The organism is Streptomyces sp. NPDC048696, from assembly GCF_043198895.1.
Classification (GTDB): Bacteria; Actinomycetota; Actinomycetes; order Streptomycetales; family Streptomycetaceae; genus Streptomyces.
This window is the reverse complement of record NZ_JBICVJ010000003.1, coordinates 277053-333809: the sequence shown is the minus strand read 5'-3', so window position 1 is coordinate 333809 and position 56757 is coordinate 277053. Positions and strand designations below refer to the sequence as shown.

At 71.6% G+C, this 56757-nt stretch carries 49 protein-coding genes and 1 pseudogene (1 of these 50 cut by a window edge); 28 read left to right on the top strand and 22 right to left on the bottom strand.

Translation table 11 applies throughout. The features are described from left to right. The 5 genes from ACGFRG_RS07720 to paaA all read right to left on the bottom strand — a co-directional run. Positions 1 to 280, bottom strand: the beginning of a protein-coding gene (locus ACGFRG_RS07720) for a 2Fe-2S iron-sulfur cluster-binding protein (RefSeq protein ID WP_393262295.1). Its footprint begins 776 nt before the window's first position; 280 of the gene's 1056 nt are visible here — the first part of the coding sequence; its start codon is at positions 278 to 280; the stop codon falls past the left edge of the window. Then, positions 281 to 793: a 1,2-phenylacetyl-CoA epoxidase subunit PaaD gene (gene paaD, locus ACGFRG_RS07715; protein ID WP_361423213.1), complete on the bottom strand. Its 513-nt coding sequence runs from the start codon at positions 791 to 793 to the stop codon at positions 281 to 283. Beyond that, on the bottom strand, positions 787 to 1476 hold the full coding sequence (paaC, locus tag ACGFRG_RS07710) for a 1,2-phenylacetyl-CoA epoxidase subunit PaaC (protein WP_393262713.1): 690 nt from the start codon (positions 1474 to 1476) through the stop codon (positions 787 to 789). Before paaC ends, paaD begins: the two co-directional genes overlap by 7 nt. A gap of 62 nt (positions 1477 to 1538) precedes the next feature. Beyond that, entirely contained in the window at positions 1539 to 1829 is a 291-nt protein-coding gene (paaB, locus tag ACGFRG_RS07705; RefSeq protein ID WP_188276738.1) for a 1,2-phenylacetyl-CoA epoxidase subunit PaaB, read from the bottom strand. Then, positions 1826 to 2830, bottom strand: a complete 1005-nt coding sequence (gene paaA / locus ACGFRG_RS07700) for a 1,2-phenylacetyl-CoA epoxidase subunit PaaA (protein WP_361423217.1) — start codon at positions 2828 to 2830, stop codon at positions 1826 to 1828. The genes paaB and paaA overlap by 4 nt, the downstream gene beginning before the upstream one ends. Positions 2831 to 2984: 154 nt before the next feature. Here paaA and ACGFRG_RS07695 point away from each other — a divergent pair, with 154 nt between their 5' ends. From ACGFRG_RS07695 to ACGFRG_RS07685, 3 genes are read left to right on the top strand one after another with little or no spacing between them, the layout of a single operon-like run. Further along, positions 2985 to 3827, top strand: coding sequence for a DUF5819 family protein (locus ACGFRG_RS07695; RefSeq protein WP_361423219.1), 843 nt, complete (start codon positions 2985 to 2987; stop codon positions 3825 to 3827). A gap of 20 nt (positions 3828 to 3847) precedes the next feature. Beyond that, on the top strand, positions 3848 to 5173 hold the full coding sequence (locus tag ACGFRG_RS07690; RefSeq protein WP_393262711.1) for an HTTM domain-containing protein: 1326 nt from the start codon (positions 3848 to 3850) through the stop codon (positions 5171 to 5173). Next, entirely contained in the window at positions 5170 to 5868 is a 699-nt protein-coding gene (locus tag ACGFRG_RS07685; protein ID WP_361423225.1) for a TrmH family RNA methyltransferase, read from the top strand. The genes ACGFRG_RS07690 and ACGFRG_RS07685 overlap by 4 nt, the downstream gene beginning before the upstream one ends. A gap of 22 nt (positions 5869 to 5890) precedes the next feature. On the opposite strand, the gene paaN is transcribed toward ACGFRG_RS07685, so the two are convergent. Beyond that, positions 5891 to 7579: a phenylacetic acid degradation protein PaaN gene (paaN, locus tag ACGFRG_RS07680; protein ID WP_361423228.1), complete on the bottom strand. Its 1689-nt coding sequence runs from the start codon at positions 7577 to 7579 to the stop codon at positions 5891 to 5893. A 121-nt stretch (positions 7580 to 7700) separates the two neighbouring features. Between paaN and ACGFRG_RS07675 the strand changes: the two genes are divergently transcribed. After that, entirely contained in the window at positions 7701 to 9227 is a 1527-nt protein-coding gene (locus ACGFRG_RS07675; protein WP_393262291.1) for a 3-hydroxyacyl-CoA dehydrogenase, read from the top strand. Further along, on the top strand, positions 9224 to 9844 hold the full coding sequence (locus tag ACGFRG_RS07670; RefSeq protein WP_361423234.1) for a TetR/AcrR family transcriptional regulator: 621 nt from the start codon (positions 9224 to 9226) through the stop codon (positions 9842 to 9844). Before ACGFRG_RS07675 ends, ACGFRG_RS07670 begins: the two co-directional genes overlap by 4 nt. An 87-nt stretch (positions 9845 to 9931) precedes the next feature. On the opposite strand, the gene ACGFRG_RS07665 is transcribed toward ACGFRG_RS07670, so the two are convergent. Further along, the gene (locus ACGFRG_RS07665) at positions 9932 to 10429 is read right to left on the bottom strand and encodes an Lrp/AsnC family transcriptional regulator (protein WP_361423237.1); all 498 of its coding nucleotides are present in this window, start codon (positions 10427 to 10429) and stop codon (positions 9932 to 9934) included. A gap of 173 nt (positions 10430 to 10602) precedes the next feature. Here ACGFRG_RS07665 and pdhA (ACGFRG_RS07660) point away from each other — a divergent pair, with 173 nt between their 5' ends. From pdhA (ACGFRG_RS07660) to ACGFRG_RS07630, 7 genes are all read left to right on the top strand, one after another. Further along, positions 10603 to 11745, top strand: coding sequence for a pyruvate dehydrogenase (acetyl-transferring) E1 component subunit alpha (gene pdhA / locus ACGFRG_RS07660; RefSeq protein ID WP_361423240.1), 1143 nt, complete (start codon positions 10603 to 10605; stop codon positions 11743 to 11745). Continuing rightward, entirely contained in the window at positions 11742 to 12746 is a 1005-nt protein-coding gene (locus ACGFRG_RS07655; protein ID WP_393262288.1) for an alpha-ketoacid dehydrogenase subunit beta, read from the top strand. The genes pdhA (ACGFRG_RS07660) and ACGFRG_RS07655 overlap by 4 nt, the downstream gene beginning before the upstream one ends. Next, positions 12746 to 14062 carry a dihydrolipoamide acetyltransferase family protein gene (locus ACGFRG_RS07650; RefSeq protein WP_393262286.1) on the top strand — a complete coding sequence of 439 codons (1317 nt, stop codon included), beginning with the start codon at positions 12746 to 12748 and terminating at the stop codon, positions 14060 to 14062. The genes ACGFRG_RS07655 and ACGFRG_RS07650 overlap by 1 nt, the downstream gene beginning before the upstream one ends. Positions 14063 to 14193: 131 nt before the next feature. Further along, positions 14194 to 15069, top strand: coding sequence for an NTP transferase domain-containing protein (locus ACGFRG_RS07645; protein WP_393262284.1), 876 nt, complete (start codon positions 14194 to 14196; stop codon positions 15067 to 15069). After that, on the top strand, positions 15066 to 16403 hold the full coding sequence (locus tag ACGFRG_RS07640; RefSeq protein WP_393262281.1) for a molybdopterin molybdotransferase MoeA: 1338 nt from the start codon (positions 15066 to 15068) through the stop codon (positions 16401 to 16403). Before ACGFRG_RS07645 ends, ACGFRG_RS07640 begins: the two co-directional genes overlap by 4 nt. A 152-nt stretch (positions 16404 to 16555) precedes the next feature. Continuing rightward, positions 16556 to 17635, top strand: a complete 1080-nt coding sequence (locus ACGFRG_RS07635; RefSeq protein ID WP_361423456.1) for a potassium channel family protein — start codon at positions 16556 to 16558, stop codon at positions 17633 to 17635. A 10-nt stretch (positions 17636 to 17645) separates the two neighbouring features. After that, entirely contained in the window at positions 17646 to 18623 is a 978-nt protein-coding gene (locus ACGFRG_RS07630; RefSeq protein WP_361423255.1) for an NAD(P)H-quinone oxidoreductase, read from the top strand. A 376-nt stretch (positions 18624 to 18999) separates the two neighbouring features. On the opposite strand, the gene ACGFRG_RS07625 is transcribed toward ACGFRG_RS07630, so the two are convergent. The 3 genes from ACGFRG_RS07625 to ACGFRG_RS07615 form a co-directional block, all read right to left on the bottom strand. Next, positions 19000 to 19527: a bacterial proteasome activator family protein gene (locus tag ACGFRG_RS07625; RefSeq protein WP_361423258.1), complete on the bottom strand. Its 528-nt coding sequence runs from the start codon at positions 19525 to 19527 to the stop codon at positions 19000 to 19002. A 91-nt stretch (positions 19528 to 19618) separates the two neighbouring features. Beyond that, positions 19619 to 20041, bottom strand: a complete 423-nt coding sequence (locus ACGFRG_RS07620; protein WP_361423261.1) for a hypothetical protein — start codon at positions 20039 to 20041, stop codon at positions 19619 to 19621. A gap of 102 nt (positions 20042 to 20143) precedes the next feature. Further along, positions 20144 to 21769 carry a protein kinase gene (locus ACGFRG_RS07615; RefSeq protein ID WP_393262277.1) on the bottom strand — a complete coding sequence of 542 codons (1626 nt, stop codon included), beginning with the start codon at positions 21767 to 21769 and terminating at the stop codon, positions 20144 to 20146. Between the two features lie 380 nt (positions 21770 to 22149). Between ACGFRG_RS07615 and ACGFRG_RS07610 the strand changes: the two genes are divergently transcribed. Beyond that, the gene (locus tag ACGFRG_RS07610) at positions 22150 to 23895 is read left to right on the top strand and encodes a protein kinase (protein WP_361423266.1); all 1746 of its coding nucleotides are present in this window, start codon (positions 22150 to 22152) and stop codon (positions 23893 to 23895) included. A gap of 81 nt (positions 23896 to 23976) precedes the next feature. Here ACGFRG_RS07610 and ACGFRG_RS07605 read toward each other — a convergent pair whose 3' ends face one another. From ACGFRG_RS07605 to ACGFRG_RS07595, 3 genes are all read right to left on the bottom strand, one after another. Then, positions 23977 to 25155 carry a phosphotransferase gene (locus ACGFRG_RS07605; protein ID WP_361423268.1) on the bottom strand — a complete coding sequence of 393 codons (1179 nt, stop codon included), beginning with the start codon at positions 25153 to 25155 and terminating at the stop codon, positions 23977 to 23979. 15 nt (positions 25156 to 25170) lie between these two features. After that, positions 25171 to 25686, bottom strand: coding sequence for a pyridoxamine 5'-phosphate oxidase family protein (locus ACGFRG_RS07600; RefSeq protein ID WP_393262273.1), 516 nt, complete (start codon positions 25684 to 25686; stop codon positions 25171 to 25173). 687 nt (positions 25687 to 26373) lie between these two features. Next, a complete protein-coding gene (locus tag ACGFRG_RS07595) occupies positions 26374 to 27033 on the bottom strand; it encodes a response regulator transcription factor (RefSeq protein ID WP_361423274.1) in 660 nt (219 codons plus the stop codon). 343 nt (positions 27034 to 27376) lie between these two features. On the opposite strand from ACGFRG_RS07595, the gene pdhA (ACGFRG_RS07590) reads away from it, so the two are divergent. The 6 genes from pdhA (ACGFRG_RS07590) to ACGFRG_RS07565 all read left to right on the top strand — a co-directional run bounded on the left by pdhA (ACGFRG_RS07590) (position 27377) and on the right by ACGFRG_RS07565 (position 34339). Continuing rightward, positions 27377 to 28537 carry a pyruvate dehydrogenase (acetyl-transferring) E1 component subunit alpha gene (gene pdhA, locus ACGFRG_RS07590; RefSeq protein ID WP_361423277.1) on the top strand — a complete coding sequence of 387 codons (1161 nt, stop codon included), beginning with the start codon at positions 27377 to 27379 and terminating at the stop codon, positions 28535 to 28537. A 2-nt stretch (positions 28538 to 28539) separates the two neighbouring features. Continuing rightward, positions 28540 to 29520: an alpha-ketoacid dehydrogenase subunit beta gene (locus ACGFRG_RS07585; RefSeq protein WP_361423280.1), complete on the top strand. Its 981-nt coding sequence runs from the start codon at positions 28540 to 28542 to the stop codon at positions 29518 to 29520. Between the two features lie 14 nt (positions 29521 to 29534). Next, complete coding sequence (locus ACGFRG_RS07580) at positions 29535 to 30950, top strand: dihydrolipoamide acetyltransferase family protein (protein WP_393262268.1); 1416 nt, start codon at positions 29535 to 29537, stop codon at positions 30948 to 30950. 123 nt (positions 30951 to 31073) lie between these two features. Next, complete coding sequence (locus ACGFRG_RS07575; RefSeq protein WP_361423286.1) at positions 31074 to 32183, top strand: hypothetical protein; 1110 nt, start codon at positions 31074 to 31076, stop codon at positions 32181 to 32183. A gap of 102 nt (positions 32184 to 32285) precedes the next feature. Next, positions 32286 to 32984: a GntR family transcriptional regulator gene (locus ACGFRG_RS07570; protein WP_361423289.1), complete on the top strand. Its 699-nt coding sequence runs from the start codon at positions 32286 to 32288 to the stop codon at positions 32982 to 32984. Beyond that, complete coding sequence (locus ACGFRG_RS07565) at positions 32981 to 34339, top strand: nitrate/nitrite transporter (RefSeq protein ID WP_393262265.1); 1359 nt, start codon at positions 32981 to 32983, stop codon at positions 34337 to 34339. Before ACGFRG_RS07570 ends, ACGFRG_RS07565 begins: the two co-directional genes overlap by 4 nt. A gap of 19 nt (positions 34340 to 34358) precedes the next feature. Here ACGFRG_RS07565 and ACGFRG_RS07560 read toward each other — a convergent pair whose 3' ends face one another. Beyond that, on the bottom strand, positions 34359 to 35183 hold the full coding sequence (locus ACGFRG_RS07560) for a maleylpyruvate isomerase family mycothiol-dependent enzyme (protein ID WP_361423295.1): 825 nt from the start codon (positions 35181 to 35183) through the stop codon (positions 34359 to 34361). 140 nt (positions 35184 to 35323) lie between these two features. Here ACGFRG_RS07560 and ACGFRG_RS07555 point away from each other — a divergent pair, with 140 nt between their 5' ends. From ACGFRG_RS07555 to ACGFRG_RS07545, 3 genes are all read left to right on the top strand, one after another. Continuing rightward, positions 35324 to 36103: a carbon-nitrogen family hydrolase gene (locus tag ACGFRG_RS07555; protein WP_393262262.1), complete on the top strand. Its 780-nt coding sequence runs from the start codon at positions 35324 to 35326 to the stop codon at positions 36101 to 36103. Positions 36104 to 36237: 134 nt separating this feature from the next. Further along, entirely contained in the window at positions 36238 to 36810 is a 573-nt protein-coding gene (locus tag ACGFRG_RS07550) for a Uma2 family endonuclease (protein ID WP_393262260.1), read from the top strand. 64 nt (positions 36811 to 36874) lie between these two features. Then, entirely contained in the window at positions 36875 to 38683 is a 1809-nt protein-coding gene (locus ACGFRG_RS07545; RefSeq protein ID WP_393262257.1) for an NHL domain-containing thioredoxin family protein, read from the top strand. Between the two features lie 257 nt (positions 38684 to 38940). Here ACGFRG_RS07545 and ACGFRG_RS07540 read toward each other — a convergent pair whose 3' ends face one another. Both ACGFRG_RS07540 and ACGFRG_RS07535 read right to left on the bottom strand, forming a co-directional pair. After that, entirely contained in the window at positions 38941 to 40230 is a 1290-nt protein-coding gene (locus ACGFRG_RS07540; RefSeq protein ID WP_361423313.1) for a M18 family aminopeptidase, read from the bottom strand. A 274-nt stretch (positions 40231 to 40504) separates the two neighbouring features. Continuing rightward, on the bottom strand, positions 40505 to 42334 hold the full coding sequence (locus ACGFRG_RS07535; protein WP_361423316.1) for an acyl-CoA dehydrogenase: 1830 nt from the start codon (positions 42332 to 42334) through the stop codon (positions 40505 to 40507). 122 nt (positions 42335 to 42456) lie between these two features. Between ACGFRG_RS07535 and ACGFRG_RS07530 the strand changes: the two genes are divergently transcribed. The 3 genes and pseudogenes from ACGFRG_RS07530 to ACGFRG_RS07520 form a co-directional block, all read left to right on the top strand. Then, positions 42457 to 42909, top strand: a complete 453-nt coding sequence (locus ACGFRG_RS07530; RefSeq protein WP_188276775.1) for an SseB family protein — start codon at positions 42457 to 42459, stop codon at positions 42907 to 42909. A gap of 149 nt (positions 42910 to 43058) precedes the next feature. Next, complete coding sequence (locus tag ACGFRG_RS07525) at positions 43059 to 44015, top strand: pirin family protein (RefSeq protein ID WP_393262254.1); 957 nt, start codon at positions 43059 to 43061, stop codon at positions 44013 to 44015. Between the two features lie 376 nt (positions 44016 to 44391). Further along, positions 44392 to 45486, top strand: a pseudogene (locus tag ACGFRG_RS07520) (AI-2E family transporter); the annotation flags it as partial. Here the strand turns inward: ACGFRG_RS07520 and ACGFRG_RS07515 are convergent. Next, positions 45423 to 47696: a SpoIIE family protein phosphatase gene (locus ACGFRG_RS07515; protein WP_393262252.1), complete on the bottom strand. Its 2274-nt coding sequence runs from the start codon at positions 47694 to 47696 to the stop codon at positions 45423 to 45425. The pseudogene ACGFRG_RS07520 and the gene ACGFRG_RS07515 overlap by 64 nt on opposite strands. Positions 47697 to 47804: 108 nt before the next feature. Between ACGFRG_RS07515 and aspS the strand changes: the two genes are divergently transcribed. Continuing rightward, complete coding sequence (gene aspS / locus ACGFRG_RS07510; protein WP_361423325.1) at positions 47805 to 49571, top strand: aspartate--tRNA ligase; 1767 nt, start codon at positions 47805 to 47807, stop codon at positions 49569 to 49571. 312 nt (positions 49572 to 49883) lie between these two features. On the opposite strand, the gene ACGFRG_RS07505 is transcribed toward aspS, so the two are convergent. The 5 genes from ACGFRG_RS07505 to ACGFRG_RS07485 all read right to left on the bottom strand — a co-directional run bounded on the left by ACGFRG_RS07505 (position 49884) and on the right by ACGFRG_RS07485 (position 55369). Then, on the bottom strand, positions 49884 to 50033 hold the full coding sequence (locus ACGFRG_RS07505; RefSeq protein ID WP_361423328.1) for a hypothetical protein: 150 nt from the start codon (positions 50031 to 50033) through the stop codon (positions 49884 to 49886). Positions 50034 to 50183: 150 nt separating this feature from the next. Next, positions 50184 to 51791 carry a methionine--tRNA ligase gene (gene metG / locus ACGFRG_RS07500; protein ID WP_361423331.1) on the bottom strand — a complete coding sequence of 536 codons (1608 nt, stop codon included), beginning with the start codon at positions 51789 to 51791 and terminating at the stop codon, positions 50184 to 50186. Between the two features lie 207 nt (positions 51792 to 51998). Continuing rightward, positions 51999 to 53447 carry a VWA domain-containing protein gene (locus ACGFRG_RS07495; protein WP_393262249.1) on the bottom strand — a complete coding sequence of 483 codons (1449 nt, stop codon included), beginning with the start codon at positions 53445 to 53447 and terminating at the stop codon, positions 51999 to 52001. 205 nt (positions 53448 to 53652) lie between these two features. Then, positions 53653 to 54327, bottom strand: a complete 675-nt coding sequence (locus ACGFRG_RS07490) for a TetR/AcrR family transcriptional regulator (RefSeq protein WP_393262248.1) — start codon at positions 54325 to 54327, stop codon at positions 53653 to 53655. Next, a complete protein-coding gene (locus ACGFRG_RS07485) occupies positions 54239 to 55369 on the bottom strand; it encodes a LysR family transcriptional regulator (RefSeq protein WP_361423340.1) in 1131 nt (376 codons plus the stop codon). The genes ACGFRG_RS07490 and ACGFRG_RS07485 overlap by 89 nt, the downstream gene beginning before the upstream one ends. 174 nt (positions 55370 to 55543) lie before the next feature. On the opposite strand from ACGFRG_RS07485, the gene snpA reads away from it, so the two are divergent. Next, the gene (gene snpA / locus ACGFRG_RS07480; RefSeq protein ID WP_393262244.1) at positions 55544 to 56227 is read left to right on the top strand and encodes a snapalysin; all 684 of its coding nucleotides are present in this window, start codon (positions 55544 to 55546) and stop codon (positions 56225 to 56227) included. A gap of 144 nt (positions 56228 to 56371) precedes the next feature. After that, positions 56372 to 56551, top strand: a complete 180-nt coding sequence (locus ACGFRG_RS07475; protein WP_393262241.1) for a hypothetical protein — start codon at positions 56372 to 56374, stop codon at positions 56549 to 56551. The last annotated feature ends 206 nt before the right edge of the window (positions 56552 to 56757 follow it).

Sequence of the window (56757 nt, the reverse complement as noted above, 5' to 3'; positions counted from 1 at the left end):
CGCCCACGGCGAGTTCCTTGAAGGCGTACGTGGAGAACTCGCCGCCCTCGACCAGGCGGATGCCCACGCGCAGTACGGGCGGAGCCGGGTGCTCCACGGCGGGTGCGCAGATCGAGTAGGTGCGGCGGATCTCCTCGCCCTCGACTATGCGGCGCAGGGCGAGGTGCTGGCCCGGCCGGTGGCGGTAGGCCTCGCGCAGCTCCGGCGGCACGTCGAAGGTGACGGTCACCGAGTCGTCCGTGAGCCGTTCGACCTCGCTCACCCGGAGTGGATGGAACATCTACAACTCCTTGAAGTGGTCGAACGGTTCGCGGCAGCTCACGCAGCGGCGCAGTGCCTTGCAGGCGGTGGAGGAGAACCGGCTCAGCAGTTCGGTGTCGGTGGAGCCGCAGTGCGGGCAGCGCACGGAGAGGGTGAGCGCGACCGGACCTTCGGCTGTCTGGGGCCGCGGTGGCGCTATGCCGAACTCGGCGAGCTTGCGGCGGCCTTCGGCGCTGATGTCGTCCGTCGACCAGGCGGGGGACAGGACGCGGATGACGGCGACGTCCGGTATCCCGTTCTCGTGCAGGATCTGTTCGATGTCGCTGGACATCGCTTCGATGGCCGGGCAGCCGGTGTAGGTGGGGGTCAGCTGGACGGTGACCTTGCCGGGGCCTTCCAGGTGCACGCCGCGCAGCACGCCCAGTTCCGCCAGGGTGAGTACGGGCAGCTCCGGGTCGGGGACCGAGCCGGCGAGCCGGGCCAGTTCCTGTTCCAGCGGTGTCATGTCGGCCGTGGCCGTGTCGGTCACCATGTCGCCCCCGGGTGGCTGCGGTGCAGGTGCTGCATTTCGGCGAGCATCCGCCCGAACGGTTCGGTGTGCAGGCCCTGGCGGCCGGCTCCGGCGGCCCAGGCGCCGCTCCTGGGTCCTTCGGGGACGGTCAGTGTGGCCTGCTGGAGCACCGCGGTGACGGAGGCGAGCCAGGTCGCTTCGGTCTCCTGCCAGTCGATGTCGATGCCGTCGAGCGGCTGGAACATCTCGCCGGTGAACCGCCACAGTGCCTCGCACGCCCGCTGCATCCGCCGATGGCTCTCCTCGGTGCCGTCGCCCAGGCGCAGGGTCCACTGCTCGGCGTGGTCCTGGTGGTAGGCGACTTCCTTGACCGCCTTGGCCGCGAGCCCGGCGAGCTCGCTGTCGCCGGTGGCGAGCTGTCCGTAGAGCAGCTTCTGGTAGGTCGAGAAGTAGAGCTGGCGGGCGATGGTGTGCGCGAAGTCGCCGTTGGGCTGTTCGACCAGCTGGAGGTTGCGGAAGGCCCGCTCCTCGCGCAGATACGCCAGCTCGTCCTCGTCGCCCACCAGGGAGAGCAGCACCCGGGCCTGGCCGAGCAGGTCGAGCGCGATGTTCGCCAGCGCCACTTCCTCCTCCAGGACGGGGGCGTGTCCGGCCCACTCCCCCAGCCGGTGCGAGAGCACCAGGGCGTCGTCGCCGAGCGGCAGCGCGGGCGACTGGGGGGCGGTGGTGGCCGTCGGCGCCGTGTTGGTGGCCTTCGCGGGGGGCGTCACAGGTGCTTCACCCCTTCCGGGATCTCGTAGAACGTCGGGTGGCGGTAGGGCTTGTCGCCGGCCGGCTCGAAGAAGGAGTCCTTCTCGTCGGGGGAGGAGGCGGTGACCGCGGTGGACGGCACCACCCAGATCGAGACGCCTTCGGACCTGCGGGTGTACAGGTCGCGCGCGTTGCGCAGGGCCATCTGGGCGTCCGGGGCGTGCAGGCTTCCGGCGTGGGTGTGGGACAGTCCGCGGCGCGAGCGCACGAACACCTCCCACAGCGGCCAGTCGTGTGTGCTGCTCATGCCGTTGCCTCCCCGTTGCTGTGCTGCTTCGTCGCGTACGCGGCTGCCGCGTCCCTGACCCAGGCGCCTTCTTCGTGGGCGCGGCGCCGCTGGGTGAGCCGCTGCTCGTTGCAGGGGCCGTTGCCCTTGAGGACGTCCCAGAACTCGGTCCAGTCGATCGTCCCGAAGTCGTGGTGTCCCCGCTCCTCGTTCCACCGCAGGTCGGGGTCGGGGAGGGTGAGGCCCAGTGCCTCGGCCTGGGGGACGCAGATGTCGACGAATCGCTGGCGCAGCTCGTCGTTGGAGTGCCGCTTGATCTTCCAGGCCATCGACTGCGCGGAGTGGGACGACTCGTCGTCCGGCGGGCCGAACATCATCAGCGATGGCCACCACCAGCGGTCCACCGCGTCCTGTGCCATGGCGTGCTGTTCCCCGGTGCCCTGGGAGAGGGCGAGGAGCAGTTCGTAGCCCTGGCGCTGGTGGAAGGACTCCTCCTTGCAGACGCGGACCATCGCCCGTGCGTACGGCCCGTAGGAGCAGCGGCAGAGGGGGACCTGGTTGGTGATGGCGGCGCCGTCCACCAGCCAGCCGATGGCGCCGACGTCCGCCCAGGTCAGGGTGGGGTAGTTGAAGATCGACGAGTATTTCTGGCGGCCCGAGTGGAGCTTGTCGAGCAGCTCGTCGCGGCTCACGCCGAGCGTTTCGGCCGCGCTGTACAGGTACAGCCCGTGGCCCGCCTCGTCCTGCACCTTGGCCATCAGGATCGCCTTGCGGCGCAGTGAGGGCGCGCGGGTGATCCAGTTGGACTCGGGCTGCATGCCGATGATCTCGGAGTGGGCGTGCTGCGCTATCTGGCGGACCAGCGAGGCCCGGTAGGCCTCGGGCATCCAGTCGCGCGGCTCGATGCGCTCGTCGGCGGCCACGGCCGCGTCGAACGCCGCCGCGTACACCGCCGCGTCCTTGTCGTCCGCCGTCTGTGAGCCGTGCGTGTTCGTGCCGGTCTCCGCGGTCACTGCCGTCATCCGAGCCCCCTGCCGAGCTGTCGATTACGGGCGGTCCGCCGGGCCACCTGCTCCCGACCGATCGTTCGGTTCATTGACTTCAATGGTGAGTCGACGGCCCGTAGGGTGTCAACCCTGTGGATAACCCAGTGGAGCCGACCGGGATCGGGGCGGGATGGATTCGTACGACGACAAGGACGTGCCGGGCCAGGAGGGGCAGCCCCGCCCGCTGGAGCCCGCCGGCGAGAACGCCGGGCCGGCCGTCGGCGCCGAGGCCGCCGAAACCCATCTGAGCAGCGAAAACGTGACGCCGTCCGATACCCGCGAGGTGCTGGAGCCCGGCGTCCCCGGCCGTGGCATCGCCGCTCTGTCCCTCCCGTACCAGATCGTGGGCGCGCTCGCGCTCGCTCTCGTGGCGGTTGTCGCGGTCGTCCACATCGCGATGGTGTTTCTCCATGTCGCGCCGTCCAATACGGTCACGAAGCAGCACGGCAAGGTCGTCGACGACTGGATCTATCCCGAGTTCGAGCAGAACTGGAAGCTTTTCGCGCCCAACCCGCTCCAGCAGAACATCGCGGTCCAGGCGCGGGCCGAGATCGTGATGCCGGACGGGACGCGCAAGACGACCGGGTGGATCGATCTGTCGGGGATGGACGGCTCCGGCATCAGGGGCAACCCGCTCCCGAGCCACACCCAGCAGAACGAACTGCGCCGGGGCTGGGAGTTCTTCGTGACCTCCCACACCGACGACAACAAGCCCAACGGCCTGCGCGGCGAGCTCTCCGAGCGCTACATCCACCGGATCGTGATGCTCCGCCTCGGCGCGCACCGTGACGGCGGCACTGTTGACCGTGTACAGGTCAGGTCCGTGACGACGTCCGTGAAGGCTCCTCGCTGGAGCGACGAGAAGATCGACACCCGGCCGTACTACCGGGTCGTCCCCTGGTGGACCGTGACCCCCGCCGATCTCCCAGCCGGTGCCGGGACCGGCGCCGCACGGACGGAAGCCAGCCGATGAGCGACTCGATGAGCGAGCCGATGAGCACCCCAGCGCCCCGTGCGACCCACGCGTCTGCCGCACCGCAGGCTTCGCAGCCGCCGCACGCATCTCCGGCCCCGCAGGCCGCCCAGCCATCGCACGCGTCCTTGGCGTCGCAGCAGCCTCCTCCCGTCGCCGAGAGCGTCCCCGAGAGCAAGGCCGCGCTGGCTCTGCGGCGGGTCACCGGCGCCGCTCTCGGCCCGTATCAGAGCGCGGTCGTGCGGATCGGTTTCTCCGCGACCTGGCTGCTGTTCCTGCTGCGCGAGCTGCCGCACCGCCGTGAGCTGTACGGTCCCGACGGGCCGTGGAGCTGGGACATGGCCCAGCGGCTCGTCTCCGGCAACCACGCGTTCACGGCGCTGCTGTGGACCGACAGCACGGTCTGGTTCGAGATCGTGTACGCCGTCGCCGTGGTGTCCAGCGTGCTGATGATGCTGGGCTGGCGCACCCGGACCATGTCCGTGCTGTTCATGGTGGGCGTGCTCTCGCTGCAGAATCGGTCCGTCTTCATGGGGGACGGCGGCGACAACGTCATCCACCTCATGGCGATCTATCTGGTCCTCACGCGCTGTGCGCAGGTCTGGTCGCTGGACGCCCGGCGCCTTCGGCGCGCCGCCGCTCGCCGCGCCGAGACGGGCGAGGGCGCGGTGGACCGGGTCGGGCCCGTGCTGTGGGCGGTCCTCGGGGCCGCGCTCGCGGTGATCACGCTGCGCGGCGACGCCGGCTGGGGCTGGCTGCTGATCTTCTGGGGCCTGTGGACGGCCCAGGGGCTGTGGTGGGCGGCCAACCGCTACGCCCAGGGGGAGCCGCGCGCCCTCCTGGACGTCGTCGCGAACCTCGCGCACAACGCCACCATGGTGGTGATCATGGCGGAGGTCTGCCTGATCTACGCGACCGCCGGCTGGTACAAGATCCAGGGTTCGCGCTGGCAGGACGGCACCGCGCTCTACTACCCGCTGCACCTCGACTACTTCTCGCCGTGGCCCGCGCTCTCCGACGTGCTCGGCGGCAGCGGCCTCATCGTCTTGCTGCTCACGTACGGCACGGTCGCCGTGCAGGTGGCCTTCCCCTTCACGCTCTTCAACCGGCGGGTCAAGAACGTCCTGCTGGTGGCGATGATGATGGAGCACGCGGGGATCGCGCTGCTGCTCGGGCTGCCGTTCTTCTCGCTGGCGATGATCGCGGCGGACGCGGTCTTCCTGCCGACCGGTTTCCTGCGCTGGCTCGGCGGCCGGGTCGCCCGCCTGCGCGAGAGGCTGCCCGCCCGGGCACCTCGGCCGCGGCGTACGGACGAGGAGCCGCGGCCCCGTACGCTCGTGGCGTGAGCAGCCAGAACAGTCCCAGCCTTGCCCCCCTCGACCAGGCCCGCGCGGACGAGCCGGCGCAGTACGACGACGGCTTCGCGCCCGAGGTCGGCGTCGGACCGCATCCGCTGCCCTGGCCGCAGGGGGAGCGCTACGACCCGGAGCTGCTCGCGCAGGGCGACCGGCGCAATGTCGTCGACGCCTACCGGTACTGGACGCGCGAGGCGATCGTCGCGGACCTGGACACCCGGCGGCACGACTTCCATGTCGCCGTGGAGAACTGGGGCCACGACTTCAACATCGGCTCCGTCGTACGGACCGCCAACGCCTTCCTGGCGAAGGAGGTCCACATTGTGGGGCGGCGGCGCTGGAACCGGCGCGGCGCGATGGTCACCGACCGCTACCAGCATGTGCGCCACCACCCCGACACCGAGTCGCTGACCGCGTGGGCGGCGGAGCAGGGGCTGCCGATCATCGGGATCGACAACCTGCCCGGCGCCGTGCCCCTGGAGCGGACCGAGCTGCCCCGGCGGTGTGTGCTGCTGTTCGGGCAGGAGGGGCCGGGGCTGACCGATCAGGCACGCGCGCACGCGTCCGCGGTGTGCTCGATCGCCCAGTTCGGCTCGACCCGGTCGATCAACGCGGGCGCGGCCGCGGCGATCGCCATGCACGCGTGGGTCCAGCGCTACGCCGAGATCCCGGGCCCGACCGGCTGAGAAAGCCGGGCCCGGGCCCGGCTCACGCCTGCCTGCGGACCTCGACCACCCGGAAGCGGTTGGCCACGAACGCCGCGTCGCACAGCGCCGCGTTCGCCGCCGGGTTGCCGCCCGAGCCGTGGAAGTCGGAGAACGCCGCCGTCTGGTTGACGTAGACCCCGCCCGTCAGGTTCAAGGAGAGCTGGGCGGACTCCTCCAGGCAGACCTCCTCGATGGAGCGCTCCACCTCCCGTGACGTGGTGTACGCGCCGACCGTCATCGCGCCCTTGTCGCGCACCGTGCGCCGCAGCAGCTCCAGCGCGTCGGCCGTGGAGTCGACCGCCACCGCGAAGGAGACCGGGCCGAAGCACTCCGACAGGTAGGCGGCGTCCGTGTCGGGCCCCTCCCACTGCTTGCGCGCGCCGTCCTGCTTGACGATGACGGGCGTGCGGACCACCGCGTCGGGGAAGTCCGGGTTGCTGATCTCCCGGGAGGCCAGGGCGACTTCGCCGAGGCCGGAAGCTGCGTCCAGGCGCTGCTTCACATCGGGGTTGACGAGCGCGCCGAGCAGCGCGTTGGCGCGCGCGTCGTCGCCGAGCAGTGCGCCGACGGAGGCGGCGAGGTCGGCCACCACCTCGTCGTACGACTTGTCGCCCGCGTCCGTGGTGATGCCGTCGCGGGGGATCAGCAGGTTCTGCGGGGTGGTGCACATCTGGCCGCTGTACAGGGACAGGGAGAAGGCCAGGTTGGAGAGCATGCCCTTGTAGTCGTCGGTGGAGTCGACGACGACCGTGTTGACGCCCGCCTTCTCGGTGTAGACCTGGGCCTGGCGGGCGTTGGCCTCCAGCCAGTCGCCGAACGACGTCGAGCCCGTGTAGTCGATGATCTTGATTTCGGGGCGTACGGCCAGGGTCTTGGCGATGCCCTCGCCCGGCCGCTCGGCGGCCAGCGCGACGAGGTTCGGATCGAAGCCCGCCTCCGCGAGGACGGTGCGGGCGATCTGGACGGTGAGCGCGAGCGGCAGCACCGCGCGCGGGTGGGGCTTGACCAGGACGGCGTTGCCGGTGGCCAGGGAGGCGAACAGGCCCGGGTAGCCGTTCCACGTCGGGAAGGTGTTGCAGCCGATCATCAGCGCGATGCCGCGCGCGGCCGGGACGAACGTCTTGCTCAGCTCCAGCGGGTCCCGCTTGCCCTGCGGCTTGGACCAGGGGGCCGCGCCCGACGGGGTGCGGGTCTGCTCCTGGTACGCGTACGCCACCGCCTCCAGGCCGCGGTCCTGCGCGTGCGGTCCGCCCGCCTGGAAGGCCATCATGAAGGCCTGGCCGCTGGTGTGCATGACCGTGTGCGCGAGCTCGGGCGTGCGGGCGCCGATGCGGGCCAGGATCTCCACACAGACCAGGGCCCGCGTCTCGGGACCGGCGTCGCGCCAGGCGCCCATGCCGGCCTTCATCGCGGGCAGCAGCACATCCAGGTCCGGGTGCGGATACGTGATGCCCAACTCGATGCCGTACGGGGAGACTTCGGCGCCCGTCCACTCGTCGGTGCCGGGCTGGTCCAGGTCGAACCGGGTGCCCAGCAGCGCCTCGAAGGCGGCCTTGCCGTCGTTCTCGTACGCCTTGGGGTGCTCGGGGTGCGGTGACCAGTACGCACGCGTGCGGATGGCTTCGAGTGCCTGGTCGAGCGTGGTCCGGTGGGTCTCGGTGAGCTGCTGCGGGCTGAGCGGGGCGGCCATACGGACCAACTCCTCTTCGAGCTGGGCAGGGACGGGCGGACAGAGTTAGAGTAACCGAACGATCGGTCGGGACAAGGGGGTCCGTCGAACCTGTGGACAACTCATCGGGGAGGATCACGTCATGACCGCCATCGAAGAGAGCCGGGCCATCGGGCCGAGCAGGGCCGTAGCCGTCGTCGGCACCGGGACCATGGGGCAGGGCATCGCCCAGGTCGCGCTGGTGGCCGGCCACCCGGTGCGGCTGTACGACGCCGTCCCGGGCCGGGCGCGCCAGGCCGCCGACACCATCGCCGCCCGGCTCGACCGGCTCGTGGAGAAAGGCCGGATCACGTCGGCCGACCGCGACGCCGCCGTGGCCCGGCTGCACCCGGCCGAGGCGCTGGGCGACCTCGCGGACGCCGCGCTGGTCGTCGAGGCGGTGCTGGAGCAACTGCCCGTCAAGCAGGAGCTGTTCACGGCGCTTGAGGACATCGTCGCCGAGGACTGCCTGCTCGCCACCAACACCTCGTCCCTGTCGGTGACGGCCGTCGCGGGCGTCCTGCGCCACCCGGGCCGGTTCGTCGGGCTGCACTTCTTCAACCCGGCGCCGCTGCTCCCCCTCGTCGAGGTGGTCAGCGGCTTCGCGACCGACGAGGCGGCCGCCACGCGCGCGTACGAGACGGCCAAGGCGTGGGGCAAGACGCCGGTGCGCTGCGCCGACACCCCGGGTTTCCTGGTCAACCGCATCGCCCGGCCCTTCTACGCGGAGGCCTTCGCCGTCTACGAGGAGCGCGGCGCGGACCCGGCCACCATCGACGCCGTGCTGCGCGAGAGCGGCGGCTTCGCGATGGGGCCGTTCGAGCTGACCGACCTGATCGGCCAGGACGTGAACGAGGCGGTCACCCGTTCCGTGTGGGAGTCCTTCTTCCACAGCCCCAAGTTCACCCCGTCGCTGGCCCAGCGCCGCCTCGTCGAGTCGGGGCTGCACGGCCGCAAGAGCGGGCGCGGCTGGTACGCGTACGGGGAGGGCGCCGTGCGGCCCGAGCCGCACACCGCCGAGCCCGCCGAAGCCCCCGAGGCCGTGACCATCGTGGGCGACCTCGGTCCCGCCGCCGAGCTCGCCGCCATGATGCGGGAGGCCGGCATCGACGTGAAGACGGTCGAGTCGGGCGGCCCCTACATCGGGCTGCCGGGCGACGGCCAGCTCGTCCCGGCCGACGGGCGCACGTCCGTCGAGTACGCGGACGTCGTCTACTTCGACCTCGCCCTCGACTACCGGGGAGCGACCCGTATCGCGCTCTCCGCCAGCGAGGACACCTCCACGCGCGCGGTGGCCGAAGCCGTGGGGCTCTTCCAGAAGCTGGGCAAGAAGGTCAGCGTCATCGGCGACGTGCCGGGCATGATCGTCGCCCGTACGGTCGCGATGCTCGCGGACCTCGCGGCCGACGCGGTCGCCCGGGGCGTCGCCTCGGCCGAGGACGTCGACACCGCGATGCGGCTGGGCGTCAACTACCCGCTGGGGCCCGTCGAGTGGAACCGCAGGCTCGGCCGGGACTGGGCGTACGACCTGCTCTCAGCCCTGCACGAGCGCTGCCCGGGCGGGCGCTACGCCCCCTCGCTCGCGCTCTACCGGCAGTCGTACAGCAACGGCGAGGAGACCGCCTCATGACCACCGCCAAGCGGGACACGTACACCCCGGAGACGCTGCTCACGGTCGCCGTGCGGGTCTTCAACGAGCGCGGCTACGACGGTACGTCGATGGAGCACCTGTCCAAGGCGGCCGGGATCTCCAAGTCGTCGATCTACCACCACGTCTCGGGCAAGGAGGAGCTGCTGCGGCGGGCCGTCAGCCGCGCCATCGACGGCCTGTTCGCCGTTCTGGACGAGGCGGGGGCCACGCGCGGGCGCGCGATCGAGCGGGTCGAGTACGTCACCCGCCGTACCGTCGAGGTACTGATGGCGGAGCTTCCCTACGTCACGCTGCTGCTGCGCGTACGCGGCAACACCAAGACCGAGCGCTGGGCGATGGAGCGCCGCCGGGAGTTCGACCAGCGGGTCTCCGACCTGCTGAAGGCCGCCGCCGCGGACGGGGACCTCCGCTCCGACATGGACATACGCCTGGCCACCCGGCTGCTCTTCGGCATGGTGAACTCCCTGGTGGAGTGGTACCGGCCGCAGCGCGACGGCGAGGCGGACCGCGCCCAGGTCACCGAGGCCGTCGTCCATCTGGCCTTCGACGGGCTGCGTACCCATCCTGACGTGCCCGGACCGTTGACTGTCCGCTAGATCCAGCTCACCCAAGGGCGACGACTTCGGCTGTCCGACGCCCGGGCAGGCGAAGTCGGGCCGCACCCAGGGCACGAGGTGGCGCCCCTAGGGCGCGCCGGGGCCGGGGTCCAGGTCGGTCTCCTCGAAGACCAGCAGCGTACGCGTGGACAGCACCTCGGGGATCGACTGGAGCTTGGTCAGGACCAGTTCGCGCAGCGCCCGGTTGTCCGGGGAGTGCACCAGGAGCAGTACGTCGAAGTCGCCGCTGACCAGCGCGATATGGGCGGCGCCCGGCAGTGCCTGGAGCTGTTCGCGCACCGTGCGCCAGGAATTCTGCACGATCTTGAGCGTGATGTACGCGGACGCCCCCTGCCCCGCCCGCTCGTGGTCCACGCGCGCGGTGAAGCCCCGGATCACCCCGTCGTCGAGGAGCCGGTTGATCCGGGCGTAGGCGTTGGCGCGCGAGACGTGCACCCGCTCGGCCACGGAGCGTATCGACGCGCGACCGTCCGTCTGCAGCATGTGCAGGATGTCGCGGTCGACGGCGTCCAGCGGCCGTGCGCCCGCACCCTGGCCCTCGTCGGCCATTTGTTCAGCTCCCATGTCCCCCCGCCTCCCTGGCTTGGACGACCTGTCTCTATCCCAGGCTGTGCAGAACCGTTTGTCCACAGGCTCGCGGTGCCTGTAGCCAAAATGCCCTCACGACCGAACAATCGGTAGGTGAGGCGCATCACACTGTCGTGCCTCCTTCCGCTCCCAAGAGGAGGTGCTTCGTCATGACGGTCCAAGAGCTGCCCGGTGCCGGTGCCGCCGCCTACCGGCCCACCCCTCCCCCTGCCTGGAGGCCCCGCACCGACCCCGCCCCGCTGCTCCCGGACCCCGAGCCGTACCGCGTGCTCGGCACGGACGCCCCGCTCGACCGCGCCCTGATGCTGCGGCTGTACGCGGAGCTGGTCCGCGGCCGGCGGTACAACGCGCAGGCCACCGCCCTCACCAAGCAGGGCCGCCTCGCCGTCTACCCCTCCTCGACCGGCCAGGAGGCCTGCGAGGTCGCGGCCGCGCTGGTCCTCCAGGAGCAGGACTGGCTCTTCCCCAGCTACCGGGACACCCTCGCCGCCGTCGCCCGCGGGCTCGACCCCGTACAGGCCCTTACCCTGCTGCGCGGCGACTGGCACACCGGATACGACCCGCACGAGCACCGCATCGCCCCGCTGTGCACCCCGCTGGCCACTCAGCTCCCGCACGCGGTGGGCCTGGCGCACGCGGCCCGGCTCAAGGGCGACGACGTGGTGGCGCTCGCCATGGTCGGCGACGGCGGCACCAGCGAGGGCGACTTCCACGAGGCGCTGAACTTCGCGGCCGTCTGGCAGGCCCCGGTCGTCTTCCTGGTGCAGAACAACGGCTTCGCGATCTCCGTGCCGCTGGCCAAGCAGACCGCCGCGCCCTCCCTGGCCCACAAGGCCGTCGGGTACGGCATGCCCGGCCGCCTGGTCGACGGCAACGACGCGGCGGCGGTCCACGAGGTGCTGGCCGACGCTGTCGCGCGCGCCCGGCGCGGCGGCGGCCCCACGCTGATCGAGGCCGTGACCTACCGGATCGAGGCGCACACCAACGCCGACGACGCCACCCGTTACCGGGTCGACGCCGAGGTGGAGGCGTGGCGCGACCACGACCCGATCCAGCTCCTGGAGGCCGAGCTGACCAGCCGCGGATTCCTCGACGACAGCGAGAAGCAGGCCGCGGCCGAGGCCGCCGAGACGATGGCCGCAGCCCTGCGCGAGCGGATGAACGCCGACGCCGAGCTCGACCCCATGGACCTCTTCGCCCATGTGTACGCCGAGAAGACGGCCCAACTGCGCGAGCAGGAAGCCCAGCTGCGGGCCGAGCTCGCGGCGCACGAGGAGGAGGGGGAGCGATGACCACGGTCGCGGCGAAGCCCGCCACGATGGCGCAGGCGCTGCAGCGCGCCATGCGCGACGCGATGGCCGAGGACCCCTCGGTCCACGTCCTCGGAGAGGACGTGGGCACGCTCGGCGGTGTCTTCAGGATCACCGACGGGCTCGCCAAGGAGTTCGGCGAGGACCGCTGCACCGACACCCCGCTCGCCGAGGCCGGCATCCTCGGCACCGCGGTCGGCATGGCGATGTACGGGCTGCGGCCGGTGGTGGAGATGCAGTTCGACGCGTTCGCCTACCCCGCCTTCGAGCAACTGATCAGCCATGTCTCGCGGATGCGCAACCGCACGCGCGGCGCCATGGCGATGCCGCTGGTGGTGCGGGTGCCCTACGGCGGCGGCATCGGCGGCGTCGAGCACCACAGCGACTCCTCCGAGGCCTACTACATGGCGACTCCGGGACTTCATGTGGTCACGCCGGCCACCGTCGAGGACGCGTACGGGCTGCTGCGGGCCGCCATCGCCTCCGACGACCCGGTGATCTTCCTGGAGCCCAAGCGGCTCTACTGGTCGAAGGCAGACTGGTCGCCGGACGCGCCCGCGCCGGTCGCCCCCATAGGCAAGGCGGTCGTGCGCCGCCCGGGCCGCAGCGCCACGCTCATCACGTACGGCCCGTCGCTGCCGGTCTGCCTGGAGGCGGCCGAGGCGGCGACGGCCGAGGGCTGGGACCTCGAAGTCGTCGACCTGCGCTCGCTGGTGCCCTTCGACGACGAGACGGTGTGCGCGTCGGTGCGGCGCACGGGCCGGGCGGTCGTCGTCCATGAGGCGACCGGCTTCGGCGGCCCCGGCGGCGAGATAGCGGCCCGGGTCACCGAGCGCTGCTTCCACCATCTGGAGGCGCCCGTGCTGCGGGTCGCCGGGTTCGACATCCCGTATCCGCCGCCGATGCTGGAGAAGCACCATCTGCCGGGCGTCGACCGGGTGCTCGACGCGGTGGCGCGGCTGCAGTGGGAGGCGGAGAGCTGATGGCCCAGGTGCTGGAATTCAAGCTGCCGGACCTCGGCGAGGGCCTGACCGAGGCGGAGATCGTGCGCTGGCTGGTGGCGGTGGGCGACGTCGTCGCCATCGACCAGCCGGTCGTCGAGGTCGAGACCGCCAAGGCGATGGTCGAGGTGCCCTGCCCGTACGGCGGTGTGGTGACGGCGAGGTTCGGCGAGGAGGGCACGGAACTGCCCGTCGGCGCGCCCCTGTTGACGGTCGCGGTCGGGGAGTCGAGCGCGGCCGCCGCTGAGGCCGAGTCGTCGGAGTACTCCGGGAACGTGCTGGTGGGGTACGGGACGGGGGAGGCCGTGCGACGGCGGCGCCGGGTGCGGCCGACGCCCGTGGGCGCGGTGGTGGCGCCGGCCGCGGTGCCGGTTGCGCCCGCCGACCCGCCCGCGGCTGCTGCCGGCTCCGGGGTCGCCGGTGCGCCGGTGGAGGGCGGGCCGGTGGCCGTCATCTCGCCGCTCGTACGGAAGCTGGCGCGGGAGAACGGGCTGGACCTGCGGGAGTTGACCGGGTCCGGGCCCGACGGGCTGATCCTGCGCTGCGACGTCGAGTCGGCGCTGCGGACCGAGCCCGATCCGGTACCGGTGGCGGCCGTGCCCGCCGCTGCCGGGACGCGCATACCCCTGCGCGGGATACGGGGCGCGGTCGCCGACAAGCTCGCGCGCAGCCGGAGGGAGATCCCGGACGCGACGTGCTGGGTCGACGCGGACGCGACCGAGCTCATGGCCGCGCGGGCCGCGATGAACGCGGTGGGCGGCCCGAAGATCTCCGTACTGGCCCTGCTGGCCAGGATCTGCACGGCCGCGCTCGACCGCTACCCCGAGCTGAACTCGACGGTGGACACGGCGGCGCGGGAGATCGTCCGGCTGCCCTCGGTGCATCTGGGCTTCGCCGCCCAGACCGAGCGGGGTCTGGTCGTGCCGGTGGTGCGGGACGCGCAGTCCCGTAACGCGGCCTCTCTCAGCGAGGAGTTCGCGCGGCTCACCGAAGCCGCCCGGGCCGGGACGCTGACCCCCGGGGACCTGACCGGCGGGACGTTCACGCTGAACAACTACGGGGTGTTCGGCGTGGACGGATCCACGCCGATCATCAACCACCCCGAGGCGGCGATGCTCGGCGTGGGGCGGATCATGGCGAAGCCCTGGGTGCACATGGGTGAACTGGCGGTCCGTCAGGTAGTCCAGCTGTCGCTGACGTTCGACCACCGGGTGTGCGACGGAGGCACGGCGGGCGGCTTCCTGCGGTACGTGGCGGACTGCGTGGAGCAGCCGGCGGTACTGCTGCGGTCGCTGTAGGGCCGAGAGGCGCGGCGGGGCGGGTTCGGCGGGGCGGCGGATCGGGCGCTGCCGCCGCCACCGCCCCGCTCACCCGCTCCGGGTGCGCCCCGGCATCCCCGTTGGCGCGCCCGGCGCCGCATACTGCTGGGATGACGACCCCCTATGACGCCATCGTGCTCGCCGGAGGGGCCGCGCGGCGGCTCGGCGGGGCGGACAAACCCGGGGTGCCGGTCGGTGGGCGGCCGCTGCTCGACCGGGTGCTCGCGGCCTGTGCCGGCGCCGGGGCGACCGTGGTGGTCGGGGGGCGGCGGGCGACCTCGCGGCCCGTCTCCTGGGCCCGGGAGGATCCCCCGGGCGGTGGTCCCGTCGCCGCGCTCGACGCCGGGATCCGGCGGACCTCGGCCCCCGTCGTTCTCGTCTTCTCCGCCGACCTGCCCTTCCTCGGCGCACCCACCGTCGAGGCCCTGCTCGGCGAACTGGGCGGCGGTGGCCGCGAGGGCGTGCTCTGCGTCGACCGCGACGGGCGGGTCCAGCCGCTCGTCGCCGTCTACCGCGCCGAGCCGCTGCGTCGCGAGCTCGCTCTTCTCTCGGCCGAGCACGGGGGACTCGCCGGACTCCCCATGCGGCTGCTGACGGCAGGACTCGACCTCGGCCGCCTCGCCGCCCCCGAACCCCTCGCGTCCTTCGACTGCGACACCTGGGAGGACATCGCGGCAGCCCGCGCCCGGGTCAGGGATCATGGGAACGTGCTGGATGAATGGATCACCGCGGTCAAGAACGAACTCGGCATCGACCTGGACGTCGACACCGGCGTGCTGCTCGACCTGGCCCGCGACGCCGCGCACGGCGTGGCCCGGCCCGCCGCGCCGCTCACCACCTTCCTGGTCGGGTACGCGGCGGCGAAGGCGGGCGGGGAAGGTACGGATGTGGCTGAGGCGGCGCGCAAGGCCGTCGCCCTCGCCCAGCGCTGGGCCGCCGAGGCCGACGCGGACGCTGCCACCGAGAAGGGTGAGTCCACCCCATGACCGGGGCCGATTCATCCGTGTCGCCCGTCGACGACGGCGTGGAGGAGGCGCTTGCCCTGGTCAGGACACCGGCCCCGGCCCCCGTCCCGGCCCCCGGTTCCCGGGGCCGCCACCGCGCCGCCCGCTGGGGCGACGCCCGGGCCGCGGCCGCCGAGGCAGGACGCTCGGCGCCCCGCCGTACCCATCGCGTACCGCTCGCGCAGGCGCTGGGCGAGACCCTGGCCGAGCCGCTGGCCGCGCTCACCGATCTGCCGTCCTTCGACACCTCCGCCATGGACGGCTGGGTGGTCGCCGGACCCGGGCCCTGGCGCATCCGGGACGGGGGCGAGGAGCACGGCATTCTCGCCGGGCACGCCGCGCCCGCCACGCTCGCCGACGGCGAGGCCGTACGGATCGCCACCGGGGCGCGTATCCCCGGCGAGGCGACCGCCGTCATCCGCAGTGAGCACGCCCGTACGGACGCGGCCAAGGCGCTGCTGCACGCCGAACGGGACGTCGTCACCGGGCAGGACATCCGGCCGCGCGGGCAGGAGTGCCGCTCCGGTGACCAGCTGCTGCCCGCCGCCGCGCTGGTCACCCCGGCGGTGCTGGGGCTCGCGGCGGCCGCCGGGTACGACGAGCTGTGCACCGTGCCCCGGCCCCGCGTCGAGGTGTTCGTCCTCGGAGACGAGCTGCTGGCCGACGGGCTGCCGCAGGAAGGGCTGATCCGGGACGCGCTCGGGCCGATGCTCGGGCCCTGGCTGCGCATGCTGGGCGCGGACGTCATCGCGACGCGGCGGCTCAAGGACGACGCGGACGTGCTGCTCGCCGCCGTCACCGGGTCCGAGGCGGATGTGGTGGTGACCACCGGTGGTACGGCGGCCGGACCCGTCGACCATGTCCACCCCGTGCTGCGGGCGGCAGGTGGTGAGCTGCTGGTGGACGGGGTCGCCGTCCGGCCGGGGCACCCGATGCTGCTGGCCCGGCTCGGTGCCGGGAAGTTCCTGGTCGGGCTGCCGGGCAATCCGCTCGCAGCCGTCTCCGCGCTGCTCACCCTCGCCGAGCCGCTGCTGTGGGAGCTGGCGGGCCGGGTGGGCGCCGCCGCGCACACCGTCCCGTACACCGTGGCGTTGCGCGACGAGGTCCATGGGCATCCGTATGACACACGGCTCGTGCCCGTGGTGCACCGGGCGGGGCAGATCGTGCCGCTGCACTACAACGGGCCCGCGATGCTGCGCGGGATCGCGGCTGCGGACGGGCTCGCGGTGGTGGCGCCGGGCGGTGCGCGGGCCGGTCAGGAGGTCGAGGTGCTGGATCTTCCCTGGGCTCAACCGGGCTCAACTGGGCTCGGGTGAAGGGTGTTTCACGTGAAACATGCCGTCTGCGGTGCCGGTTGCGGTGTCGTCGGTGCCTCAAGTCCCGTACGTCTGGCGCGTGTTTCACGTGAAACATCGCGCCTGGGTTCCGGGTGCGATCTCAAGTCCCGTACATCCGGGTGGTGTTTCACGTGAAACTGCCCGGCCAGGACGCGATCGCCCGCCAGGCCGGCGAAAAGCTGGAGACCCGGCGGGTGAAGCTGCCGCGCCGGGTCGTGGACCGTCCGCTGCGGCAGGTCGGCAAGCGGCTGCTGATGGCGCTCAGCGTGCTGACACTGACCACGTTCATCGTGTGGATCGACCGGGCGGGCTACCACGACAACGCCAACGACACCCTCGATCTCCTCGATGCCGCCTACTACGCCACCGTCACGCTCTCGACGACGGGTTACGGCGACATCGTTCCGTACAGCGACAGCGCGCGGCTGACCAACATCCTGCTGGTGACGCCGCTGCGTGTGCTCTTTCTGATCATCTTGGTCGGCACGACTCTTGAGGTCCTCACGGAACGGACCCGGGAGGAGTGGCGGCTCAACCGCTGGAAGGCGAACTTGCGAGAACACACGGTCGTCGTCGGCTTCGGAACCAAGGGGCGTTCGGCGGTCCAGACGCTGTGTGCGACCGGGCTCAAGAAGGAGCAGGTCGTGGTCGTCGACCCGAGCGCGAAGGTCATCGAGGCGGCCAACGCGGAGGGGTTCGTCGGGGTCGTCGGCGACGCGACCCGCAGTGATGTGCTGTTGCGGGCCGAGCTCCAGAAGGCCCGTCAGATCGTCATCGCCACCCAGCGCGACGACACGGCGGTGCTGGTCGCGCTGACGGCACGCCAGCTCAACCGGGGGGCGAAGATCGTCGCCGCCGTGCGGGAGGAGGAGAACGCGCCGCTGCTGCGGCAGTCCGGGGCGGACGCGGTGATCACGAGCGCGAGTGCGGCGGGGCGGCTGCTCGGGCTCTCGGTGCTCAGCCCGAGCGCGGGCACGGTGATGGAGGACCTGATCCAGCAGGGCAGCGGGCTCGACCTCGTGGAGCGGCCGGTGAAGAAGAGCGAGGTGGGGCGCGGGGTCCGGGAGACCGAGGACCTGACGGTGAGCGTGCTGCGAGGACACCGGCTGCTCGCGTACGACGACGCGGAGGCCAGTCCGCTGCGGCTGACGGACCGGCTGATCACGATCGTACGGGCGGGCGGCGGGGCCGCGGAGGGGGCGGCGGAGTAGCGTCGGTCGCATGCATGCGATCACGATTCCTGAGCCGGGTGGTCCCGAAGCGCTGGTGTGGGCCGAGGTGCCCGATCCCGTGGCGGGCGAGGGCGAGGTCCTCGTCGAGGTGGCGGCGGCGGCCGTCAACCGTGCGGATGTGTTGCAGCGGCAGGGGTTCTACGAACCGCCGCCGGGGGCGTCGCCGTATCCGGGGCTGGAGTGCTCCGGGCGGATCGTCGCGCTGGGGCCCGGGGTGTCCGGCTGGTCCGTCGGCGACGAGGTGTGCGCGCTGCTGAGCGGCGGCGGGTACGCGGAGAAGGTGGCGGTGCCGGTGGGGCAGCTGCTGCCGGTGCCCGACGGGGTCGAGCTGACGGTCGCGGCGGCGCTGCCGGAGGCCGTGGCGACGGTGTGGTCCAACGTGTTCATGGTGGCCCATCTGCGGCCCGGCGAGACGCTGTTGGTGCACGGCGGTGCGAGCGGGATCGGCACGATGGCGATCCAGCTGGCCAAGGCGGTGGGGGCGCGGGTCGCCGTCACGGCGGGCGGGCCCGAGAAGCTGGCGCGGTGCGCGGAGCTGGGGGCGGACGTACTGATCGACTACCGCGAGCAGGACTTCGTGGAGGAGATCCGCAAGGCGACGGATGGCGCGGGGGCGGACGTCATTCTCGACATCATGGGCGCGAAGTATCTGGACCCGAATGTGCGGGCGTTGGCGGTGAACGGGCGTCTCGCCGTCATCGGGATGCAGGGCGGGGTCAAGGGTGAGCTCAACCTCGGGGCGCTGATGGCCAAGCGGGCGGCTGTGACGGCCACGACGCTGCGGGGGCGGCCGGCGGTGGAGAAGGCGGCGATCGTGGCGGCGGTGCGGGAGCATGTGTGGCCGCTGATTCCGGCCGGGCGGGTGCGGCCGGTGGTGGATCAGGTGGTGGGGATGGCCGATGCGGGTGCGGGGCATCGGGTGTTGGAGGCGGGGGGCCATGTGGGGAAGGTGCTGTTGGTGGTGTGAGGGGTTTTGCCCCCGACCCGCCCCTTCCCTCAACCCTCCGGGGGTGGGTGGGGGGTGAGGTGGGAGGGGGAGGTTACCCGGGGGCTTCGCCCCCGGACCCCCGTGCGGGGGCTGCGCCCCCTGCGCCCCGCCCGGGGCTGTGCCCTGGACCCCGAGCGTGTGGGCTTGCGGCCCGTCTTCGCGGGTGGGTGGGGTGGGGGGCTCGCGCCCGGACCCCCGTGCGGGGGCTGCGCCCGCGCCCCGCTCAGGGCCGCCCCCTGCACCCCGCTCGTGGCTGCGCCGCCTGCATCCCGCTCAGGGCTGCGCCCCTGACCCCGTGTCGGGCTCCGAGATGGGTGGGCTGTGGGGCCGGGGTCTTGCCCCGGACCCCGACCCCCTACAGGTACGGGCCCGACCGTACGCCCGCGCCGTCTTCCTCGTCGTGGGAGACGCCTGGCGGGAGGGCTCGGCGCATTTGTTCCAGTTGGGCTCGGGCTGCCATCTGCTGGGCGAACAGGGCCGTCTGGATGCCGTGGAAGAGGCCCTCCAGCCAGCCGACCAACTGGGCCTGTGCGATGCGCAGTTCCGCTTCGGACGGGATCGCTTCGTCGGTGAAGGGGAGCGACAGGCGCTCCAGCTCCTCCACCAGCTCCGGGGCCAGGCCGTCTTCCAGTTCCTTGACGGACGAGGCGTGGATGTTCTTCAGGCGTACCCGGCTCGCCTCGTCCAGAGGGGCCGCGCGTACTTCTTCCAGGAGCTGCTTGATCATGCTGCCGATGCGCATGACCTTGGCGGGTTGTTCGACCATCTCCGTCACCGGGACCTCGCGCGACTCGTCGTCACCGCCGCCGATGGCCATACCGTCCTGTCCGACGACCAGGATGTGGGGGCTGTCCGGCGACTGTTCGTTCCTCGGCATCTCCATGCCGTCCATTCTCTCGCACACGTGCCTCACATCACGTTGTGCCCCCGAAGAGAAATGATCCACCCCTCTTCGGCAAGCTGAACAGCTCGTTCTACGGGCGGCGCAGGCGCAGGGCGAGGAAAGCCAGGCCCAGTCCCGTCAGCGCCAGGCCCGCCCCCATCGACAGCACATGCACCCGCAGCTCGGACGAGCTCGACAGCCGGCCCGGTGACGCCCTCTTGCGGGCGGCGGCCGCCGGGGGCGCGCTCGGTGGCGGTACGGGCGTCGCAGGGGGGATGGCCGCGGGGATCGGCTCCGCCGATGCGTCGGGCACGTACGGCAGGCTCTCCGGCGCCCGTCCCGGACGCGCTCGTCCCTCCCCGGCCCTGCGGCCCGCCAGGCGCTGGTCGAGCGTCGGGGAGGGCGACCGGGTGGACGGCGGCGGTGACCCTTCGTCGGCGTACGCCGGTGGCGTCAGGAACAGCAGGCCCGCCAGCGCGGTGCCCGCGCTGAGTGTCCGGAGCCGTGTAGCCATGGGGTCAGCGTCACACGAGCGGACATTTCCGGCATCTCGGGCGGGAGGTCCTGTCGAGTGCGGTGTGCGCCGCCCGGCGTACCGGGCGGCGCGTCAGCGCGCCTACTGCTGCGGCGGGTTGCCCGTCGAGACCGTCAGGCTGAACTGGGCTTCCTTCGGGTCCACGTCCACGCCCGCCGCCGGGAACTGGGTGACCACGGTGTCCTGGCCCCACTGGCCGTTGTCGACCGAATCGGTGTTGAGCTTCCAGCCCGCGGCCTGGATACAGGACTTCACCGAGAGGATGTCCTTGTAGGAGAAGTCGGGCGCCTGGACCTTCGACGGGTCGATGGCGGACTTCTGCGGGCTGGTGCACTTGGTGGTGTCCAGCGTGCGGCTGCGCTCCGGGCCCTTGTGGCCCGCGACGGCGGAGCCGGAGGCCTTGGAGTCGCCGGTTTTGCCCGAGTCGCCGCCGCTGTTCATCATCAGCGCCGTGACCAGGCCGCCGACCGCGAGGACGGCGACCGCGATCGCGCCGACGATCACGGGCGTGTTCTTCTTCGAAGAAGAACCGCCGCCCACGGCCGGAGCGCTCGGGCCGGTCGGCGAGGTCGTGTAGGGCGGCGGGGTGTGCTGGGCCATCGGGGCCGGCTGCTGCATCTGCTGCTGCGGGTAGCCGTACGAGGGCTGCGGCGTCGGCGTCGGGGCCGGGGTCGGCGGGCCGTACGGGCTCGCCTGGTACGGCGTCTGGACGCTGCCCTGGTAGCCCGGCTGGGCCGAGGAGTCCAGCGGCGGGAAGACCGCCGAGCCGACGCCCTGGCCGCTGGAGACCGGGGCGCCGCCGGTGATCACCGGAGCCGCGCCGGTCTGGCCGCTGGCCGAGATACGGGCGATCTCGTCGCGCATCGCGGCCGCGCTGGGGAAGCGCTCGTTCGGGTTCTTCTTCAGCGCGCGGGCGACCAGTGCGTCCAGGGCCGGCGGGATGGAGCGGTTGAACGAGGAGGGCGCGACCGGCTCCTCCTGGACGTGCGCGTACGCGATGGCCAGCGGGGAGTCCGCGTCGAACGGGATCCGGCCGGTGATCAGCTGGAAGAGCATGATGCCGACCGAGTACAGGTCGGAGCGGGCGTCGACGCCGCGGCCGAGCGCCTGCTCGGGCGAGAGGTACTGCGGGGTGCCGACGACCATGCCGGTCTGGGTCATCGAGGTGACGCCGGACTGCATGGCGCGCGCGATGCCGAAGTCCATGACCTTGACCACGCCACGCTTGGTGACCATCACGTTGCCGGGCTTGATGTCGCGGTGGACCAGGCCCATCTCGTGGCTGACCTCAAGGGCCGCCAGGACGTCGGCGGTCATCTTGAGGGCCTTGTCGGCGGGCATCGCGCCGTACTGCTGGACGTCGCTGTGCAGCACCGAGCCGAGCGGCTGGCCCTCCACGTACTCCATGACGATGTACGGCATCGTCGCGCCGCCCAGCTCGTCCTCGCCGGTGTCGAAGACCGACACGATGTTGGTGTGCTGGAGCTTGGCGACGGCCTGGGCCTCGCGGCGGAAGCGCTCGCGGAAGGACGCTTCTCGGCCGAGTTCGGTGTGCAGGGTCTTGATGGCCACCTGGCGGTCGAGCGCGGCGTCGTACGCCAGGTAGACCGAGGCCATGCCGCCTTCGCCGAGGAGGTCGCGCAGCTGGTAGCGCCCGCCCGCGATGGAGCCGCCCGCATAGCGGCCCTGTGCGCCGTCCTGGCTCATGACTGTGCTTCCCCCTTGGCGCGGTGGCCAGTGATGATCCTTGAAATTTTCTAGGCAAGTCTGCCCGAGGGGTACGACACGTCAAGCCGAGTGCCCGTTCCGTGACCGTACGCGCAAGAAGCGTCTCGTAAGCGTTACAGGAATCGCATCGAATTTGCATGGGTACACGCGGAACCGATTGGATGGCCGGTCCATCCCGAACCGGCGCCCCGCGCGAACGCTGTAGCGTGCACTACTGCACAACCAGTAGGACGCAGACCAGCAGGGCACACCGGCAGTACCAGCAGGACCAGGCCGCGACGAGGCAGCAAGGCACTGCGCATGACCGTAAGACCGTAAGGAACCACCGCTGACGCGGCCAGACACGACGGCGAGGACTGATGGCACCCGAACCCGAGGGAAACGGCGCCGGGATGGCCGATGCGCAGGATCACGAGTCGTGGGTCGGCGGACTCGTCGGTGACGGCCGCTACCGGCTGACGCACCGGCTCGGCCGCGGCGGCATGGCGGAGGTCTTCGCGGCGGAGGACGTACGTCTGGGCCGTACGGTCGCGGTGAAGCTGCTGCGGCCCGACCTCGCCGAGGACCCGGTCTCCAAGGCCCGCTTCACGCGCGAGGCGCAGTCGGTGGCCGGCCTCAACCACCATGCGGTGGTGGCGGTCTACGACTCGGGCGAGGACGTGGTGGGCGGTCAGACCGTCCCGTACATCGTGATGGAGCTGGTCGAGGGCCGCACCATCCGCGACCTCCTGGTCGACGCGGACGCGCCGCCCGTGGAGCAGGCGCTGATCATCGTCTCCGGCGTCCTTGAGGCGCTGGCGTACTCGCACCAGCACGGCATCGTGCACCGCGACATCAAGCCCGCGAACGTGATCATTACGCACACCGGCGCGGTCAAGGTGATGGACTTCGGCATCGCGCGCGCCCTGCACGGCGCGCAGTCGACGATGACCCAGACCGGCATGGTCATGGGCACGCCGCAGTACCTCTCGCCCGAGCAGGCGCTGGGCAAGGCCGTCGACCACCGCTCCGACCTGTACGCGACCGGCTGTCTGCTGTACGAACTGCTCGCGCTGCGCCCGCCCTTCACCGGCGAGACACCGTTGTCAGTGGTGTACCAGCACGTGCAGGACACCCCGGTTCCGCCGTCCCAGGTATCGGATGTGGCGCCGCCGGAACTCGACGGCCTCGTCATGCGTTCTCTCGCCAAGGACCCGGACGACCGTTTCCAGTCCGCCGAGGAGATGCGCGGCCTGGTCCAGTACGGACTGCAGATGCTCCAGGCGCAGGGCAGCCACACCGGCACCTGGAACACCGGCCCGGTCGCGGTGATGCACGAGGGCGCCCACACCCCCGCCATGGGCATGACCGCGCCGACCACGGCCATGGGCCACCCCATGCACGGGGAGACCTCGCAGTTCCGCGGTCCGATCCTGCCGCCGATGAACCCGGACGACGGCGGGTACGACGGCGGCTACGGTCCGGGCGGCTACAACGGCAACGGCTACGGCAACGGCGGCCGCCGTCGCGGTGGCCGGGGCAAGGTGCTGCTGTTCGTGGTGCTCGCGATCGTCGCGATCGCGGCGGGCGTGGCCTTCGCGATCAACGCGGCGAACAAGAAGGACAGCGGCGGGACGCCCAAGCACCCGACGGTCTCCACCACGCCGTCGCAGTCCGAGTCGCAGACCTCGCCGACGCCGGAGGACCAGAACACCCGGGGCCAGGACCAGAACACGACGACCGGCGGTGGCGACGAGGAGCCGAGCCGCAAGCCGTCGCGCAAGCCGCACCGGTCGACCTCGCCGTCGCCGGGGACGAACCAGGGGACGTCGTCCGGGACGAGCACCGGCACGAACCAGGGCACGTCCACCGGGACGAGCACCGGCACGAACCAGGGCACCAGCACGGGCACCGACTCGGGTACCAGCACCGGTACCGACACGGGCACGTCCTCCGGGACGAGCACCGGCGCGAGCGAGGGCACGAGCACGGGCAGCACGGCCGGTGCGAACGGGGGCACCAACGCCGGTGCGAACTCGGGCAGCACGGCCGGTGCGAACGCGGGCACCGCGACGGGGACGACGGCCGGTCAGAGCGCCGGTGGGAGCACGCCCAAGACGCCGTGAGGTGCGAGGTGACGTCCGGGGCGCGGTGACCGCTGTGCGGCCCCGCGTCCAACGGCGGCCGGACGTCGGGCCGTTCGGGCCCTAGCCCGCGAACGCCTCGCAGACCGCCTCGTATTCGCTGGTCCACCAGACCGCCAGGGCCGACGCCGCGGGGAACTGCGGGTCGGCCCTTCGGTCGTGGAGCTGGTAGCGCCAGCGCAGGATCCAGAAGTCGTTGAGCCGTTCCCACCACACGCGGTGGACGGCGGCGGCCAGTTCGGCCGGGTCGGCGCCGGTCGCGAGCCGGTACGCCCGGGCGTACGCGCGGACCTTGTCCAGCTCCAGCTCCCCGGCCGGGCGGACGAAGAAGATCACGGCGGCCCGTACCGCCTCTTCCGCGCGGGGCTGGACGCCGAGGCGGTCCCAGTCGACGATCGCGGCCGGTTCCTTGCCCTGGTAGAGCAGGTTCAGGGGGTGGAAGTCGCCGTGCACCCAGCCGCCGGCGGGCTGGGCGGGCGGTCGGCGGTGGGCGTGCTCCTCGATGAGGACGCGGCGCTCGCGCAGCCGGTGTTCGGCGAGCTCGTCGAAGGAGTCGCGGGGGCGGCGCCGGCGGGTGCGGGCGAGCAGGTCGTCGATGAGGGCGAAGGTGTCGGCGGGGTCGGCGCTGGCGTGGGTGGCGGGGCCGGCGTCCGCCGGTGCGCCCGTCCGTGCGTCCATTGGTGCGATTGTTTGCGTGTGCGTGGACGTGTGCGCCTGGGCGGGGATGTGTACGCCCGCGTGTGTGCGTGGCTGTGCGCCCCTTTGCGCCCCTGTCCGCGACTCCGGTTGCGCGGCTGTCCGCGGGTCCGCCTGCGTTCCCGGGGTGCGGCCCTCCATGATCTCTTCCAGGCAGGTGTGTACGAGGCCGAGCAGCGCGCCGAGCCGTCGTGAGCCGACGGCGCCGAGCTGGGCGCCGTCGCGGTGGCGGCCGTGGATCCAGGGGTGCAGGGCGTAGCAGCGGCCGCCGAGGACGGTGACGGTGTCGCCGTCGTCGTCCGGCACGGGAGGCGCGACGGGCACGCCGAGTGTCTGGAGGCGGCGGGTGGCGTCGTGCTGGCGGGCGATGGCCTGGTGGTCGCCGTCGAGGTGGTGCTTGAGGAAGTACTCGCCGCGGGTGGTGGCCAGGCGGTAACCGCGGTTGAGGAGGCCCTGGGCGACGGGTTCGCAGGCCAGCGGCTCGCCCAGCGAGGCGTATCGGCGCAGCAGGTCCCTCACGGGCGGGGTTGCATATGAGCGCGGCACGCGCCAGATGTTAGATCACGCGGCGTGGCGCAGGTGGCGCTCTGCGGAATAGTCCAGGGAGTGGACGGTTACGAACTGGGGTTCGATGCGGAGGTAGACGGGGATGAAGTCCTCGCCGTCCACGCGGCGGGGCGCCGGGCCGAACAGGTCCAGTTCGGCGGGGGTGGGGGTGACGGGTTCGGCGGTGCCGGTGAACTGGACGGACCAGAGGCGGGTGGCGGCGCTTTGGCGTGCGGGGCCGGGGCCGGGGCCGGTGCCGGTGCCTGTGCCGGTGCCTGTGCCGGATGTGGCGGTGCTTTTGGGTGCGGCGGCCGGTTCGCCCGCGCAGAGGTTGTCGGCGCCGTACGCCACGACGCTGCCCGCGCAGGCTTCGTGGTAGCCGAGGCCCGCGTGGATACGGAGGATGACGCGGCCGTCGACCACGATGTGGCGGGCCGGGGCCACGAAGGGGAGGGCTCGCATGCTGGTGGCTATGCGGCCGTACGAGACTCTGCGGAGCAGGTCGATCGCGCGGGTTTCCTCGGTGGACATGGGTCCACTCTCGTTCCGGTGCTACACCCCCGGCCAGTGCCGCCGGCCCCTGGATCCCGGGCCCTAGGTCCCGAATCCCCGGGGCTGCGCCCTCGGACCCCTTTCGGCTGCGGGCCGGTGGGTCTCCGCCCCTGGGCTCCGTTTTCCGGCTGCGGGCCGGTGGGGGCTGACGCCCGTTTCCCCCCACCCCACCCCTTCCCGAAAGCCTCCGGCGGTTGCCGGTCGGGTGCGGGCCGGTGGGGGCTGGTCGCGCCCACGCGGCGGAGCCGCATATGTCGTAGCCCCGCGCCCCTTAACGGCGGGCCGGTAGGTCGTCTGCGGGCGGTGTGCAGCTGGTCGTGCCCACGCGGCGGAGCCGCATATGTCGCAGCCCCGCGCCCCTGAAAGCGGGCCGTCGGCGGGTGCGGCGGGCTGTTTTGGGCTGGTCGTGCCCACGCGGCGGAGCCGCATATGTCGCAGCCCCGCGCGCTTGAATGGGCCCGGAGGGCCCTCTTGAGGGGCGCGGGGAACTGCGCGGGCAACCCAGCACGGTCCGCGGTCGAGCGACCGTGAGCGGGGTGCAGGGGCGCAGCCCCCGCGAAGGGGGCCGGGGGCCCCGCCCCCGGGAGACCACCCTCACCCCCACCCACCCCCGGAGGCCACGCGGCGGAGCCGCACATGTCACAGCGGGAACGGGCGGGGTGGGGGCTAGTGCTTTTCTGCCTGTAGGCGGGCCACGTACGCCGCCGCCTGCGACCTGCGCTCCATGCCCAGTTTCGACAGCAGGGACGAGACGTAGTTCTTGATCGTCTTCTCCGCCAGGTGCAGGCGCTCGCCGATCACCCGGTTCGTCAGGCCCTCGCCGATCAGGTCGAGGATCTTGCGCTCCTGCTCCGTCAGGTTCGCCAGGCGGTCGTCGCGCTTGGCGCTGCCGCCGTCGCGCAGGCGTTCCAGGACGCGGGCCGTCGCGACCGGGTCGAGGAGGGACTTGCCGGCCGCCACGTCGCGTACCGCCGTGAGCAGTTCGTTGCCCCGGATCGCCTTCAGGACGTAACCGGACGCACCGGCCATAATGGCATCAAAAAGGGCCTCGTCATCCGCGAACGACGTCAGCATCAGGCACTTGATGTCCTCGTTCTGTGACCGGATCTCGCGGCAGACCTCCACGCCGCTGCCGTCCGGCAGCCGGACGTCGAGCACGGCCACGTCCGGACGGGTCGCGGGGATCCTGACCAGGGCATCCGCCGCGGTGCCGGCCTCGCCGACCACCTCGATGTCGTCCTCGACGGACAGCATTTCGTGGACGCCGCGGCGGACCACTTCGTGGTCGTCGAGCAGGAATACGGTGATTTTGCCTGTTTCGCGCACGGAATCAGTCTCACACATTCGCTCTTCCCGTGCCGTAGGTGACCGGGATAACGTGCCGTTGTTCCGGCGGCCTGCAAGGCTGTCATCAGTGCTGTGACCAGTGATTGTTCCCCGCTTTCCGGATTTACTTGGAAATCCAAGCAAAATCGCAGGTCAAATGGGGTTTCGCAGTAATGCGCAGCACTGGGTAACGTGCCTATGACAGGGCGCTCGCCGGGGCACCTGTCACGCCTGTCCCGGCGAGGCGCACCCACCCCCGTGCACCCGCGACCGGAAGCAGGCGAGGAGCCGCAACTGGCCACACCGGCGAACCCGGGGGCCGGACAGACGGAGGAGCACGCACGTGACCGTGGAGAGCACTGCCGCGCGCAAGCCGCGACGCAGCAGCAAGCGCACCGGTAGCAGCGCCGAGGACGCCAAGAAGGCAGGCGCCGGCCCCGAGCTCGTACAACTGCTGACGCCCGAGGGCGAGCGGGTCGAGCACCCTGACTACGACGTTGACCTGACGCCCGAAGAGCTGCGCGGGCTCTACCGCGACATGGTGCTGACCAGGCGTTTCGACGCCGAGGCCACCGCACTGCAGCGCCAGGGCGAGCTGGGTCTGTGGGCCTCGCTGCTCGGCCAGGAGGCCGCCCAGATCGGCTCCGGCCGCGCGCTGCGCGACGACGACTACGTGTTCCCCACGTACCGCGAGCACGGCGTGGCCTGGTGCCGGGGGGTGGACCCCACCAATCTGCTCGGCATGTTCCGCGGCGTGAACCACGGCGGCTGGGACCCCAACAGCAACAACTTCCACCTGTACACGATCGTCATCGGCTCGCAGACGCTGCACGCGACCGGTTACGCCATGGGGGTGGCCAAGGACGGCGCGGATTCCGCGGTCATCGCCTACTTCGGCGACGGCGCCTCCAGCCAGGGCGATGTCGCGGAGTCGTTCACCTTCTCCGCCGTCTACAACGCCCCGGTCGTGTTCTTCTGCCAGAACAACCAGTGGGCGATCTCGGAGCCGACCGAGAAGCAGACCCGGGTGCCGCTCTACCAGCGCGCCCAGGGCTACGGCTTCCCGGGCGTCCGCGTCGACGGCAACGACGTGCTGGCGTGCCTGGCCGTGACCCGGTCCGCGCTGGAGCGCGCCCGGCGCGGCGAGGGCCCGACCCTGGTCGAGGCGTTCACGTACCGGATGGGCGCGCACACCACCTCCGACGACCCGACGAAGTACCGGGCGGACGAGGAGCGCGAGGCGTGGGAGGCCAAGGACCCGATCCTGCGGCTGCGCACCTACCTGGAGAAAGCGGGCCACGCCGACGAGGCCTTCTTCGCCTCCCTTGAGGAGGAGTCGGAGACGCTCGGCAAACGCGTGCGCGAGGCGGTGCGGGCCATGCCCGACCCCGACCGCATGGCGATCTTCGAGAACATCTACGCCGACGGGCACGCGCTCGTCGACGAGGAGCGGGCCCAGTTCGCGGCCTACCAGGCGTCGTTCGCGGACGGGGAGGGCAAGTAGCCATGACCGTACAGAAGCTTCCCATCGCGAAGGCGATCAACGAGTCGCTGCGCAAGGCGATGGAGACCGACCCCAAGGTCCTGATCATGGGTGAGGACGTCGGCAAGCTCGGCGGCGTCTTCCGGGTCACCGACGGGCTGCAGAAGGACTTCGGCGAGGGCCGGGTCATCGACACGCCGCTGGCCGAGTCCGGCATCGTCGGCACCGCGATCGGTCTGGCCCTGCGCGGCTACCGCCCGGTCGTGGAGATCCAGTTCGACGGTTTCGTCTTCCCGGCGTACGACCAGATCGTCACCCAGCTCGCGAAGATGCACGCCCGCGCGCTCGGCAAGATCAAGCTGCCGGTCGTCGTCCGTATCCCCTACGGCGGCGGCATCGGCGCGGTCGAGCACCACAGCGAGTCGCCCGAGGCGCTGTTCGCGCACGTCCCGGGCCTGAAGGTGGTCTCGCCCTCGAACGCGTCGGACGCGTACTGGATGATGCAGCAGGCCATCCAGAGCGACGACCCGATCATCTACTTCGAGCCGAAGCGGCGCTACTGGGACAAGGGCGAGGTCGACACCGACGCCATCCCCGGCCCGCTGCACAAGGCCCGTACGGTCCGCGAGGGTTCGGATCTGACGCTGGTCGCGTACGGCCCGATGGTGAAGGTCTGCGTGGAGGCGGCCGCCGCCGCCCAGGAGGAGGGCAAGTCGATCGAGGTCCTGGACCTGCGCTCGATGTCCCCGATCGACTTCGACACGGTGCAGGCGTCGGTGGAGAAGACGGGCCGTCTGGTGGTCGTCCACGAGGCCCCGGTCTTCTACGGCGCGGGCGCGGAGATCGCCGCGCGGATCACCGAGCGCAGCTTCTACCACCTGGAGGCCCCGGTGCTCCGGGTCGGCGGCTACCACGCCCCGTACCCGCCGGCGCGCCTGGAGGAGGAGTACCTGCCGGGCCTTGACCGGGTGCTCGACGCCGTCGACCGCTCGCTGGCGTACTGAGGAGTCCCGTGACCATGACTGAAACTTCTGCCCGCTTCCGCGAGTTCAAGATGCCGGACGTCGGCGAGGGGCTCACCGAGGCGGAGATCCTCAAGTGGTACGTCCAGCCCGGTGACACGGTGACGGACGGCCAGGTCGTGTGCGAGGTGGAGACGGCGAAGGCGGCCGTCGAACTGCCCATCCCCTACGACGGTGTGGTGCACGAGCTGCGCTTCCCCGAGGGCACGACGGTGGACGTCGGCGAGGTGATCATCTCGGTGGACGTGGCGCCGGGCTCCGGTGAGCCGGTCGCCGAGGCCGCGCCGGTCCAGGCGCCGGTCGTTGAGACCCCCGCCGCCGAATCCGACGAGGAGGAGGCGCCCAAGGGCCGCCAGCCGGTCCTCGTCGGGTACGGGGTCGCCGAGTCCTCCACCAAGCGCCGTGCGCGCAAGGGGACTTCGGTTCCCGAGCAGGGGGCGGCCGCAGCCGTACAGGCCGCCGTGCAGGCCGAGATGAACGGCCACGCGGCCCCGCCGGCCGCCAAGCCCCTGGCGAAGCCGCCGGTCCGCAAGCTCGCCAAGGACCTGGGCATCGACCTGGCGACCGTGGTCCCCACCGGCCCGGACGGCATCATCACCCGCGCGGACGTCCACGCGGCCGCCGCGCCCGCGCCCGCGCCGGCGGTCGAGCCGGTCGACGTTTCACGTGAAACAACGCCCGTGCCCACGGCGGAAGTTCAGCCCGCCGGCGCCCGCGAGACCCGTATCCCCGTCAAGGGTGTACGCAAGGCGACCGCGGCGGCGATGGTGGGTTCGGCGTTCACGGCCCCGCACGTCACGGAGTTCGTGACGGTCGACGTGACGCGCACGATGAAGCTGGTCGAGGAGCTCAAGGGCGACAAGGAGATGGCGGGCCTGCGGGTCAACCCGCTCCTGCTCATCGCCAAGGCCCTGCTGGTCGCCATCAAGCGCAACCCCGACGTCAACGCGTCGTGGGACGAGGCGGCGCAGGAGATCGTCCTCAAGCACTATGTGAACCTGGGCATCGCGGCCGCCACCCCGCGCGGTCTGATCGTCCCGAACATCAAGGACGCGCACGACAAGACGCTGCCGCAGCTGGCGGCGTCGCTGGGCGAGCTGGTGTCGACGGCCCGCGAGGGCAAGACGTCCCCGGCGGCCATGCAGGGCGGTACGGTCACGATCACCAACGTCGGCGTCTTCGGCGTCGACACCGGCACGCCGATCCTCAACCCCGGCGAGGCGGCGATCCTGGCGGTCGGCGCGATCAAGCTCCAGCCGTGGGTCCACAAGGGCAAGGTGAAGCCCCGTCAGGTGACCACCCTGGCGCTGTCGTTCGACCATCGTCTGGTCGACGGCGAGCTCGGCTCCAAGGTCCTGGCGGATGTCGCCGCGATCCTGGAGCAGCCGAAGCGGCTCATCACCTGGGCGTAGCCCCGCAGTAGCGCCCCCGGCCGTTCATCGGCGTGCCGGGGGCCGCCACCGCGCTCGTCCACGCCTCGAATCTTGACGTGATCTTGTCGCTCCGGCTTGATCATCGCGGCGCAGAATGACTGCGTGGTACCGAAACAGGACAAGCCGTTCCGTACATCGGACGGCTCATCGCGCCCGCGCAACCGCGGCGGGCTCATCTACTCCGCGACGCTCGGCGCCGCCTTCGCTCTCATCGCGGCCTGGCTGCTGCTCGTGAACATGCCTCGCGCGCTCGACTCCGAGCACGACTTCCGGGCCGCCGTCGCCTGCCCCGCGCCCCAGTCCCCGGCCCAGCCCCAGTCCGCGCCCCCGTCCGGCGAGGACTGCCTGCGGTCCGTGCCCGCGCGCGTCGACCACACCCGGGACGCCCATCGCAAGACGGTGTCCTACTGGATGTACGTGAAGCTGGCCGACGGGACGACCGACCGGGCCCGGCTGGAGGGGCGCGCCGGGAACTCGTCAGGGGACCGGGTCCATGTCCGGTACTGGCGCGGCCAGATCCGGGCCGTCCACTTCGCGGACGGCTGGCAGGCCGCGTACGCCGATCCGACCGGCAACTGGCGCCCGTTCGCCGCCTGGGGCCTCGGGCTCGGCGTCTTCAGCACCGGGTTCCTGTGGTCCGCGTACTGGTGGTCCCGGCGCTCGGGCTCCTCCCGCCGGGCCAACCCCTGGCAGGTCGCGCTGCCGACGGTGGCCGCGTTCGGCGCCGCCTGGGTCGGGGTCGGCCTTGCGCTGCTGGCCGACAGCGTCCGGGACGCGCTGCTGGGCACCGCCGGGGCCGTCGCCGTGACTCTGGTCGGGTGCCTGCTGGCCGGTTTCGTGCTCGGGCGGCGCAGGCCGAAGGACGACACCATCGAGGTCGAGCCGGTCGCCCCCGGGAGCGGTGAGGAGATCTTCCCCGGCGCGGTCCTCGGGGACGTGCCGTACCGCGCGGGCCACGGTGGCGGCTATCTGGTCACCGGCCGGGGCCTGTTCGCGACCACCCCCGACCCGACGGGCGCGTTCGCCCGGACGACCGTGCCGCGCACCCTCGTCCCGCAGCGGGTCCGCCCGCCGTACTGGACCGACCCGGGCGGCGGCGACTACCCGGCCGAGACGCTGGTCGTGGAGTGCCGGGACGGGCGGACGCCGGTTCTCGTCGTCACGGAGAAGAAGAACGTGGGGCGGGTGCTGGGCGCGCTGGAGACGGCCTGAGCCAAGGTGCCCACACCTGAACCAAGCCGCTGACACGGGGCGTCCGGTCCGCCATCCGGACGCCCCTTTCTCACGTACACCCGTTGTATCTATCCTGTGCGCATGCCCGCCGCGCCCTCCGCTTTGAGCCACCCGTCCGCCCACCCGTCCGCCAACCGGTCCGTGAAGCAGCCCCCCGCCGCCGACCGCGTGTACATGCACGTCAAGCAGGCCGTACTCGACCGGCGTTACGAGGGTGGGACGCTGCTCACCGAGGGCGAGCTGGCCGAGGCCGTCGGGGTTTCGCGCACGCCCGTGCGGGAAGCGCTGCTCAAGCTCGAAGTGGAAGGGCTCATCCGGCTCTACCCCAAGAAGGGCGCGCTCGTCCTCGCCGTCTCCGCGCAGGAGACCGCCGACGTGGTCGAGACCCGGCTCCTGGTCGAGGAGTTCGCCGCCCGCAAGGCGGTGCCCGCGCCCGAGCGGCTGATCGCGCGGCTCGAAGAGCTCCTGGCGGAGCAGAAGGCGAACGCCGCCGCCGGGGACCTCGCCGCCGTCGCCGTCACCGACCGCTGCTTCCATGCCGAGATCGTGCGCAACGCCGGGAACGACATCCTGTCGCGGCTCTACGACCAGATGCGCGACCGGCAGCTGCGGATGGGCGTCGCCGTGATGCACGCGCAGCCCGACCGGATCGCCAAGAACATCGTCGAGCACGAGGAGATGCTGGACGCCATCCGGGCCGGGGACGCCGAGCGCGCCGCGCACTGTGTGCGCCAGCACCTGAGCTGGGTCAAGGTCCTGGTCCGGGGTGACGAACGATGAGTTCCGCCGCATCCGGAGCAGGCGCGTCCGGGGCAGGCGGGTCCGGAGCGGGCGCGTCCGGGGCGAACGCGTCCCTGCCCGGTGACCCCCTCGGCGGCCGCCGGGCCGTCCTCGTCTGGGGCATCGGCGTCGCCGTCTACTTCGTCGCCGTCATCTTCCGCACCAGTCTGGGCGTCGCCGGGCTCGACGCCGCCGACCGCTTCCACGTCAACGCCTCCGCGCTCTCCACCTTCTCCATACTCCAGCTGCTGGTCTACGCCGGCATGCAGATACCCGTCGGCCTCATGGTCGACCGGCTCGGCACCAAGAAGGTGCTGACCCTCGGCGTCGTCCTGTTCAGCGCCGGCCAGCTCGGCTTCGCGCTCTCGCCCTCGTACGGCACCGCCCTGGCCTCCCGCGCGCTGCTCGGCTGCGGCGACGCGATGACGTTCATCAGCGTGCTGCGGCTGGGCTCGCGCTGGTTCCCGGCCCGGCGCGGGCCGCTGATCGCGCAGGTCGCGGCGTTGTTCGGGATGGCGGGCAACCTCGTCTCCACCGTCGTCATCGCCCGCTCCCTGCACGGGATCGGTTGGACGCGGACGTTCGCGGGCAGCTCGCTGGCGGGCGTGGTCGTGCTCGTCCTGCTGCTGCTCTTCCTCAAGGACCACCCCGAGGGCCACGAGCCCGCGCCCGCCGCGCACGCCGGGGGCGCGTACGTACGCCGTCAGATCGCGGCGTCCTGGCGCGAGCCGGGGACGCGCCTGGGCATGTGGGTGCACTTCACCACCCAGTTCCCGGCCATGGTGTTCCTGCTGCTGTGGGGGATGCCGTTCCTGGTCGAGGCGCAGGGGCTGTCCCGGGGCACGGCCGGGGAGCTGCTGACGCTCGTGGTGCTCTCCAACATGGTCGTCGGACTCGTGTACGGGCAGCTCATCGCGCGCCACCACGAGGCCCGGCTGCCGCTCGCCCTCGGGACGGTCGGGGCGACGGCCGCGCTGTGGGGCGCCGTGGTCGCGTATCCCGGGCAGCACGCGCCGATCTGGCTGCTCATCACGCTCTGCGTGGTGCTCGGCGCCTGCGGGCCCGCCTCGATGATCGGGTTCGACTTCTCCCGGCCCGCGAACCCGCCCGAGCGCCAGGGCACGGCGTCCGGCATCACCAACATGGGCGGCTTCGTCGCCTCGATGACGACCCTGCTCGCCGTCGGCGTCCTGCTGGACGCGACCGGCGACAACTACCGGATCGCCTTCTCCTCGGTGTTCGTCCTCGAAGCGCTCGGCGTCGTACAGATCCTGCGGCTGCGCTCCCGCGCGGCCCACCGCGAGCGCGACCACTTGGTGGCGAGCCGGGTGGAGGCGGTCCACGTCACGGTCTGAGGCCGAGGACCTGTAGGGGTTACGGCGTCACCGCGAAGTGCCGCAGGATCGCCTGGGCCAGCTCCTGGTCGCCCTCGGTCTTCACCCGGTCCACGACCGCGTGCGGGCGGACCCGGCCGCAGGCCAGCCGCATGAACGTCTCCCAGTCCATCGCGATCGTGGCGAGCGGCCCGAGCGAGGGCGCGCCGTCGATCGTGCCGTGCCCCTCGGCGTCGACCCGTACCGTACGCAGGAACTCGACCGGCCCGTGGATGTCGAAGACGACCGCCGAGCTCGGCGGGGCGCCCGCGTCCTTGGCGACCACCCTGGGCAGCGTCTGCAGCAGGACGTCACGGGCCACGTACGCGCCCGGCGAGTCCAGGTTGCCCGGCTTGCCGAGCGCCGTGCGCAGATCCTGCTCGTGCACCCACACGTCGAACGCCCGCATCCGCAGCGCCAGTTCCAGGGTCTGCTCGGCGCCGAGCGGCGCGCGGACCATGGTGTCGGGGGCCCGGTTCTCGTTGCGCAGCTGCCGCGCCCGGCGGATGACCGTGTACTCCAGTTCGGAGGTCATCTCCGGCGCGGTGTGGTGTCTGCGCACATCGACCTGCATCTCCATGTAGCGCGCGAACTCACTCTGCACGTGGTAGAGATCGCGCGGCAGCGTATGGATCGGACGCGGGTCGCCGAGCTGTTCGCACTCCATGCCGATGATGTGCGACACGATGTCGCGCACCGACCACGACGGGCACGGAGTGGCGCGGTTCCACTCGCCCTCGACGAGCGGCAGCACCAGCTCGGTTATCGCCTCGATGGAGTGGGTCCAGGCGTCGGCGTAGGTCTGGAGGCTGGGATGGACGGTCACGGGACCCCTCGGCGGTTCTGTACGTACGCGGGCTGGGCGCTGTGGCAGTTAAGTTACGCTGCCGAAAGGCACCCCGGCAGTGCTTTCGTGTGACGATCGTAGGCCCGTGTTGACAACTCGAATGCCAGGACGGTGGTAGTGTGCGCGCCTCTCTCATCCAATTCGGTGTAGACCCCCAGGAACCGGTCAGTTCGCGCAGGCAGCGGGCGGCTTCGCTGGTGCGCGAGCAGCGGGGCAGCGACCTCGTGGTGCTCCCGGAGCTGTGGACGGTCGGCGCGTTCGCGTACGAGAGCTTCGAGTCCGAGGCGGAGTCGGTTTCTGACGGACCGACGTTTTCGGCCATGTCAAAGGCCGCGCGGGACGCGGGAGTCTGGCTGCACGCCGGGTCCGTGCCCGAGCGGGCGGCGGACGGCGGCCTCTACAACACCTCCCTCGTCCTCACGCCCGAGGGCGAGCTCGCGGCCACGTACCGCAAGATCCACCGCTTCGGTTTCGACCAGGGCGAGGCGCTGTTGATGAGCGCGGGCGCCGAACTGGTCACCGTGGCGCTCCCGGAGACCGTGGCGGGCCTCGCCACCTGCTACGACCTGCGCTTCCCCGAGCTGTTCCGGGGCCTGGTCGACGCGGGCGCGCAGACCTTCGTGATCCCGGCGGGCTGGCCCGCCAAGCGCCTGGCCCACTGGACGCTCCTCGCGCGCGCCCGCGCGGTCGAGAACCAGGCGTACGTCCTGGCCTGCGGCACCGGCGGCACCCACGCGGGCGTCCCGCAGGCGGGCCACAGCGTGGTGATCGACCCGTGGGGCGAGGTCCTGGCGGAGGCGGGCGAGGGCGAGGAGGTCCTGACGGTGGATCTGGACCTGTCCCGGGTGGCGACGACCCGGGAGTCCTTCCCGGCGCTGAAGGACCGGCGGCTGGGCTGAGGCGTTCGGGGTGGGCGGGTGCGGGGGTGAATCCGGCCCGGAACGAGGGCAGGGCATCGGGTTCCGCACCAGCCTGGGTGAGGTACGGGGTTCAGTCGGCACGACGCAGCATCCGGAGGATTAGGGTGACCGCCATGACGGAGCAGGCCACGCCCATAGTCGACCAAGGGGAACGAACGTTCGACAGGCTTCTGCGGACCGTCGAAGAGCTGGACACGCCAGACGGCTTCAAGGCCGAACTCATCCGGGGGAAGATCGTCGTGTCGCGGTGGTCCAAGCTGCGCTACTACCGCCCGATGAGTTCACTGCGTGAGCAGCTGAAGGCCCACGCCCCGGAAAAGCACGTCGTAGAGATCGCGCCCTTCCTCTTCCGCTTCCCGGACGCCGAGCGCGCCTACGGGCCGGACCTCTATGTCGCTGACGTGTCGGCTTTCGACGCCGAGGGACGGCACGCCGAGGCCGAGGCCCTGTCCCTCGTCGCCGAGTTCACCTCCGTCTCCACCCGGGACGCGGACTGGGAGGACAAACTCCAGGTCTACGGTCGGCTGGTCCCCGTCTACCTGGTGGTCGACATGCAGGACCGGGAGATCACCTGCTGCTCCGACCCTTCTCCGCACGGATACCGCTCGCGCACCACCGTCTCCTTCGGCCAGGAACTGCGGATCCCGGCTCCATTCGACTGCGGGATCGATACCGGCGACTTCTGAATCCCTGGAATCCGCATCATGCGGCTGTGATCCGGCGTTCACGCCGGGGTGGCACCCTTGACCCATGAATGATGCCTCGCCGGCCCCCCGCCGTGCCCGTGTCCGTGCCCCCGAGCTCATCGGCAAGGGCGGCTGGCTGAACACCGGTGATCAGCAGTACACCCTCGCCGACCTGCGGGGCAGGATCGTCATCCTGGACTTCTGGACGTTCTGCTGCATCAACTGTCTGCACGTCCTGGACGAGCTGCGGGAGCTGGAGGAGAAGCACCGGGACACCGTGGTGATCATCGGGGTGCACTCGCCGAAGTTCGTGCACGAGGCCGATCACCAGGCCGTCGTCGACGCCGTCGAGCGCTACCAGGTGCACCACCCGGTCCTGGACGACCCGGAGCTCGCGACCTGGAAGCAGTACGCGGTACGGGCCTGGCCCACGCTCGTCGTCATCGACCCCGAGGGGTACATCGTCGGCCAGCACGCGGGCGAGGGGCACGCCCACGCCATCGCGAAGCTGGTGGAGGAGCTGGAGGCCGAGCACGCGGCCAAGGGGACGCTGCGGCGCGGGGACGGGCCGTACGTCGCGCCGGAGCCGGTGGCGAGCGATCTGCGCTTCCCGGGCAAGGCGGTCGTGCTGCCGGGCAGCGGGAACTTCCTGGTCTCCGACTCGACCCGGCACCAGCTGGTCGAGCTGGAGCCGGACGGGGAGACGGTCGTGCGGCGGATCGGCGACGCGGAGTCCGGCGAGTTCAAGGAGCCGCAGGGGCTCGCGGTGCTGCCCGACGGCCGTGTCGTGGTCGCGGACACCGTCAACCACGCGCTGCGGGTGTTCGACCCCGCCAATGGCGATGTCGTACGGGTCGCGGGCACCGGCAAGCAGTGGTGGCAGGGCTCGCCCACGTCCGGGCCGGCCCTGGAGGTCGACCTCTCCTCGCCGTGGGACGTGGCGTGGTGGCAGGGCAAGGTGTGGATCGCCATGGCCGGGGTGCACCAGCTGTGGACGTACGACCCCGAGCTCGGCACGGTCGAGGTCGCGGCCGGGACGACGCAGGAGGGGCTGGTCGACGGACCGGCCGCCGAGGCGTGGTTCGCGCAGCCGTCGGGGCTCGCGGCGGACGGGGACCGGCTGTGGGTCGCGGACTCGGAGAACTCGGCGCTGCGGTATGTGGAGCGCGAGGGGTCTTCGTACGTGGTGCGTACGGCTGTCGGGACCGGGCTGTTCGACTTCGGGCACCGGGACGGGGAGGCTTCGCAGGCCCTGCTCCAGCACCCGCTCGGCGTGACGGCGCTGCCGGACGGGTCGGTGGCGTTGTCCGACACGTACAACCACGCGCTGCGGCGCTACGACCCGGCCTCGGGTGAAGTCACCACGCTGGCCACGGACTTGCGCGAGCCCAGCGACGCGGTGCTCGTCGGGGACGACATCGTGGTGGTCGAGTCGGCTCGGCACCGGCTGACGCGGCTTCGGCTGCCGGAGTCGGCGGTACGGGTCGACGCGGTCGCGCACCGCACGCAGCGGGCGGCGACCGAAGTCGCCCCCGGGCGGCTTCGGTTGGACGTGGTGTTCCAGGCGCCGACGGGTCAGAAGCTGGACACGCGGTACGGTCCGTCGACCCGGCTGCTGGTGTCTTCCACTCCTCCGGAGCTGCTGCTGTCGGGGGAGGGGGCGGGCTCGGACCTCTCGCGTGCGCTGGAGCTGAACCCGGCGGTGTCGGAGGGCGTGCTCCATGTCTCCGCGATGGCGGCGTCGTGCGACGACGACCCGGCGAACGAGTACCCGGCGTGCCACGTCCACCAGCAGGACTGGGGCGTGCCGGTGCGGGTGCTGGAGGGCGGCGCGGCGCGGCTGCCCCTGGTCCTGGCGGGCCTGGACGCTTAGCCCCACCCCACCCCTTCCCGCTGTGACATGTGCGGCTCCGCCGCGTGGCCTCCGGGGGTGGGTGGGGGTGGAGGTGGTCTCCCGGGGGCTGCGCCCCCGGACCCCTGAGCGGGGGCTGCGCCCCCTGCACCCCGATTCGGGGCGCGGCCAGCGAGGATCGCCCCGCAGGGGCGCATTAAGGGGCGCGGGGAACTGCGCGACCAGCCCCCACCGGTCCGCAGACGAAACACCGGCCGGCCCGGGTAGGCCGGGGAGGGTCAGCCCTCCAGGAAGGACACCAGGGCGTTGGCCAGCAAGTACGGGTCGTCCGCGCCGCACAGTTCGCGGGCGCTGTGCATGGACAGGATCGCGACGCCGATGTCGACCGTCTGGATGCCGTGGCGGGCCGCCGTGATCGGGCCGATCGTCGTGCCGCACGGCATCGCGTTGTTGGAGACGAAGTTCTGCCACGGCACGCCCGCCCGCTCGCACGCGGCGGCGAAGACCGCCCGGCCCGCGCCGTCCGTCGCGTAACGCTGGTTGACGTTCACCTTCAGGATCGGGCCGCCGTTGGCGCGCGGGTGGTGCGTGGGGTCGTGGCGCTCCGCGTAGTTGGGGTGGATGGCGTGGCCGGTGTCCGAGGACAGGCAGACCGTGCCCGCGAAGGCCCGTGCCTTGTCCTCGTACGTACCGCCGCGCGCGAACACCGACCGCTCCAGGACGGTCCCGAGCAGGGGCCCGTCCGCGCCGGTGTCGGCCTGCGAGCCGTTCTCCTCGTGGTCGAAGGCCGCCAGGACCGGGATGTACGCCAGGTCCGGCGTCGCCGAGGCCGCCGCCAGCGCCGCCGTGCCCGCGTGCACCGAGATCAGGTTGTCCATCCGGGGACCGGCCACCAGCTCCTGGTCGCGGCCCAGATACGACGGCGGCTCGATCGAGTGCACCATCAGGTCCCACCCGGTGACCTCGCCCTCGGCCAGCCCCTCCTCCTGCTCCAGGAAGCGGATCAGGTCGCCCTCCTCGACATCGCCGAGGCCCCAGATGGGCTGGAGGTGCTTCTGGCGGTCCAGCTTCAGCCCGTCGTTGGCGGATCGGTCGAGGTGGATGGCCAGCTGCGGGACGCGCAGCAGGGCGCGGTCCACGTTCACCAGGCGGTGCGAGCCGTCGCGCAGGGTCAGCCGGCCCGCCAGGCCCAGGTCGCGGTCGAGCCAGGTGTTCAGGAGCGTGCCGCCGTAGACCTCCACCGCGATCTGCCGCCAGCCGTACGCGCCCGCGTCCGGCAGCGGCTTGACCCGCAGGTTCGGCGAGTCGGTGTGCGCGCCGACGATCCGGAACGGGGTGTGCGCCGCCGCGCCCTCCGGCACGTACCAGGCGATGATCGCGCCCCCGCGCACCACGTACTTTCCACCGGTCGACGCGTCCCACGCGTCCGTCTCCCGCACCTGCTGGAAGCCGGCCTTCTCAAGCCGCGTGGCCGCGTTCGCCACCGCGTGGTACGGCGACGGGCTCGCCGCGAGGAAGGACATCAGGTCGTCGGTGTGGCCGCGGTCGAAGCGGGAGGGTGTGCTCATGGAGCCCAGCATAGGTAGGTGTTCCGGAGACCGGACGGGGTGCTGGAAACCGGGCGGTTCGTAGGACAAGAACCACAGTCCGTGAGGACAGGAACCACAGCCCACGGGGACGGTGACCACGGACCGCAGCCCGCGGCCGGGCCTGGAAGGTGGCCCCGCCGCGGGCTGCGGTGGTGTGAGGAGCGGGTCAGGGGCGTCTCACCACCCCCCTGACCCGTCGTGCGAACCGCGTCCAGCGAATCGCGTTGGGCGAACCGCGTCGAGCGGAAGCCGATCAGAACGCCGACTCGTCCAGCTCCATCAGCGACAGGTCGACCGTCTCGGCCAGCGCGCGCGCCGCGCCCACGCCCGGCAGGACGTTGGCGGCGAAGAACTTCGCGGCCGCGATCTTGCCGGTGTAGAACGGGACGTCCTTCGCCGAGGCCGACCCCAGCTTCTCGGCCGCGACCGCCGCGCCCTTGAGCAGCAGGTAGCCGACGACGACGTCGCCCGAGGCCATCAGCAGGCGGGTGGTGTTGAGGCCCACCTTGTAGATGTTCTTGACGTCCTCGCCCGTGGCGGTCAGGTCGGTGATCATCGCGCCGACGATCGCCTCCAGGTCCACCGCGGCCTTGGCCAGGGAGTCGAGCGCGCCGCCCAGCTCCTCGTTGCCCGACTGCTCGGCGAGGAACTTCTTGATCTCCTCGGAGAGGAGGTTGAGCGAGGCGCCCTGGTCGCGGACGATCTTCCGGAAGAAGAAGTCCTGGCCCTGGATGGCCGTGGTGCCCTCGTAGAGCGTGTCGATCTTGGCGTCGCGGATGTACTGCTCGATCGGGTACTCCTGGAGGTACCCGGAGCCGCCGAAGGTCTGCAGCGACTCGGACGACAGCTTCTCGTACGACTTCTCCGAGCCGTAGCCCTTCACGATCGGCAGGAGCAGGTCGTTGAGGCCGACGAGCGCCTTGGCGTCCTCGCCCGCGGCCTCCTTGACCTGGATCGCGTCCTGGACGGCGGCGGTGTAGAGGACCAGCGAGCGCATGCCCTCGGCGTACGCCTTCTGCGTCATCAGCGAGCGGCGCACGTCCGGGTGGTGAGTGATCGTCACCTTGGGCGCGGTCTTGTCCATGAACTGCGAGAGGTCGCTGCCCTGGACGCGCTCCTTGGCGTACTCAAGGGCGTTCAGGTAACCCGTCGACAGCGTCGCGATGGCCTTCGTGCCGACCATCATGCGGGCGAACTCGATGATCATGAACATCTGGCGGATGCCGTCGTGCTTGTCGCCGATCAGCCAGCCCTTGGCGGGGTGCTGGTCGCCGAACGTCATCTCGCACGTGTTGGAGGCCTTCAGGCCCATCTTGTGCTCGACGTTCGTCGCGTACACGCCGTTGCGCTCGCCCAGCTCGCCGGTCTCCCAGTCGAAGTGGAACTTCGGGACCAGGAAGAGGGAGAGGCCCTTGGTGCCGGGGCCGTGGCCCTCGGGGCGCGCCAGCACGTAGTGGAGGATGTTCTCCGCCATGTCGTGCTCGCCGGACGTGATGAAGCGCTTCACGCCCTCGATGTGCCAGGAGCCGTCGGCCTGCTGGATCGCCTTGGTGCGGCCGGCGCCGACGTCCGAGCCCGCGTCCGGCTCGGTCAGGACCATCGTCGAGCCCCACTGCTTCTCGACGGCGATCTGCGCGATCTTCTTCTGCGCCTCGTTGCCCTCGTCGTGCAGGATGCCGGCGAACGCCGGGCCCGAGGAGTACATCCAGATCGCCGGGTTGGCGCCGAGCAGCAGCTCCGCGTACGCCCAGATCAGGGAGCGCGGCGAGACGGTGCCGCCGATCGCCTCCGGCAGGCCGAGCCGCCAGTACTCGGAGTCCATGAACGCCTTGAAGGAGCTCTTGAAGGACTCCGGAACCGGCGCGGTGTTGGTCTCCGGGTCGAACACCGGCGGGTTGCGGTCCGCGTCGGCGAAGGAGTCGGCCAGCTCGTTCTCGGCCAGGCGCGCGATCTCGTCCAGGATGGACTTGGCGGTGTCGACGTCCATCTCGGCGAACGGGCCGGTGCCGTACAGCTTGTCGCGGCCGAGGACCTCGAAGAGGTTGAACTCGATGTCGCGGAGATTCGACTTGTAGTGCCCCATGGCGACGGCTCCGTAAGCAGGATCGGTTACATCTCTACCAGCAAGTAGCTACGATGATGCTACCCGTCGGTAATAAGACGCAACCCCTCTGGGCACATATGTGGCGCACTACTCTTGCGCCCATGTACGGCTACGACCAGAACCAGGGTGCTCAGCAGCAGTACGCCCAGCCGCAGCAGCCTTCCTACGGGGAGCAGCCGCTGTACCCCGAGCCGTCGCCGCCGTCGCTCGCGGACGCGGTGCGGGCGTTCACCACGGGATCGCTGTCGGCCGAGGACTTCCAGCAGATCTTCGCGGGCTCGAAGGTCTACTGCCCGCGCGGCGACAACCCCGGATTCCTGGCGCTGCACAACACGCAGCAGCCGGTCATCCCGATGTTCACGTCGCTGAAGGAGCTGCGGCGGTACGCGGGCAAGGAGTCCAAGTACTTCGTGATCACCGGGGCCGAGGTCATCGACCTGCTCCCGACGGGGTACGGCTTCGTCCTCGACATGGAGGGCGACCACCGGATGGTGTTCGACGCGAAGGCGGTCGAGCAGATGGTGGACTTCGCGATGCGGCGGATGTACGGCTGACGGCTTTCGGCCCGATTTCCGGCCGACTTCTACGGGGGTGGGTGCCCCCGGAACCCCCTTGTGGCCCCCTCGGGAATCAGGACGCCTTGCCGACTGTTCACCATTCAACTACTTTGGATGCTGAGCATCCCGCCGAGGAGGGCCGTCCCATGCCTGCTGTGACCGTCGAGAACCCGTTGACCCTGCCGCGCGTGGTCGCGCCCCAGGGCGCGGTGCCGCGTCCCGTGCTCGCCGTGACCACGGCGCCGAGCGGCTTCGAGGGGGAGGGCTTCCCGGTGCGGCGCGCCTTCGCCGGGATCAACTACCAGTACCTCGACCCGTTCATCATGATGGACCAGATGGGCGAGGTGGAGTACGCGCCGGGCGAGCCCAAGGGCACCCCGTGGCACCCGCACCGCGGCTTCGAGACCGTGACGTACCTGATCGACGGGACCTTCGTCCACCAGGACAGCAACGGTGGCGGCGGCACGATCATGAACGGCGACACCCAGTGGATGACGGCGGGCTCCGGGCTGCTGCACATCGAGGCGCCGCCGGAGTCGCTCGTGACGTCGGGCGGGCTGTTCCACGGGCTCCAGCTGTGGGTGAACCTGCCCGCCGCCGACAAGATGATGGACCCGCGCTACCAGGACATCCGGGGCGGCCAGGTCCAGCTCCTGACCTCGCCGGACGGCGGCGCGCTGCTCCGGGTGATCGCGGGCGAGCTGGACGGCCACCAGGGTCCGGGCGTCACGCACACCCCGATCACGATGATCCACGCGACGGTCCGGCCGGGCGCGGAGATCACGCTGCCGTGGCGGGCGGACTTCAACGGGCTGGCGTATGTGCTGGCCGGGCGGGGCTCGGTGGGTACGGCTCGCCGTCCGGTCCACATGGGCCAGACCGCCGTGTTCGGCGACGGCGGGTCGCTGACGGTGCGGGCGGACGAGAAGCAGGACGGTCACACGCCGGACCTGGAGATCGTGCTGCTGGGCGGGCGCCCGATCCGTGAGCCGATGGCGCACTACGGGCCGTTCGTGATGAACACCCGCGAGGAGCTTCAGCAGGCGTTCGACGACTTCCAGAAGGGGCTGCTGGGCACGATCCCGGCGGTGCACGGGATGTAGCCCCTCCCCGCCCCTTCCCTAAACCCTCCGGGGGTGGGTGGGGGTGGAGGTGGGAGGGGGTTCTCCGGGGGCTACGCCCCCGGACCCCCAGCGGGGCCTGCGGCCCCTGCACCCCGCTCACGGGGCTCCGCCCCCGGACCCCCAGCGGGGCCTGCGGCCCCTGCACCCCGCTCACGGGGCTCCGCCCCGGGCCCCCTGTTTGTCCGCGAGCAACCCAGCACGGCCCGCAGCCGAAGAGATCGCCCCGAAGGGGCGGTCAAGGGGCGCGGGGAACTGCGCGACCAGCCCCCACCGGCCCGCAGGCCGAGACCCGGCGCTGGACCCGGGCGGGTGTACCCGGGGCGCGGACGCGTGGGTGTCGTGGTGATGTGGACGCGTGGAGCGTGGTCGGCCGCTACTTCCCGACGCCGCGCGGCGGACCGCCGCCTGGTGTGTCGTCATCCTGCTCGTCACCGGCGTCGCCGCCGTCGGCGTCTGGCTCTGCGTGGTCTTCAAGACCGCCGTCACGCCCGTGCTGCTCGCGCTGCTCGGCACCGCGCTGCTCGGGCCCGTGTTCCGGCGGCTGCTGAGGCTGCGGATGAGGCCGTCGCTCGCCGCCGGGCTCACCTGCGTCGCGCTCGTCGCCGTCGTCGGCGGCGCCGGGTACATCGTCGTCACCGCCCTCATCGACTCCGGCGACCAGATCATCGAGTCGCTGCGCCAGGCCGGGCAGTGGCTGGCCGACCACTTCGGGGTGGCGAGCGGCGACGGGGTCTTCAGCCTCGCCGACCACGCCAAGGAGCTCATCTCGAAGTTCGGCGCCTCGGCCGCGTCCGGGCTGCTCGCCGGGCTCAGCGTGATCGGGAAGCTGATCGCGACCGGAGTGCTGTCGCTGCTGCTGACCTTCTTCTTCCTGAAGGACTCCGACCGGGCCGTCCACCTCGCCCACTCCATCGCCCCGCGCGGCACCGGGCACCTCGTCGAGGCCATGGCCCGGCGGGCGTTCGAGGCCGTGGAGGGGTTCATGCGGGGGACGACGCTCATCGCGCTCATCGACGCGGTGTGCATCACGGTGGGGCTGCTCGTCCTGCGGGTGCCCGGCGCGGTCGGGCTCGGCGCGCTGGTGTTCATCGGCGCGTACATCCCGTACCTCGGCGCCTTCGTCTCCGGCACCGTCGCCGTGCTGGTCGCGCTCGCCGACCGGGGGCTCGGGATCGCGCTGTGGACGGTCGGGGTCGTCCTCGCCGTACAGCAGCTGGAGGGGCACATCCTGCAACCGGTGATCCAGAGCCGGACCGTGCAGATGCATCCGGCGATGGTCATGATCGCGATCACGGCCGGGGCGAGCGTCGCCGGGCTGCTCGGGATGCTGCTCGCGGTGCCGGTCGCGGCCGCCGGATTCGGGGTGCTGAGCGAGCTGCGGAAGCGTTACGCCATCGACGAGGGCGAGGGCGATGGCGGGCCCGAAGCGGCCTCGGGCTCGACGCCCGGTTCGCCGTCCGCCGGGCCTCCGGACGCTCCCGGTCCGCCGTCGGCCGGTCCCCCGGACGTTCCCGGCCCGCCCTCCCCCGGCCCCCCGGGCGACGCCTCCCCCTCGTAGATCTCGAACCAGATCGACTTTCCCTCGCCCCTCGGGTCCACTCCCCACCGCTCGGCCAGCATCTCCATCAGGACCAGGCCGCGTCCGCTGGAGGCCATCTCGCCGGGGCGGCGCTTGTGGGGGAGGTCGTCGCTGGCGTCGGCCACCTCCACGCGCAGGCGGCGGGTGCCGGGGGCGCCGGTGGCCTCGGCGACCAGGAGGGCGTCGCCGTCGGTGTGGACCAGGACGTTGGTGACCATCTCGGAGACCATCAGGACCGCCGAGTCGATCTGCTCCTCGTCGGCCCAGTCGTGCAGCAGCTCGCGCAGCTCGCGGCGGGCGCCCGCGATGCGGTGCGGCTCGGCCTGGGCGACGGTCAGGGCGGTGCGGCGGGCCGGGGTCACGCCGGTGCCGGTGCCCGCGCCGCAGCCGCACTCGTCGCTGTTGCGGCACAGCAGCAGCACCGCGATGTCGTCCTCGCGGCGGTCGGCCAGCGGGCCCACGGTGTGGTGCGAGGAGGGGCCGTGCACCGCCTGGACCAGCGAGTCCGCCAGTTTCTCCAGGTTGTCGCCGGTGTCCTCCTCCAGGACCGGGCGCAGCCGGGTCCAGCCGGAGGCCATGTCGTGGCCGCCGGTCTCGATCAGCCCGTCGGTGCAGAGCATCATCGTCTCGCCGGGCTCCAGGACCAGGCGGGTGGTCGGGTAGTCCGAGTCCGCCTCGATGCCGAGCGGCAGACCGCCCGCCGTCTGGCGTATCAGCGCGGTGCCCTCGGCCGTACGGATCACCGGGTCCGGGTGGCCGGCCCGGGCGATGTCGAGGGTGCCCGTCGTCGGGTCGACCTCGATGTAGAGGCAGGTCGCGAAGCGCGGGTGGTCGTCCGCCTCGCCGTAGGACTCCCCGTACGACTCGGTGATCCCGGACAGGAAGCGCGAGGCGCGCGAGAGGACCGCGTCGGGGCGGTGGCCCTCGCTCGCGTACGCCCGCAGCGCGATCCGCAGCTGGCCCATCAGGCCCGCAGCTCTTACGTCATGGCCCTGCACATCCCCGATGACCAGCGCGAACCTGCCGTTGGGCAGCGGGATCATGTCGTACCAGTCGCCGCCGACCTGGAGCCCGCCGCCGGTCGGCACATAGCGGGCCGCGACCGTCATACCGGGGATCTCGGGGCCGAGCGTCGGCATCATCGAGCGCTGCAGGCCCAGCGAGAGCTCCCGCTCGGACTCCGCCTCGCCCGCCCGCGCCAGCGCCTGGGCGAGCATCCGGGCCACCGTCGTCAAAACCGAGCGCTCGTCGGGCGTGAACGCCACCGGGTGCTTGAACGCGGCCATCCAGGCGCCCATGGTCCTGCCTGCCACGATCAGCGGCAGGAACGCCCAGGACTGCCGGTCGAAGCGCTGGGCTAGCGGCCAGGTGGCCGGGTAGCGGCGGCGGTACTCCTCGGGGGTGGGCAGATAGATGGCCCGGCCGGTGCGCACGACGTCGGTGGCCGGGTAGTCCGTGTCCAGCTGCATGTCCGCGAAGGGGCCGTCGTCGCCCGGGTTGTGCCCGTGGTGGCCGATGATCGACAGGCGGTCGCCCGCGACGCCGAAGACGGCGAGGCCGTCCGGCGAGAAGCCGGGCATGGAGAGCGAGGCGGCGACCCGCAGCACCTCGGCGGTCGAGCGCGCCTCGGCCAGCGCCCGGCCCGCGTCGAGCAGGAACGCCTCCCGGGAGCGGCGCCAGTCGCCGGTGATGGAGGGGTGCGCGGCGGTGGTGCCGGGCTGCGGCTCGGCGACCTCCTGGAGGGTGCCGACCAGGACGTAGCTCACGCCGTCGTGGGTGTCCTTGGGCAGCGGTTTCGAGCGGCTTCGTACGGTGCGCAGCACCCGGCCGTTCTCGTCCATGATCCGCATCCGGGCCTCGGCCAGGGTGCCCTCGGCGAGGGCGAGGGCCACGATCTGGTCGACCTCGTTCCAATCGACCGGGTGGAAGCGGGAGCGCACGGCGGCCTCGGTGAGCACGGCCCGTTCGGCGGGCAGACCGAGCAGGCGGGCGGCCTCGGCGTCGACCGTGACCGTTCCGGACGCGTTGTCCCAGCGCCACAGCCCGGTGGCGATGGCAGCCAGGACGTCCTCGGTGCGCATGATCCCCACTCTATGCAGCCCGATTTATACCGGCGAGAGCTGCTGGGCCCGGCCGGTAACCTGGAGGGACTGTTTCCCGCCTGTCACGCGAAGAACTGGATGAAGAAAATGCATCGGTACAGGTCCCACACCTGCGGCGAGCTCCGCGCCACCGACGTCGGCGCCGACGTCCGGCTGAGCGGCTGGCTGCACAATCGCCGAGACCTGGGCGGCATCCTCTTCATCGATCTGCGCGACCACTACGGCATCACCCAGCTGGTCGCCCGCCCGGGCACGCCCGGCGCCGAGGTGCTGGACAAGCTCTCCAAGGAGACGGTCGTCCGCATCGACGGCAAGGTCGTCTCGCGCGGCGCGGAGAACGTGAACGCGGACCTGCCGACCGGCGAGGTCGAGATCGAGGTCGGCGAGGTCGAGGTGCTCGGCGCGGCCGCCCCGCTGCCGTTCACGATCAACGCGGACGACGGTGTCAACGAGGAGCGGCGCCTTGAGTACCGCTTCCTCGACCTGCGCCGCGAGCGCATGCACCGCAACATCATGCTGCGCTCGGCCGTCATCTCGGCGATGCGCCACAAGATGACCGCGCTCGGCTTCAACGAGATGGCGACCCCGATCCTCGCCGCGACCTCCCCCGAGGGCGCCCGCGACTTCGTCGTCCCGTCCCGCCTGAACCCCGGCAAGTTCTACGCGCTGCCGCAGGCCCCGCAGCAGTTCAAGCAGCTGCTGATGATCTCCGGCTTCGACCGCTACTTCCAGATCGCGCCCTGCTTCCGCGACGAGGACGCCCGCGCGGACCGCTCGCCGGGCGAGTTCTACCAGCTCGACATCGAGATGTCCTTCGTCGAGCAGGAGGACATCTTCCAGCCCGTCGAGAAGCTGATGACCGAGCTCTTCGAGGAGTTCGGCGGCGGCCGCCACGTCACCTCGCCGTTCCCGCGCATCCCGTTCCGCGAGTCGATGCTGAAGTACGGCAACGACAAGCCGGACCTGCGCGCCCAGCTGGAGCTCGTCGACATCACCGACGTCTTCGAGGGCTCCGAGTTCAAGGCGTTCGCGGGCAAGCACGTGCGCGCGCTGCCGGTGCCGGACGTCGCGGGCCAGTCCCGCAAGTTCTTCGACGGCCTGGGCGAGTACGCGGTGGAGCACGGCGCCAAGGGCCTGGCCTGGATCCGTGTGGGCGAGGACGGCGCGTTCGCGGGCCCGATCGCCAAGTTCCTCACCGAGGAGAACGTCAAGGTCCTCACCGAGCGCCTGGGCCTGAAGGCCGGGCACGCGGTGTTCTTCGGCGCGGGCGAGTACGACGAGGTCTCCAAGATCATGGGCGCGGTCCGCGTCGAGGCCGCCAAGCGCGCCGGCCACTTCGAGGAGGGCGTCTTCCGCTTCTGCTGGATCGTCGACTTCCCGATGTACGAGAAGGACGAGGACACCGGCAAGATCGACTTCTCGCACAACCCGTTCTCGATGCCGCAGGGCGGCCTTGAGGCGCTGGAGAACGAGGACCCGCTGGACATCCTCGGCTGGCAGTACGACATCGTCTGCAACGGCATCGAGCTGTCCTCCGGCGCCATCCGTAACCACGAGCCCGACATCATGTTCAAGGCCTTCGAGATCGCGGGCTACACCCGCGAGACCGTGGAGACCGAGTTCGCGGGCATGCTGCGCGCCTTCCAGTACGGCGCCCCGCCGCACGGCGGCATCGCCCCCGGCGTCGACCGCATCGTGATGCTGCTCGCCGACGAGCCCAACATCCGCGAGACCATCGCGTTCCCGCTCAACGGCAACGCGCAGGACCTGATGATGGGCGCGCCGACGGAGCTGGAGGAGGCCCGCCTGCGCGAGCTGAACATCCAGCTGCGCAAGCCGGTCGCGCCGAAGTAGTGCCCGGTCTTCGTCTGCGGGTTGTCGTGGGCTGGTCGCGCACCACAGACGGTCCGCAGACGAACGGCCACGCACCCGCGGAGCGCTAGGGCCTGTCCGGTGGATCTTGCCTGGGACGCGGGGGTGTGGCACGCCCATCTGCCGCGTTGTCGTCGGTTGCCGACTCCCCCAAGCTCTCGGCTCCGCTCGACCAGGGGGCACCCCCACGCGTCGCCGCCCTCCTCCGCCTTGCAGCTGGGCGTGCCACACCCCCGCTCACCAGCACCGAAACGGCGGCCCGGACCGAAGGCGGCCAGATCCACCGGACAGGCCCTAGTCGTCGTCCCCGCCGATCACGTCGGGCGACGGCGGGCCGCAGGGCCGGTTGGCGGACTGCCGGTTCGCCTCCCGGACCTTCGCCAGCAGCTCCTCGCGCCGCCGGGCGTCCTCCTCCGCCTGCTGCTGGTCCGTACTCCGTGTCACGGCGTGGCACCCCCTCCAGCACGTACCGACTCATGTGCAGCGTGCGCGCGGCGGGGGCAGGCCGCAACCGTTTCGTACATGCGAAAGGCCCGGAATTCCGCTTCCGGGCCTTCCTTGCTCCTACGAGGTGTACGAGCGGTTGCGTACGGACTACGCGGGCTTCTCCTCCAGACGCGGGAACAGCACCGCGCCCTTCGTCACCGTCGCGCCGACCGGCAGCCGGCCCCAGCGGCCCGCGTCCTGCACGCGCTGGTCGGCCAGCGGGCCCAGGTCCGCGACCTCGGCGCCCAGCGAGTCCCACAGCTTCTGCGAGGTGTCGGGCATCACCGGGTTCAGCAGGACGGCGACCGCGCGCAGCGCCTCGGCGGCGGTGTAGAGGATGGTCGCCAGGCGCGCCCGGCCCTCCTCCGACTCGTCCTTGGCCACCTTCCACGGCTCCTGCTCCGTGATGTAGCCGTTGACCTGCTTCACGAAGTCGAACACCGCCAGGATGCCGCCCTGGAAGTCCAGCTCGTCGCCGATCTTCCGGTCCGCCTCGGCCACGGCCTTCGCCATGCCGTCGGCGATCGCCTGCTCGGCCTCGCCCGCGGCGGTGGCTGCGGGCAGCGTGCCGCCGAAGTACTTGCCGACCATGGCCGCCACGCGCGAGGCGAGGTTGCCGTAGTCGTTGGCGAGCTCGGAGGTGTACCGGGCGGTGAAGTCCTCCCAGGAGAACGAGCCGTCCTGGCCGAAGGCGATGGCACGCAGGAAGTACCAGCGGTAGGCGTCGACGCCGAAGTGCGAGGTGAGGTCCTGCGGCTTGATGCCCGTCAGGTTCGACTTCGACATCTTCTCGCCGCCGACCATCAGCCAGCCGTTGGCCGCGACCTTGCCGGGCACCGGCAGGCCGTTCGCCATCAGCATCGCGGGCCAGATCACCGCGTGGAAGCGGAGGATGTCCTTACCGATGAGGTGGACGTTGGCCGGGAAGGTCTCGTCGAACTTCGCCTGGTCCGAGCCGTAGCCGACGGCGGTGGCGTAGTTCAGGAGGGCGTCGATCCACACGTAGATGACGTGCTTGTCGTCCCACGGGACCGGGACGCCCCAGTCGAAGGTGGAGCGCGAGATCGACAGGTCCTGCAGGCCCTGCTTGACGAAGTTCACGACCTCGTTGCGGGCCGACTCGGGCTGGATGAAGCCGGGGTTGGCCTCGTAGAACTCGACCAGCTTCGGGCCGTACTCGGAGAGCTTGAAGAAGTAGTTCTCCTCCTTGAGGATCTCCACCGGCTTCTTGTGGACGGGGCACAGCTTGGTGCCGTCCTCGGCCTCGATGAGGTCACCGGGGAGCTTGTACTCCTCGCAGCCCACGCAGTACGGGCCCTCGTAGCCGCCCTTGTAGATCTCGCCCTTGTCGTACAGGTCCTGGACGAACTCCTGCACACGGTCGGTGTGCCGCTTCTCCGTCGTACGGATGAAGTCGTCGTTCGCGATCTCCAGGTGCTCCCAGAGAGGCTTCCAGGCCTCTTCCACGAGCTTGTCGCACCACTCCTGCGGGGTGACGTTGTTCGCCTCCGCGGTGCGCATGATCTTCTGACCGTGCTCGTCCGTGCCGGTGAGGTACCACACCTTCTCGCCGCGCTGACGGTGCCAGCGCGTGAGCACGTCGCCTGCGACGGTCGTGTAGGCGTGGCCCAGGTGAGGAGCGTCGTTGACGTAGTAAATGGGGGTCGAGACGTAAAACGCCTTCGCCCCCTGCTTCTCGGATCCAGTGGCCGCCATGGTCGAAATCCTAACGGGCCCGGGGAGATCCACTCACCCGCATAAACGGGCGTCGCGGGTGGAGCCCTACAGGGGCGCGGGGAACTGCGCGAGCAACCCACGACGGCCCGCACTCGAAGCGCGACCGATCCCACCCGACAAGGGGCGCGGGGAACTGCGCGACCAGCCCCCCACGACCCGCACCCGAAAGCCGACCGCGCGGAGCGCCTAGCTCCGCTGGGCGAATGCGGACAACACGCCCTTGTAGAACTCGGCATCAGCCAGTTCACGAGGCGCGGGCCCCGCATGCAGGAACGCGGCATTCGGCGCGTCCAGCTTCCGCAGGAAGTCGAACGCCTTGCTGTCGTCGTCCCCGAACGCGACGAACTGCCAGAACACCGCCGCGCCGGACACGTCGGCGAGCGCCTGCCGAGCCGCCACCTTGGCGTCCGGCGCCCCGTCGGTCTGGAACACGACCAGCGCGGGCCCGTCGTACTGGCTCTTCTCGTAGTGCTCGACGACCGCCTCGACGGCCACGTGATAGCTGGTCCGCCCCATCCGCCCGAGCGAGGCGTGCGTCTCGTCGACGACGTTCTCGTACGAGGTGAGCCCGAGGTCGACGGTCCCGTCCAGCTCGGTGGAGAAGAAGACGGTGTGGACGGTCGCGTCCTCGTCGAGGTGCGCGGCGAGCGCGAGCGTCCGCTCGGCGAGGTGCTGGACGCTGCCGTCCTTGTAGAACGGCCGCATCGACCCGGACCGGTCGAGTACGAGGTACACCCGCGCCCGCCGCCCGACGAGCCCCGCCTTGCGCACCTGCGCCCCGGCGGCCTTGTAGTGCTCGACGAGACCGGGGGCACGGGACTTGATCCGCGCCAGGGAGTGAGCGGCCTTGCCACCGCCGCCGGGCTGAGCCCCGGGCTCCACCTCGGCCTGTACGGGCTCGCTCTCGACCAGAACCTCGGTCTCGGCCACTACGGCGTCGGCCTCAACGGCCTCCGGCTCCGCCGGAACCTCGACGACGGCCTCGACGACGGCCTCGACGACGGCCTCGGTCTCGGCCTCGGGCTCGGCCAGCTCCTCGGGCTCGGCCAGCTCCTCGGCCTCGGCCTCGGCCTCCGCCTCGGCCGACACGGCCTCCGGCATCGGGTCGGGCTCCGGCTCGGGCTTGGGCACCGGCGCCGGCTCGGGCATCGGCTCGGGTTCCGGCTCGGACTCCCCGGCCCGGGGCTGCGGCAGCTCCGCACTCGGGACGGCGGCCGGGGCGTCTTCCGCCGGTCGGGACACCGGGGCGTCCTCGGACGGCCGGGACGGGGCCGGGACCGCCGGACGCGACGGCGCGTCGAACGCCGCCGCGACCAACTCCTCGGCCGGGGAGAGGTCACGCCGTGCCGGGGCGGGCACGGTCGGGCTCTCGGCAGGACCGGAGACGGCCTCCTCGGCGGGCGCCGGAACGGTCACGGCGACGGCGGCCGGAGCCGACTCCTCCACCGCCGCGGAAGCGGAATCCGAGGTCGACGCGGACACCGACGCCGCATCCGCGACAGATGCCGACTCGGACGCCGACTCCGACGCCCCGGCCGACGACGCCTGCGGGGCCGCAGCCGCTACCTCCCCCGACGCCACCGCGTCCGCGTCACCGCGTCCGAACACTTTGCGCAGCAAGCTTCGAATGCCCATGGGCGAGGCCTTTCGCATAAGTTGGGTGCGACGCGCGTCTTGCACGTCCACGCCGCGTGAGCGGGGACACGAGCGCGGATACGTAAGGTTAGCGATCCGATCCGGTCATCCTCGGCAGGGGGCGGACGACGTCGTACCGGTTACGCCCCGGGTGCCCTGTGGCATGCCCTATGACATGCCGCATGACGTGCCATATGACGGCATGTCAGAACGCGCCCGCCTTCGCCGCCTCCACCGCGGCCCGCGCGGCCCGCGCCGCGACCGCCGCGTCCAGCTCGCCGCCGCCCACCAGGAACCGGTAGTACAGCGGCGCCGAGACCGCGCGTACCACTTCGCGGGGGTCTGTGCCGGGGGGCAGTTCGCCGCGCGCCACCGCCTGCTCCACGCACGGGGCCCACTCCGCCACCCGTACCTCGTAGAACGTGTGCAGGGCGCGGGCCGTGCGGTCGTCGCAGGTCGCGGCGGCGATGACGGCGCGGAACAGGGGGCCCTGGCGCGGGTCGGTGAGGGTGCGGGCGACGAGTTCGGCGTTGGCGGTCAGATCGCCGAGCAGGCTGCCGGTCTCGGTACGCGGTACGGACTGTTCGGCCATGTCGGCGAGCAGGTCGGCGACCAGGGCCGTGGTCGAGCCCCAGCGCCGGTACACGGTCGTGCGGCCCACGTCCGCGCGCGCGGCGACCTCGGCCAGGTCGAGCCCGGCGAAGCCCTGCTCGGCGAGTACGTCACCGGCCGCCCGCAGGACCGAGGCTCGCACCCGGGCCGTGCGCCCGCCGGGCCGGACCGTGCCCGGGTCAGCCGCCGGTGCCGCCGATGCCGACGCCGCCGCTGTCGAGACTGCCGGTGCCGACGCCGCTGCCGGGACCGGCGGTGAATCCGGCATCGATTCCGGCGTCGAGTCCTGCTTCATAACGGGGCTCCAGTTCCATTAGCGCCGCCTGCCATGCTACCCGGCGCCCCCGGGCCCCCGACGCGCGCAGCAGCGGCCGGGCCAGCCACGCCCGGTACGGCGCGGACTGCCGGGCCGCCTCCCAGTACGCCTCCTCCAGCGCCGAGTGCACCGCCTTGAACAGCGCCTCGCGCTCCGCGTCCGCCCCCCGCCGGGTGGCGAGCAGCAGCCGCACCCCCAGCGGGTCGCCGCGCAGCGGGCGCACCGCCATGTCGGAGCGCGGCCGCGAGGTCGGCTGGCAGGGGGTGACGACCTCGCCGGTGGCGACCAGGGACGCGGCGGTGAGGTAATCACCGTGCAGGACACGGGGGTTGAGCCCGGCGGCGGTGAGCATCCGGCGCAGCCCGTCCCACTCGCCGTCCACGCTCGGGTCGACCATCCAGCGGTCCCCGGCGAGGTCCGCCAGCTCCACCACCTCCTGGCGCGCCGCCGGGTGGTCGACGGCGAGCGAGATGAACTGCGGTTCACGATCGAGCAGTACGCGCAGGTCGAGGCCGTCCGGGACGCGCAGCGGGCACCCCTCGACCTCGTGCACGAAGGCCACGTCGAGCTCGCCGAGGGCGACCAGGCCGAGCAGGGCGTTGGCGGAGACGGCGACATGGAGCTGGGCCTCGGTGCCGGGCAGCCGTTCGCGCAGCCGCCGCAGCCAGCCCGGAATGGCCCGACTGGCGGTCGAGCCGATGCGCAGCCGGGGCCGCCCGTCGACCCCGGCGGCCGCCGCCCGTACCTCGGTGACCAGCGCGTCCATCCCCGCGAGCAGCGGGCGGGCGCGGCTCAGGACGGTCTGGCCGAGCGGGGTCGGGCGGCAGCCGGTGCGCTCGCGGAAGAAGAGCATGCCGCCCAACGAGTGCTCGATGCGCCGCAGTTGCGTGGTCAGCGCCGGTTGGCTGGTTCCGAGCCGCCGGGCGGCCCGGTGCAGACTGCCGGTCTCCGCGATCGCGCAGAGGGTGCGGAGATGTCTCACATCGAGCTCCATGGCTCCGAGGGTAAAGGGATTGTCATGTCCCGCACTAGACGGCCGAATCCCTTCCGATAGCGCGGAGTTATCGCCGGTTGTCATCATCCCGGGGCGCGCTGTGGTCGCCGACACTCACCGTGGCCCCCGGCAACCCACCGGGAGCCGCCAAGAACGGACGACCAGGAGCCCCCCATGAGACACCAAAGGACCCTCGTCCTCTCCATGTCCACCGCACTGGGTCTGGCGCTCGCCGGACTCGGGGCCATCCCCGCCACTGCCGCCACCGCCGCCGCCCCTGCTTCCTCTTCCTCTGCTTCCTCTGCCGCGTACGCGCCGCACGGTTCCACGTACGCCGGTTCCGCCAAGCAGGCGGCCGACAACAAGGCGTTCTACGACGCCGTCATGAAGTCCGTGGCCAAGAAGCGGGCCGCCCACCCGCTCGCGGCCTCCGTCACCGTCTCCTACAGCACCGACAACGCGCCCAGCTTCCGCAGCGAAATAGCCCAGGCCGCGCAGATCTGGAACTCCTCGGTCCAGAACGTCCGCCTCCAGGAGTCCTCCGGCGGCGCCGACTTCTCGTACTACGAGGGGAGCGACCCGCAGGGCTCGTACGCGTCCACGGACGGGCACGGCAACGGCTACATCTTCCTCGACTACGACCAGAACCAGGAGTACTACTCGGTCCGCGTCGTCGCCCACGAGACCGGGCATGTGCTCGGGCTGCCGGACCACTACTCCGGGCCGTGCAGCGAGCTGATGTCGGGCGGCGGGCCCGGTCCGTCGTGCACCAACCCGTACCCGGACAGCCAGGAGCGGGCGCGGGTGAACCAGCTGTGGCAGTACGGCTTGGCGTCCGCGTTCAAGCCGGCGGCGTGACGCGGTAGCGCTTTCGCGCTTCTCGGGCTCGGTGTGCCGTGACCGTGCCCGTGCCGCCGGGGGCGGTTGTCGTACCCCTCTGGCAGCATGAACGGTATGCCGAGTGTCTCTCCCCGCCGTCCGTGTCCGTCGTGCGGTCGTGCCGTGGCTGTCGTGGCGGGCAAGTACGTGCGCCACGATCCGCGTACGCGTGCGTATGTGGCGGGCGGTGGGGAGCTGACACTCTGCCCCGGGTCCAAGGCGCGGGCGCCCTTGGATGCGGCGCAGCGCACCCTCGACGGCTTCGAACTTGCCCCGTTCCCGGGCCAGTTGCCCCTGTTCTGACATTTCCCCACCCCACCCCTTCCCGAAAGCCCTGGGCGGACGGCCGGGCTTTTGTCTGCGGGCGGGTGGGAGCCGTTCGCGCAGTTCCCCGCGCCCCTGAAGGAGGGCCCGAAGGGCCCATCTAAGGGGCGCGGGGAACTGCGCGAGCAACCACGCACGATCCGCAGACGAAAAGAGGGGGGCCCGGAGGGCCCTTTCCAGGGGCG

Coding starts and splice junctions, on each gene's coding strand:
- paaD (WP_361423213.1), bottom strand. CDS start 793: ATGGTGACCGACACGGCCACGGCCGACATGACACCGCTGGAACAGGAA.
- paaB (WP_188276738.1), bottom strand. CDS start 1,829: ATGAGCAGCACACACGACTGGCCGCTGTGGGAGGTGTTCGTGCGCTCG.
- paaA (WP_361423217.1), bottom strand. CDS start 2,830: ATGACGGCAGTGACCGCGGAGACCGGCACGAACACGCACGGCTCACAG.
- ACGFRG_RS07695 (WP_361423219.1), top strand. CDS start 2,985: ATGGATTCGTACGACGACAAGGACGTGCCGGGCCAGGAGGGGCAGCCC.
- ACGFRG_RS07690 (WP_393262711.1), top strand. CDS start 3,848: ATGAGCACCCCAGCGCCCCGTGCGACCCACGCGTCTGCCGCACCGCAG.
- paaN (WP_361423228.1), bottom strand. CDS start 7,579: ATGGCCGCCCCGCTCAGCCCGCAGCAGCTCACCGAGACCCACCGGACC.
- ACGFRG_RS07675 (WP_393262291.1), top strand. CDS start 7,701: ATGACCGCCATCGAAGAGAGCCGGGCCATCGGGCCGAGCAGGGCCGTA.
- ACGFRG_RS07670 (WP_361423234.1), top strand. CDS start 9,224: ATGACCACCGCCAAGCGGGACACGTACACCCCGGAGACGCTGCTCACG.
- ACGFRG_RS07665 (WP_361423237.1), bottom strand. CDS start 10,429: ATGGGAGCTGAACAAATGGCCGACGAGGGCCAGGGTGCGGGCGCACGG.
- pdhA (WP_361423240.1), top strand. CDS start 10,603: ATGACGGTCCAAGAGCTGCCCGGTGCCGGTGCCGCCGCCTACCGGCCC.
- ACGFRG_RS07655 (WP_393262288.1), top strand. CDS start 11,742: ATGACCACGGTCGCGGCGAAGCCCGCCACGATGGCGCAGGCGCTGCAG.
- ACGFRG_RS07650 (WP_393262286.1), top strand. CDS start 12,746: ATGGCCCAGGTGCTGGAATTCAAGCTGCCGGACCTCGGCGAGGGCCTG.
- ACGFRG_RS07645 (WP_393262284.1), top strand. CDS start 14,194: ATGACGACCCCCTATGACGCCATCGTGCTCGCCGGAGGGGCCGCGCGG.
- ACGFRG_RS07640 (WP_393262281.1), top strand. CDS start 15,066: ATGACCGGGGCCGATTCATCCGTGTCGCCCGTCGACGACGGCGTGGAG.
- ACGFRG_RS07630 (WP_361423255.1), top strand. CDS start 17,646: ATGCATGCGATCACGATTCCTGAGCCGGGTGGTCCCGAAGCGCTGGTG.
- ACGFRG_RS07625 (WP_361423258.1), bottom strand. CDS start 19,527: ATGGAGATGCCGAGGAACGAACAGTCGCCGGACAGCCCCCACATCCTG.
- ACGFRG_RS07620 (WP_361423261.1), bottom strand. CDS start 20,041: ATGGCTACACGGCTCCGGACACTCAGCGCGGGCACCGCGCTGGCGGGC.
- ACGFRG_RS07615 (WP_393262277.1), bottom strand. CDS start 21,769: ATGAGCCAGGACGGCGCACAGGGCCGCTATGCGGGCGGCTCCATCGCG.
- ACGFRG_RS07610 (WP_361423266.1), top strand. CDS start 22,150: ATGGCACCCGAACCCGAGGGAAACGGCGCCGGGATGGCCGATGCGCAG.
- ACGFRG_RS07600 (WP_393262273.1), bottom strand. CDS start 25,686: ATGTCCACCGAGGAAACCCGCGCGATCGACCTGCTCCGCAGAGTCTCG.
- ACGFRG_RS07585 (WP_361423280.1), top strand. CDS start 28,540: ATGACCGTACAGAAGCTTCCCATCGCGAAGGCGATCAACGAGTCGCTG.
- ACGFRG_RS07580 (WP_393262268.1), top strand. CDS start 29,535: ATGACTGAAACTTCTGCCCGCTTCCGCGAGTTCAAGATGCCGGACGTC.
- ACGFRG_RS07570 (WP_361423289.1), top strand. CDS start 32,286: ATGCCCGCCGCGCCCTCCGCTTTGAGCCACCCGTCCGCCCACCCGTCC.
- ACGFRG_RS07565 (WP_393262265.1), top strand. CDS start 32,981: ATGAGTTCCGCCGCATCCGGAGCAGGCGCGTCCGGGGCAGGCGGGTCC.
- ACGFRG_RS07550 (WP_393262260.1), top strand. CDS start 36,238: ATGACGGAGCAGGCCACGCCCATAGTCGACCAAGGGGAACGAACGTTC.
- ACGFRG_RS07545 (WP_393262257.1), top strand. CDS start 36,875: ATGAATGATGCCTCGCCGGCCCCCCGCCGTGCCCGTGTCCGTGCCCCC.
- ACGFRG_RS07540 (WP_361423313.1), bottom strand. CDS start 40,230: ATGAGCACACCCTCCCGCTTCGACCGCGGCCACACCGACGACCTGATG.
- ACGFRG_RS07535 (WP_361423316.1), bottom strand. CDS start 42,334: ATGGGGCACTACAAGTCGAATCTCCGCGACATCGAGTTCAACCTCTTC.
- ACGFRG_RS07530 (WP_188276775.1), top strand. CDS start 42,457: ATGTACGGCTACGACCAGAACCAGGGTGCTCAGCAGCAGTACGCCCAG.
- ACGFRG_RS07525 (WP_393262254.1), top strand. CDS start 43,059: ATGCCTGCTGTGACCGTCGAGAACCCGTTGACCCTGCCGCGCGTGGTC.
- ACGFRG_RS07515 (WP_393262252.1), bottom strand. CDS start 47,696: ATGCGCACCGAGGACGTCCTGGCTGCCATCGCCACCGGGCTGTGGCGC.
- aspS (WP_361423325.1), top strand. CDS start 47,805: ATGCATCGGTACAGGTCCCACACCTGCGGCGAGCTCCGCGCCACCGAC.
- metG (WP_361423331.1), bottom strand. CDS start 51,791: ATGGCGGCCACTGGATCCGAGAAGCAGGGGGCGAAGGCGTTTTACGTC.
- ACGFRG_RS07495 (WP_393262249.1), bottom strand. CDS start 53,447: ATGGGCATTCGAAGCTTGCTGCGCAAAGTGTTCGGACGCGGTGACGCG.
- ACGFRG_RS07490 (WP_393262248.1), bottom strand. CDS start 54,327: ATGCCGGATTCACCGCCGGTCCCGGCAGCGGCGTCGGCACCGGCAGTC.
- ACGFRG_RS07485 (WP_361423340.1), bottom strand. CDS start 55,369: ATGGAGCTCGATGTGAGACATCTCCGCACCCTCTGCGCGATCGCGGAG.
- snpA (WP_393262244.1), top strand. CDS start 55,544: ATGAGACACCAAAGGACCCTCGTCCTCTCCATGTCCACCGCACTGGGT.